49 protein-coding genes, 1 pseudogene and 1 riboswitch (1 of these 51 cut by a window edge) are annotated in these 56,548 nt (G+C 63.3%); of the genes and pseudogenes, 35 read left to right on the top strand and 15 right to left on the bottom strand.

Annotation, left to right across the window (positions count from 1 at the left end; translation table 11 throughout):
* The 3 genes in view from pcaG to pobA are tightly spaced (at most 19 nt apart) and all read left to right on the top strand, a layout consistent with a single transcriptional unit that may run on beyond the window.
* Positions 1 to 456, top strand: partial view of a protocatechuate 3,4-dioxygenase subunit alpha gene (gene pcaG / locus AC0L2D_RS15540; protein WP_013532961.1) — the 3' portion only. The gene continues 159 nt to the left of window position 1, outside the view; 456 of the gene's 615 nt are visible here — the last part of the coding sequence; its start codon lies off the left edge, out of view; the stop codon is at positions 454 to 456.
* Between the two features lie 19 nt (positions 457 to 475).
* A complete protein-coding gene (locus AC0L2D_RS15535) occupies positions 476 to 1,528 on the top strand; it encodes a 3-carboxy-cis,cis-muconate cycloisomerase (RefSeq protein ID WP_473541471.1) in 1,053 nt (350 codons plus the stop codon).
* Positions 1,528 to 2,700 carry a 4-hydroxybenzoate 3-monooxygenase gene (gene pobA / locus AC0L2D_RS15530; protein ID WP_473541470.1) on the top strand — a complete coding sequence of 391 codons (1,173 nt, stop codon included), beginning with the start codon at positions 1,528 to 1,530 and terminating at the stop codon, positions 2,698 to 2,700. Before AC0L2D_RS15535 ends, pobA begins: the two co-directional genes overlap by 1 nt.
* A 10-nt stretch (positions 2,701 to 2,710) precedes the next feature.
* Here pobA and AC0L2D_RS15525 read toward each other — a convergent pair whose 3' ends face one another.
* Complete coding sequence (locus tag AC0L2D_RS15525) at positions 2,711 to 3,181, bottom strand: NUDIX hydrolase (RefSeq protein ID WP_027163879.1); 471 nt, start codon at positions 3,179 to 3,181, stop codon at positions 2,711 to 2,713.
* Positions 3,182 to 3,354: 173 nt separating this feature from the next.
* Between AC0L2D_RS15525 and AC0L2D_RS15520 the strand changes: the two genes are divergently transcribed.
* The gene (locus tag AC0L2D_RS15520) at positions 3,355 to 3,888 is read left to right on the top strand and encodes a sterol desaturase family protein (RefSeq protein ID WP_027163878.1); all 534 of its coding nucleotides are present in this window, start codon (positions 3,355 to 3,357) and stop codon (positions 3,886 to 3,888) included.
* 19 nt (positions 3,889 to 3,907) lie between these two features.
* Here AC0L2D_RS15520 and rsgA read toward each other — a convergent pair whose 3' ends face one another.
* Entirely contained in the window at positions 3,908 to 4,948 is a 1,041-nt protein-coding gene (gene rsgA / locus AC0L2D_RS15515) for a ribosome small subunit-dependent GTPase A (RefSeq protein WP_473541469.1), read from the bottom strand.
* Between the two features lie 339 nt (positions 4,949 to 5,287).
* Here rsgA and AC0L2D_RS15510 point away from each other — a divergent pair, with 339 nt between their 5' ends.
* Positions 5,288 to 6,322: a LacI family DNA-binding transcriptional regulator gene (locus tag AC0L2D_RS15510; RefSeq protein ID WP_063173610.1), complete on the top strand. Its 1,035-nt coding sequence runs from the start codon at positions 5,288 to 5,290 to the stop codon at positions 6,320 to 6,322.
* Here the strand turns inward: AC0L2D_RS15510 and AC0L2D_RS15505 are convergent.
* The 3 genes from AC0L2D_RS15505 to AC0L2D_RS15495 all read right to left on the bottom strand — a co-directional run bounded on the left by AC0L2D_RS15505 (position 6,319) and on the right by AC0L2D_RS15495 (position 9,460).
* Positions 6,319 to 7,272, bottom strand: a complete 954-nt coding sequence (locus tag AC0L2D_RS15505; RefSeq protein ID WP_473541468.1) for an alpha/beta hydrolase — start codon at positions 7,270 to 7,272, stop codon at positions 6,319 to 6,321. The genes AC0L2D_RS15510 and AC0L2D_RS15505 overlap by 4 nt on opposite strands.
* 10 nt (positions 7,273 to 7,282) lie before the next feature.
* The gene (locus tag AC0L2D_RS15500; RefSeq protein WP_024502557.1) at positions 7,283 to 8,431 is read right to left on the bottom strand and encodes a Gfo/Idh/MocA family protein; all 1,149 of its coding nucleotides are present in this window, start codon (positions 8,429 to 8,431) and stop codon (positions 7,283 to 7,285) included.
* 267 nt (positions 8,432 to 8,698) lie between these two features.
* Positions 8,699 to 9,460, bottom strand: a complete 762-nt coding sequence (locus tag AC0L2D_RS15495; protein WP_013532952.1) for a DeoR/GlpR family DNA-binding transcription regulator — start codon at positions 9,458 to 9,460, stop codon at positions 8,699 to 8,701.
* Between the two features lie 162 nt (positions 9,461 to 9,622).
* On the opposite strand from AC0L2D_RS15495, the gene AC0L2D_RS15490 reads away from it, so the two are divergent.
* The 12 genes from AC0L2D_RS15490 to AC0L2D_RS15435 all read left to right on the top strand — a co-directional run bounded on the left by AC0L2D_RS15490 (position 9,623) and on the right by AC0L2D_RS15435 (position 21,220).
* Complete coding sequence (locus tag AC0L2D_RS15490) at positions 9,623 to 10,423, top strand: beta/alpha barrel domain-containing protein (protein ID WP_023756676.1); 801 nt, start codon at positions 9,623 to 9,625, stop codon at positions 10,421 to 10,423.
* A 3-nt stretch (positions 10,424 to 10,426) separates the two neighbouring features.
* Positions 10,427 to 11,377, top strand: a complete 951-nt coding sequence (locus AC0L2D_RS15485) for a PfkB family carbohydrate kinase (RefSeq protein ID WP_024502558.1) — start codon at positions 10,427 to 10,429, stop codon at positions 11,375 to 11,377.
* A gap of 88 nt (positions 11,378 to 11,465) precedes the next feature.
* The gene (locus AC0L2D_RS15480; RefSeq protein WP_063167588.1) at positions 11,466 to 12,611 is read left to right on the top strand and encodes an ABC transporter ATP-binding protein; all 1,146 of its coding nucleotides are present in this window, start codon (positions 11,466 to 11,468) and stop codon (positions 12,609 to 12,611) included.
* Between the two features lie 110 nt (positions 12,612 to 12,721).
* Positions 12,722 to 13,969, top strand: a complete 1,248-nt coding sequence (locus AC0L2D_RS15475; RefSeq protein WP_064995072.1) for an ABC transporter substrate-binding protein — start codon at positions 12,722 to 12,724, stop codon at positions 13,967 to 13,969.
* A gap of 138 nt (positions 13,970 to 14,107) precedes the next feature.
* The gene (locus AC0L2D_RS15470) at positions 14,108 to 15,004 is read left to right on the top strand and encodes a carbohydrate ABC transporter permease (RefSeq protein WP_337122668.1); all 897 of its coding nucleotides are present in this window, start codon (positions 14,108 to 14,110) and stop codon (positions 15,002 to 15,004) included.
* 5 nt (positions 15,005 to 15,009) lie between these two features.
* On the top strand, positions 15,010 to 15,852 hold the full coding sequence (locus AC0L2D_RS15465; RefSeq protein ID WP_013532946.1) for a carbohydrate ABC transporter permease: 843 nt from the start codon (positions 15,010 to 15,012) through the stop codon (positions 15,850 to 15,852).
* A gap of 63 nt (positions 15,853 to 15,915) precedes the next feature.
* A complete protein-coding gene (locus AC0L2D_RS15460; protein WP_473541467.1) occupies positions 15,916 to 16,737 on the top strand; it encodes a sugar phosphate isomerase/epimerase family protein in 822 nt (273 codons plus the stop codon).
* Positions 16,738 to 16,748: 11 nt separating this feature from the next.
* On the top strand, positions 16,749 to 17,825 hold the full coding sequence (locus AC0L2D_RS15455; protein ID WP_473541466.1) for a Gfo/Idh/MocA family protein: 1,077 nt from the start codon (positions 16,749 to 16,751) through the stop codon (positions 17,823 to 17,825).
* Positions 17,825 to 18,643, top strand: a complete 819-nt coding sequence (locus AC0L2D_RS15450; protein ID WP_473541465.1) for a sugar phosphate isomerase/epimerase family protein — start codon at positions 17,825 to 17,827, stop codon at positions 18,641 to 18,643. The genes AC0L2D_RS15455 and AC0L2D_RS15450 overlap by 1 nt, the downstream gene beginning before the upstream one ends.
* Positions 18,643 to 19,476 (top strand): alpha/beta fold hydrolase, encoded by an 834-nt coding sequence (locus tag AC0L2D_RS15445; protein ID WP_063167593.1) that lies wholly within the window; start codon positions 18,643 to 18,645, stop codon positions 19,474 to 19,476. The genes AC0L2D_RS15450 and AC0L2D_RS15445 overlap by 1 nt, the downstream gene beginning before the upstream one ends.
* On the top strand, positions 19,473 to 20,195 hold the full coding sequence (locus AC0L2D_RS15440; RefSeq protein ID WP_473541464.1) for a ribulose-phosphate 3-epimerase: 723 nt from the start codon (positions 19,473 to 19,475) through the stop codon (positions 20,193 to 20,195). Before AC0L2D_RS15445 ends, AC0L2D_RS15440 begins: the two co-directional genes overlap by 4 nt.
* A complete protein-coding gene (locus tag AC0L2D_RS15435) occupies positions 20,192 to 21,220 on the top strand; it encodes an ROK family protein (RefSeq protein ID WP_473541463.1) in 1,029 nt (342 codons plus the stop codon). Before AC0L2D_RS15440 ends, AC0L2D_RS15435 begins: the two co-directional genes overlap by 4 nt.
* A 67-nt stretch (positions 21,221 to 21,287) precedes the next feature.
* Here AC0L2D_RS15435 and AC0L2D_RS15430 read toward each other — a convergent pair whose 3' ends face one another.
* A complete protein-coding gene (locus tag AC0L2D_RS15430) occupies positions 21,288 to 22,616 on the bottom strand; it encodes a dicarboxylate/amino acid:cation symporter (protein WP_063167594.1) in 1,329 nt (442 codons plus the stop codon).
* A gap of 169 nt (positions 22,617 to 22,785) precedes the next feature.
* On the opposite strand from AC0L2D_RS15430, the gene AC0L2D_RS15425 reads away from it, so the two are divergent.
* From AC0L2D_RS15425 to AC0L2D_RS15415, 3 genes are read left to right on the top strand one after another with little or no spacing between them, the layout of a single operon-like run.
* On the top strand, positions 22,786 to 24,744 hold the full coding sequence (locus AC0L2D_RS15425; RefSeq protein ID WP_473541462.1) for a sensor histidine kinase: 1,959 nt from the start codon (positions 22,786 to 22,788) through the stop codon (positions 24,742 to 24,744).
* Positions 24,741 to 26,132, top strand: a complete 1,392-nt coding sequence (locus tag AC0L2D_RS15420; protein WP_013532937.1) for a sigma-54-dependent transcriptional regulator — start codon at positions 24,741 to 24,743, stop codon at positions 26,130 to 26,132. Before AC0L2D_RS15425 ends, AC0L2D_RS15420 begins: the two co-directional genes overlap by 4 nt.
* Positions 26,129 to 26,551 (top strand): GNAT family N-acetyltransferase, encoded by a 423-nt coding sequence (locus AC0L2D_RS15415; protein WP_473541461.1) that lies wholly within the window; start codon positions 26,129 to 26,131, stop codon positions 26,549 to 26,551. The genes AC0L2D_RS15420 and AC0L2D_RS15415 overlap by 4 nt, the downstream gene beginning before the upstream one ends.
* Here AC0L2D_RS15415 and AC0L2D_RS15410 read toward each other — a convergent pair.
* Entirely contained in the window at positions 26,548 to 27,663 is a 1,116-nt protein-coding gene (locus tag AC0L2D_RS15410) for an anhydro-N-acetylmuramic acid kinase (RefSeq protein ID WP_473541460.1), read from the bottom strand. The genes AC0L2D_RS15415 and AC0L2D_RS15410 overlap by 4 nt on opposite strands.
* A gap of 371 nt (positions 27,664 to 28,034) precedes the next feature.
* Between AC0L2D_RS15410 and AC0L2D_RS15405 the strand changes: the two genes are divergently transcribed.
* The 4 genes from AC0L2D_RS15405 to cuyB all read left to right on the top strand — a co-directional run bounded on the left by AC0L2D_RS15405 (position 28,035) and on the right by cuyB (position 31,928).
* Complete coding sequence (locus AC0L2D_RS15405; protein ID WP_473541459.1) at positions 28,035 to 28,724, top strand: SDR family NAD(P)-dependent oxidoreductase; 690 nt, start codon at positions 28,035 to 28,037, stop codon at positions 28,722 to 28,724.
* A gap of 206 nt (positions 28,725 to 28,930) precedes the next feature.
* Positions 28,931 to 29,770, top strand: a complete 840-nt coding sequence (locus AC0L2D_RS15400; RefSeq protein ID WP_473541458.1) for a substrate-binding periplasmic protein — start codon at positions 28,931 to 28,933, stop codon at positions 29,768 to 29,770.
* Between the two features lie 92 nt (positions 29,771 to 29,862).
* Positions 29,863 to 31,134: a dicarboxylate/amino acid:cation symporter gene (locus AC0L2D_RS15395; RefSeq protein WP_473541457.1), complete on the top strand. Its 1,272-nt coding sequence runs from the start codon at positions 29,863 to 29,865 to the stop codon at positions 31,132 to 31,134.
* On the top strand, positions 31,131 to 31,928 hold the full coding sequence (gene cuyB, locus AC0L2D_RS15390) for a cysteate racemase (RefSeq protein WP_473541456.1): 798 nt from the start codon (positions 31,131 to 31,133) through the stop codon (positions 31,926 to 31,928). The genes AC0L2D_RS15395 and cuyB overlap by 4 nt, the downstream gene beginning before the upstream one ends.
* A gap of 6 nt (positions 31,929 to 31,934) precedes the next feature.
* Here the strand turns inward: cuyB and AC0L2D_RS15385 are convergent, their stop codons facing one another.
* Positions 31,935 to 33,290 carry a glutamine synthetase family protein gene (locus AC0L2D_RS15385; protein WP_013532930.1) on the bottom strand — a complete coding sequence of 452 codons (1,356 nt, stop codon included), beginning with the start codon at positions 33,288 to 33,290 and terminating at the stop codon, positions 31,935 to 31,937.
* A gap of 483 nt (positions 33,291 to 33,773) precedes the next feature.
* On the opposite strand from AC0L2D_RS15385, the gene ftsZ reads away from it, so the two are divergent.
* Positions 33,774 to 34,811, top strand: coding sequence for a cell division protein FtsZ (gene ftsZ / locus AC0L2D_RS15380; protein ID WP_337122666.1), 1,038 nt, complete (start codon positions 33,774 to 33,776; stop codon positions 34,809 to 34,811).
* 57 nt (positions 34,812 to 34,868) lie between these two features.
* On the opposite strand, the gene fba is transcribed toward ftsZ, so the two are convergent.
* From fba to AC0L2D_RS15365, 3 genes are all read right to left on the bottom strand, one after another.
* On the bottom strand, positions 34,869 to 35,933 hold the full coding sequence (gene fba / locus AC0L2D_RS15375; protein WP_013532928.1) for a class II fructose-bisphosphate aldolase: 1,065 nt from the start codon (positions 35,931 to 35,933) through the stop codon (positions 34,869 to 34,871).
* 164 nt (positions 35,934 to 36,097) lie between these two features.
* Entirely contained in the window at positions 36,098 to 36,571 is a 474-nt protein-coding gene (locus AC0L2D_RS15370; protein ID WP_063167604.1) for a 6,7-dimethyl-8-ribityllumazine synthase, read from the bottom strand.
* A 77-nt stretch (positions 36,572 to 36,648) separates the two neighbouring features.
* A riboswitch (FMN riboswitch) is annotated at positions 36,649 to 36,863 on the bottom strand.
* Between the two features lie 66 nt (positions 36,864 to 36,929).
* Complete coding sequence (locus AC0L2D_RS15365; protein ID WP_473541455.1) at positions 36,930 to 38,099, bottom strand: MFS transporter; 1,170 nt, start codon at positions 38,097 to 38,099, stop codon at positions 36,930 to 36,932.
* Positions 38,100 to 38,148: 49 nt separating this feature from the next.
* Between AC0L2D_RS15365 and AC0L2D_RS15360 the strand changes: the two genes are divergently transcribed.
* Positions 38,149 to 38,688 carry an Lrp/AsnC family transcriptional regulator gene (locus tag AC0L2D_RS15360; RefSeq protein WP_013532925.1) on the top strand — a complete coding sequence of 180 codons (540 nt, stop codon included), beginning with the start codon at positions 38,149 to 38,151 and terminating at the stop codon, positions 38,686 to 38,688.
* A gap of 10 nt (positions 38,689 to 38,698) precedes the next feature.
* Here AC0L2D_RS15360 and mtnA read toward each other — a convergent pair whose 3' ends face one another.
* Together mtnA and mtnK are read right to left on the bottom strand one after the other, a co-directional pair.
* Positions 38,699 to 39,793 (bottom strand): S-methyl-5-thioribose-1-phosphate isomerase, encoded by a 1,095-nt coding sequence (gene mtnA, locus AC0L2D_RS15355; protein WP_013532924.1) that lies wholly within the window; start codon positions 39,791 to 39,793, stop codon positions 38,699 to 38,701.
* On the bottom strand, positions 39,790 to 41,064 hold the full coding sequence (mtnK, locus tag AC0L2D_RS15350; RefSeq protein WP_063171611.1) for an S-methyl-5-thioribose kinase: 1,275 nt from the start codon (positions 41,062 to 41,064) through the stop codon (positions 39,790 to 39,792). The genes mtnA and mtnK overlap by 4 nt, the downstream gene beginning before the upstream one ends.
* A 135-nt stretch (positions 41,065 to 41,199) precedes the next feature.
* Here mtnK and AC0L2D_RS15345 point away from each other — a divergent pair.
* From AC0L2D_RS15345 to AC0L2D_RS15325, 5 genes and pseudogenes are all read left to right on the top strand, one after another.
* Positions 41,200 to 41,605 (top strand): annotated as a pseudogene (locus tag AC0L2D_RS15345) (ATP-binding cassette domain-containing protein); the annotation flags it as partial.
* Complete coding sequence (locus AC0L2D_RS15340; protein WP_473541632.1) at positions 41,600 to 42,652, top strand: ATP-binding cassette domain-containing protein; 1,053 nt, start codon at positions 41,600 to 41,602, stop codon at positions 42,650 to 42,652. The pseudogene AC0L2D_RS15345 and the gene AC0L2D_RS15340, both read left to right, overlap by 6 nt.
* Positions 42,653 to 42,730: 78 nt before the next feature.
* Complete coding sequence (locus tag AC0L2D_RS15335) at positions 42,731 to 43,726, top strand: ABC transporter permease (protein WP_473541454.1); 996 nt, start codon at positions 42,731 to 42,733, stop codon at positions 43,724 to 43,726.
* Positions 43,727 to 43,776: 50 nt separating this feature from the next.
* Entirely contained in the window at positions 43,777 to 44,829 is a 1,053-nt protein-coding gene (locus AC0L2D_RS15330; RefSeq protein ID WP_473541453.1) for a substrate-binding domain-containing protein, read from the top strand.
* Between the two features lie 101 nt (positions 44,830 to 44,930).
* Positions 44,931 to 45,776: an acyl-CoA thioester hydrolase/BAAT C-terminal domain-containing protein gene (locus AC0L2D_RS15325; RefSeq protein WP_473541452.1), complete on the top strand. Its 846-nt coding sequence runs from the start codon at positions 44,931 to 44,933 to the stop codon at positions 45,774 to 45,776.
* Positions 45,777 to 45,828: 52 nt separating this feature from the next.
* Here AC0L2D_RS15325 and AC0L2D_RS15320 read toward each other — a convergent pair whose 3' ends face one another.
* Positions 45,829 to 47,883, bottom strand: coding sequence for a bifunctional aldolase/short-chain dehydrogenase (locus tag AC0L2D_RS15320; RefSeq protein ID WP_473541451.1), 2,055 nt, complete (start codon positions 47,881 to 47,883; stop codon positions 45,829 to 45,831).
* Positions 47,884 to 47,974: 91 nt separating this feature from the next.
* Positions 47,975 to 48,940, bottom strand: a complete 966-nt coding sequence (locus AC0L2D_RS15315; RefSeq protein WP_013532917.1) for a sugar-binding transcriptional regulator — start codon at positions 48,938 to 48,940, stop codon at positions 47,975 to 47,977.
* 190 nt (positions 48,941 to 49,130) lie between these two features.
* On the opposite strand from AC0L2D_RS15315, the gene AC0L2D_RS15310 reads away from it, so the two are divergent.
* The 4 genes from AC0L2D_RS15310 (at position 49,131) to AC0L2D_RS15295 (ending at position 56,385) form a co-directional block, all read left to right on the top strand.
* On the top strand, positions 49,131 to 50,771 hold the full coding sequence (locus AC0L2D_RS15310; RefSeq protein ID WP_064995082.1) for an acyl-CoA synthetase: 1,641 nt from the start codon (positions 49,131 to 49,133) through the stop codon (positions 50,769 to 50,771).
* Positions 50,772 to 51,223: 452 nt separating this feature from the next.
* Entirely contained in the window at positions 51,224 to 51,829 is a 606-nt protein-coding gene (locus tag AC0L2D_RS15305) for a TetR/AcrR family transcriptional regulator (protein ID WP_013532915.1), read from the top strand.
* A 58-nt stretch (positions 51,830 to 51,887) separates the two neighbouring features.
* Positions 51,888 to 53,039: an efflux RND transporter periplasmic adaptor subunit gene (locus tag AC0L2D_RS15300; RefSeq protein ID WP_013532914.1), complete on the top strand. Its 1,152-nt coding sequence runs from the start codon at positions 51,888 to 51,890 to the stop codon at positions 53,037 to 53,039.
* A 199-nt stretch (positions 53,040 to 53,238) separates the two neighbouring features.
* The gene (locus tag AC0L2D_RS15295; protein WP_013532913.1) at positions 53,239 to 56,385 is read left to right on the top strand and encodes an efflux RND transporter permease subunit; all 3,147 of its coding nucleotides are present in this window, start codon (positions 53,239 to 53,241) and stop codon (positions 56,383 to 56,385) included.
* Positions 56,386 to 56,548 lie beyond the last annotated feature (163 nt).

Raw genomic sequence — 56,548 nt, 5'->3', positions numbered from 1 at the left:
GGCCTGCGCATCCGGGTGCTCGACGGTACCGGCACGCCGCTCAAGGATGCGCTGATCGAGATCTGGCAGGCAGATGCGGATGGGCTCTACAATTCGCCGGCTGAACTGCGCGGCGCGGCCGATCCGAACTTTTTCGGCTGGGGCCGTTGCCCGACCGACATGGACACCGGTCTGTGCACGTTCGAGACGATCAAGCCGGGCCGCGTGCCGTTCAGGGACGGAAGCCTGATGGCCCCGCACATCACCCTCTGGATCGTCGCGCGCGGTATCAATCTCGGCCTGCACACACGCCTGTATTTTTCCGATGAGGAAAAGGCCAATGCCGGGGATGCGATCCTGGCGCGCATCGAGCACCGCGTCCGCGTGCCGACGCTGATCGCCGAGCGCAACGGCGATATTTATGTTTTCGACATCCATCTCCAGGGGGAGAAGGAAACGGTCTTCTTCGACAGCTGATGGTCAGGAGGAGCAGGATATGACCGTATCGCCCTTCGACCATCCACTGCTCTCCGCTCTTCTCGGCGACGAGGAGGCGAACCGGCATTTTTCCGTCGAGGCGGAAATCGAGGCGATGCTTGCCTTCGAGCGGGCGCTGGCGCAAGCGGAAGCTGAAAACGGGATTATCACCAAGGATGATGCCGCCGCGATCGTGGCCGCACTTGCCACATTCCGGCCCGACACCGCCTTGCTGCGGGCTGCCGTCGCCAAAGACGGCGTCATTGTGCCGGAACTGGTACGCCAGATCAGGGCGGCGGTCGGCGAACCGCATGGCGACAAAGTGCATCTCGGCGCAACCAGCCACGATGTCATCGATACCGGCCTGGTGTTTCGGCTGAAGTCCATCGTCGAGCATCTCGGCCTGCTCCTGACCGAGACCATTATACGGCTCGTCTCGCTCGAAGAGCGGTTTGGCGGCAGGGCGCTGACGGGAATGACGCGCATGCAGCCAGCCATTCCGATCAAAGCGGCCGACCGCGTCAGGACGTGGCGGGCGCCACTGCAACGGCATCAGGAAAGATTGTCGGAACAGTCGAGGCGTCTGCTGGTGGTGCAGTTCGGCGGTGCCGCCGGCACGCTGGAAAAGCTAGGCGACAAAGGTCCGGCGGTGCGCGCAGCACTGGCCGCAAAGCTCGGCCTTGGCGACGCACCGCATTGGCAGAACCAGCGTGACGCACTCGCCGATTTCGCCGGCCTGATGTCGCTGCTATCAGGCAGCCTCGGCAAATTCGGCCAGGACATCGCGCTGATGGCGCAAGGTGGAACCGAGATCGAGCTTTCCGGCGGCGGCGGCTCTTCGGCCATGCCGCACAAGCAGAACCCGGTGAAGGCCGAAGCGCTGGTGGCGCTTGCCCGCTTCAACGCCACGCAGCTTGCGGGCATGCATCACGCGCTCGTGCATGAGCAGGAGCGCTCGGGCGCTGCCTGGACGCTGGAATGGCTATTGCTGCCGCAAATGGTCGTCGCGACGGCCGCGTCGCTCCGCCTTGCCGCTGAGCTGGCCGCACAGGTCGAAAGTCTCGGCCACTGATGCGCACGCAAATCGTCATCGTCGGGTCCGGACCGTCCGGCCTGCTGCTTGGGCAGCTTCTGGCCGGCATCGGCGTCGAGACGGTCATTCTGGAACGCGCGAGCCGCGAGCACGTGCTTGGCCGAGTGCGGGCAGGGGTGCTCGAACAGGGCACCGTCGAATTGCTGGAACAGGCCGGCGCGGCGGCAAGGCTGCACGCGGAAGGACTGCCGCATTCCGGCATCTCGCTCGCCTTCGACGGACGCCTGCACCGCATCGACCTCGAGGCACTGACCGGCGGCAGGCATGTCACCGTCTATGGCCAGACCGAGGTGACGCACGATTTGATGGACAAGCGCGATGCGGAGGGACTGACCACGATCTACGAGGCGGCAAATGTCGCGTTGCACGATTTCGACGGCGCCGCACCTTTCGCGACCTATGACAAGGACGGGGTCACGCATCGCATCGATTGCGACTTCATTGCCGGCTGTGACGGCTATCACGGCGTCAGCCGCAAATCGGTGCCCGCGCGTGCGCTGAAAATCTTCGAGCGGCAGTATCCGTTCGGCTGGCTCGGCGTGCTGGCCGAAGTGCCGCCGGCCGATCACGAACTGGTCTACGCCAATCACGAGCGGGGTTTTGCCCTGTGCTCGATGCGCTCGACGCATCGCAGCCGCTATTATGTGCAGTGTCCGCAGGACGATCGCGTCGAAGCCTGGCCGGACGAGCGCTTCTGGGACGAGCTGCGCCGCCGCTTGCCCGAGCAGACCGCGGCAAGCGTCGTCACCGGCCCATCCTTCGAGAAATCGATCGCGCCGCTGCGCTCCTTCGTTGCCGAGCCGATGCGTTTCGGCAGGCTGTTCCTGGTCGGCGACGCCGCCCACATCGTGCCGCCGACCGGCGCCAAGGGCCTCAACCTCGCCGCCAGCGACGTGCGCTATCTCTTCGCCGGTTTTCGCGACTTCTACATCGAGAAATCATCTGTTGGCATCGACGCCTATTCCGGCAAGGCGCTGGCACGGGTCTGGAAGGCGGTTCGCTTTTCCTGGTGGATGACGACGATGCTGCATCGTTTTCCCGACACCGGCGAGTTCGGCCAGCGCATCCAGGAGGCCGAGCTCGACTATCTCGTGCAGTCGCGTGCCGCATCGACCGCGCTCGCGGAAAACTATGTCGGCCTGCCCTATTGAGGGCTGCGGATCATCCGGCGCCTTGCTGCCTGGCAAAATCCAAAAGCATCGGGCGCTGCCCCTTGAGGATTTTCACCTCGGCCTCGGGCAAGGTGAACCAGCCCGCTCTGTCGACCTCCGGGAACTCCTTCAGGGATCCTGACCTTGGCGGCCATTCCATGGTGAAAATGTTGCTCTTGATGGCGGCCACGTCGATGTCGATGGTCGCCTCGACAGACCAGGCCGAGACGATCTTGCCGCCGGGTTGTTTGTAGTCGCCGAGCCGCGCGAAGGGACCATCAACCTTGACGCCGAGCTCTTCCTCGGTCTCGCGTTGCGCTGCCGTCAACTCATCCTCGTCCTCGCCGACGAGGCCCTTCGGCATCGACCAGGCGCCATCGTCCTTCTTCGCCCAGAACGGCCCGCCCGGGTGAACCAGCAACACCCTGAGATCGCCATCGCTGCGGCGATAGATCAGCAATCCCGCACTGCGTTTTGCCATTTTTGTACGTCCATTTGCGAAGTCGGCAGCCTGCCGATGGTCCTTGAATCGTTGATGCGAACCTTGCACTAGGGGATTGCGACGCTATGTCAGGCGCGTCTGCATTGCACCTCGGTCGCGAGTCCGGCAATCTGATACCATCGCTTATTTGGCGGCTCGAAGGCTAGGTGACGATGCAACTCGGTCTTATTGGCTACTATAGCGACTTCGTGGTGTATCCGCTGGTGATCGCCGTGCTGGCAGTGGCCGGGCTGCTCGAGGCTGGCGAAGAGAGTGCGCCAGGCTGGATCGGCACTGTCCTCGCCTGTCTCGGCCTCTGGACGCTGATCGAGTATGTGCTGCACAGGTTCGCTCTTCACCATATTCCTTACGTCAAGGACCTGCACGACCGTCACCATGTCGAGGAACGCAGTTCTGTGGGCACGCCAACCTGGCTCAGTCTCGGCGTGCATGCGCTGGTCGCGTTTGTGCCCGTTTGGGTGGTCTCAGATTTCGCCACCGCGAGCGCGGTGAGCTGCGGGTTGATGCTGGGATATCTGTGGTACATCAGCATCCACCACATGATCCATCACTGGCACCCGGCGCATCCGAGCTATCTTTACACGCTCAAGCGCCGTCATGCGGTGCATCACCACATCGACGAAACGGCCAATTTCGGTGTGACTTCGGCATTCTGGGATCGCGTTTTCGGCACGGCGCAGCTCTGAAGTCCTCAGTCCTCGCCGTTCAGCGCCTCTTTCCGCGACCGCCGGAAGTCTTGGCTCCGCGAGGCCCGCTCTGGACCGGCGTGTTGTTCTGGTTCTCGTCGGACAGTTTTCGCCAGCGGGCAAGGCGCTCCGGGTCGAGCGTCCCCGCCTTCAAGGCAGCCTGAACCGCGCAACCCGGCTCGTGCACATGCGTGCAGTCGCGGAACTTGCAGAGCGGTGCAAGCTCGGTGATTTCGGCAAACAGCGTGTCGATGCCGTAGCCGACATCGCTGACCTGCAGCGTCCGCATGCCCGGCGTGTCGATCACCCAGCCACCGCCGGCGATGGAATGCAGCGATCGCGACGTGGTGGTGTGGCGTCCCTTGGAATCGTGCTCGCGGATGCCCCCGGTCTGTTGCGGCGATTGCTGCGCCGATCCGGCCAGCGTGTTGACCAGCGTCGATTTGCCGACGCCGGAGGAGCCGATCAGCGCCACCGTCTGGCCGACACCGCACCAGGCAGCCAGGACGGTTGCCGCATCCGATGTGCGGGGGTTCAGCATCACCACCGGCAATCCACGCTGCAACGCCGCAGCTTGCTTCTGGTAGGTCTCGGCGTCTTCAGCGGTATCGGCCTTGGTCAGCAGGATCACCGGCGTCGTTCCGGCCTCGTTGGCCAGCGCCAGATAGCGCTCGAGCCGGGCGGGATTGAAGTCGGCATTGCACGAGGTGACGATGAACAGCGTGTCGACATTGGCCGCGGCAAGCTGCGGCACCCTGCCGCCGCCCTGAGTGCGGCGTTCCAGCACCGTCTTGCGGGTCAGGCGGCGCTTCACAAGGTGTTCATGCCCATCGACCAGCACCCAGTCGCCGACGGCATAGTCACCGGTGTTCGCCTGCGCCGCCAGCGTCAGATCGATCGGCCCTGCCTGGGACAGGCCGGTCAGGCGATCGCGGTGGACGGTGGCGATCCGCGTCGGGACAAGATTGGCTTCGCCGGGCTTGAGTTGGTCGCCGAAAAATTCGGTCCAGCCCAGGCCGGCAAGCGATGGCGTGGAGTGATCCGTCACGGCTTTGACCACGGCGTCACGGACATTGGACGGTATCCCTGGCAGGTGGGGGCGAACGGGTGGGGTGATTTCCAAGCCGTGTATGGGCGGCATGGCGACATTTGGCAAGCAGGCCCGTAGCCGAGGGCTGAGCGGCAAGCTTCTGCAGCCCTTCGTCGAACTGACGATGACGTCCATGACGCCATCAGGTTTAAAGCGTTAACAAATAATTTGACGCATGGAATATTTTCGCATTCTAATGGGAACTGTGAAAATTGACTGAATAAGTTCCGTCAAGCATTGTCGCATCCGGTCAACGGCCGCATGACTGTGGGCGGGGTCGATCGTTGGCAGGGGATCAGGAACATATCGATGGCGGAGAAGACGCACCGCACGATGGACGACTTCGCCCAGGCATGCGGCGTGTCGCGCCCGACGCTGTCCAAATATTTCGACGATCCGGCGAGCGTGAAGCCGGCGACGCGGGCGCGAATCGAAGCCGCCCTGCGTTCCTCGGACTATCAGCCGAACCTTTTCGCCCGCAACCTCAACCGCAAGCGCACCCGCAACATCGGCATCGTCGTGCCGACGATCACCGATCCTTTCTACGCCGAGATGGTGAGCCGCATCGAATTTCGCTGCCGCGACGAAGGCTACTGGCCGATCGTCATCTCCTCGCATGGCTCGCCGAAGCTGGAGGCGGAGTCGGTCAGGACGCTGCTGTCGCTGAAGGTGGCCGGCGCGATCATCGCCCCGCTCGGCCTTGCCTCCGACCGCAGCGTCTTCGACAAGCTGGGGCAGGACATTCCGATCGTCTATTTCGACACCTATATCGAGGGCGATACGCCGTTCGTCGGCAACGACAACCGGCAGAGCGTGTCGACCATCGTCGACTATCTCTGTCGCTCGGGCGAACCGCCGGTCTATCTCGACATCCCACATGTCAACCACAACTCCGGCGAACGCCAGGAGAGCTACATCGTCGCGATGGAGACCGCCGGCTTCAAGCCGGCCGTCATCGAGGCCGCGCGCGACTACACCTGGGACTTCGAACGCATCGGCTACGAGCAGACGGAAAAAATGCTGGAGGCCGGGACCTTGCCTGGCCGCACCATCCTGTGCGCCAACGATCGTCTCGCCTTTGGCGTGATGGCGGCCGCGTACTCGCGCGGCCTGAAGGTCGGCCGCAGGCCCGATTGCGATCTGCGCGTTGCCGCCCACGACGACCATCCGCTGAGCCGCTACACCTGTCCGGCGCTGACCACCATGGCGCAGGATTTCACCGCCATGGCCGGCCGCAGCGTCGAGATCCTGCTGGCCCTGCTGGACGAGGCCGATCCGCCGAAGCAGGGCATGGCGCGCACCGTCAAGCTCGGTGCCACCCTGGTGATGCGTCAGTCGGCCTAACCGGTCGACGTCGATCCCTCGAAGTGGCGCCAGGCCGTCACCCCCTCGACCACCGCTTGCCGGGCGGCGGGAATATGGCGTCCCATCGAGACGAAGCCATGGATCTGGCCCGGCCATTGCCGCAGGATCACAGGCACGCCCGCGGCTTGCAGGCGCGCCGCATAGGCTGCCCCTTCGTCGGCCAGGATGTCACAGCCGGCAAGCGCCACGAATGCTGGCGCGACGCCGGCAAGATCAGGCGCCAGCAAGGGCGAGACGCGCCAGTCCATGATATCGTCGGGCGTTCGCACATAATAGTCGCGGAACCATGCCATGGTCGTCGCGGTAAGGCCGAAGCCGTCGCCGAAACGCCGGTAGCTGTCCGATGTCTGCCGCGCGTCGGTGTTGGGATAGATCAGGATCTGCGTCGCAAGTGGTGGAGCGAGCCCATCGCGTGCGAGCAGCGCCAGCACTGCGGCAAGATTGCCGCCGGCGCTGTCGCCGGCAACACCAATGCGCACCTTGTCGATGCCCAGGTCGACGGCATTCTCGGCCATGAAGCGAAGTGTCGCCAGGCAATCCTCGAGCCCGGCGGGAAATTTGTGCTCCGGGGCCAGGCGATAGTCGGGGCAGACAATGACGGCGTTGCCGAGATTGGCCATCAGGCGGCAGATCTCGTCATGTGAATCGAGATTGCCGATGACCCAGCCGCCGCCATGCAGATAGAGCAGCGCCGGCGCCCCGCTCGGCAGTGCGTCGATGCCGCGATGGATGCGGACAGTGATGGGGCCGTTCGGCCCGTCGATCTGCTGTTCAAAGGTCGTCGCGACCGGCTCATGCTCACCTTGCAGCGTCGGGAACGAGGCGTTGTAGGCAGCTCGCGCCGCCGCCACGCTGCCGGTCTCGAATGGCTTGCCGCCGGCTGCACGAGCCATGTCGAGGACGCGCAGCGCATCCGGATCGAGCGTCATGATCATACCCTCAGGCCAGCAGATCGCTCGCCTCTTCCTCGGTCAGCAGGGCCGGCTGGACGACATCGCCCGCGATGGCGACCGAGCCCTGTGTTTCACCGGAGCGCAGGATAGCGTCCATGATCTCCAGTACATGCAACGCCAGATTGCCGGAGGCGCGCGGCGTGTTGCCGGTCTGAAGCGAGCGCACCAGATCGGCGACGCCGAGCATGCGGTAATTGGCGCGATCGGGCGCCGCATAAGGCCAGTTGCGGGCGCCATAGAGTTCGCCTTCGCTGGCGAAATCCCTCCAGTCGGTGCCGCGTTTCGACAGCGACACGGTGCCGCCGAACGTGTCGGGGTCGGGCAGGCGCAGCGAGCCTTCCGTGCCGTGCAGTTCGATCGGATGGTTGGAGTGGCGAAAGACATCCCACGAGGCGCCGAAGGTGACGGTTGCGCCGGAGCGGAACTCCAGCAGCGACAGCACATTGGTCGGCGTGCCGACCTTGAATGTGGTGTTCTTGAATGGCCCTTCGGCAGTGATCAGCCGCTCCTCCTGGCCGCGCGTCGCCATCGCCATGACGCGTTCGACCGGGCCGAGCAGATTGACCAGCATGGTCAGATAGTAGGGGCCCATGTCGAACACCGGGCCACCGCCTGGCTGGTAGTAGAACTGCGGGTTGGGGTGCCAGTGCTCCATGCCGCGGCCCATCATGAAGGCGGTGCCGGTGACCGGGCGGCCGATGGCGCCGTCATCCATCAGCCGGCGGGCGCGGCGTCCGGCTGCACCAAGGAAGGTGTCGGGCGCCGAGCCGAGCAGCAGCCCGCGCGACCGCGCCTCGTCGACCAGGCGCCGTCCATCGGCGGCCGAGGTGGCGAGCGGCTTTTCGGTGAAGACGTGCTTGCCGGCCGAAAGGGCGGCAAACGAAATGTCGAAATGCGCCGCCGGAATGGTCAGGTTGAGGACGAGATCGATCTCGGGGTCGGCCAGCAGTGCATCGACGCCGAGTGCCCGTATGCCATATTCCTTCGCCCGCAGCGCCGTCATGTCGGCCGAGATATCGGCGCAGGCGCGCAACTCGATGCCGCCGAAGAGAGCGGCATTGCGCAGATAGGTCATCGAGATATTGCCGCATCCGATGACGCCGATCCCGAGTTTCGTCGTTGATATCCCGTGCATTCTCGATCGTACCTCCCAACGCGGTCACCGTCTGCCGAATCCGCCCAGAAGTAACGGATCGCCTTCGCAAAGGGCTATACAACATATTAAATATTGACGCGCGTAAAATTTTTATACAACATGCGAAAATGCTGGCGCGATATCGGGAGGCTGCCAGTCATGGGAGGAGAAAATGACCGACATGAAAAAACGGCCGACCGCCGATGCGGATGCCGTGGGTCATGCGCGCATCGGATATTTCCGCCGCGGCCAGGGACCTCGACGGGGTCAGGCATAGATCACCTTGGCCCCTGTCCTATCAAGCTGGCTGCGTATTGGGCCGGACAGGCCATCGTCGGTGATCACGACATCGACGCTCGACAGCGAAAAGGCCTTGGAGGTTCCGCTGACGCCCCATTTGCTCGAATCCGCAAGGAGGACAACGCGCCGGGCCATGCGCACGAGGTTTCGCTTGGTTCGCGCCATGTCTTCGTTCACGTCGACCACATCCAGTGACGAGTCAATCGCATGCGCTCCAACAAAGACCTGATGCGCTACCAAGCCGCCGAGAGCCGTGTCGGCATCGGTGATCAGCGTGCTTACCGTGTCCGGATAGACCCGGCCGCCGATCATGTGAACGTCGAGCCCGGGCCGATGCATCAGATGCTGCACGATGTTCATCGCCGTGGCCGCGACCACGACATTGCTGAGCGGCGGTAACAGCATGGCAACCTGCATCAATGTCGAGCCGCCATCGAAGATGACCGATTGGTTGTCCTCGAACAGGTCTATCGCTGCCCGGGCGATGCGTTTCTTTGCATCGAGGTTGGTTTGCATCCGCCGGGCGAACGCGGCCGTGGTCGAATCCGTGGTCCGGGTCACCGCGCCTCCGCGGGTCTTGGTCAGCAGTCCCTTGCGATCCAGTATCTCGAGGTCGGAGCGCACCGTGACTTCCGACACGCCAAAATCGTCTGACAGGTCCTTGATGCGAACCTGTCCGCTGCGTTGCACTTCACCCAGGATCGATTGGCGTCTCTGCTCTGACAACATTGGCCTGTCCTTGCCTCCATGCGCCAAGCGATCGCCCTGGCCTCGGTTCACTCTACCGAAAATAGGCGAATTCGAAAGCTTTCGAAAGATTGCATTTGTTATTTCTTTCGCAAACACTGGGTCCAGGATTTTGAAATCAATCAATTGGAGAGTTTTGGACTCATGAGCCTCGGAACCAAGGTGCGCTTGGCGCGCCTCTTCTCACATCCATCGGGGAATCTTTTTGGCGGCGCGGTCGACCACTTTGTCGGCTATGGCGACGTGCGCAAAGGAGGTCTTGCCGACCTGCCGGGTGCGCTTGCACGCGTCATGGTAGGCAAACCCGACTACGTCAGCATCCAGCCTGGCACCGCGCGCCATCTGTGGCCGCAATATGCGGGCAAGGCTTCCCTGGTGATCCAGGCCGGCTGCTTCACCCCAGACGATCGCATCAGTGAACTGATTGCAACGCCCGAGGATGCGGTGCGCGCCGGCGCCGATGCGTTGGCCGTGGCCATTCCGGTGCGCGGCGCGACCGAGGGAAAATACATACGCTGGCTGACCGATTCGGTGAACGCGGCGGCTCGTTACGGCATGCCGGTGGTAGCGCATATCTACCCTCGCGATTTCACCGACGGGGCAAAAATCGTCTTCACCCCCGACGAGATCGCCTATGCGGCACGCATCGGCTACGAGTCCGGCGTCGATGTGATCAAGATCGGTTACACGGGCGATTTCGAGTCGTTTCGAGAGACCGTTCGGACCTGCCCGGTGCCGGTTGTGATCGCCGGAGGTCCGAAGACCGACACGCTGCTCGGCGCCCTTCAGCAGACGGCGGACGCCATCCGTGCAGGCGCGCGCGGTGCCGTGGTGGGCCGCAATCTCTGGGGGCACGGCGATCCGGAAAAGGCAGCGATCGCCTTTCGGGGCGTCATCCATGACGGCCTTTCGGCGCAAGACGCCTTGGCGAAGGCGGGTGCCTGAACGATGCCCGCCGTCCCTTCAATCCTCGGCTTCGGAGCTATTGCGATCGACGACATCGTCTATGTCGATCAGCCGTTGTCGGCGGGCAAGGGGAAGGTTTTGCAAAGTGCCCGAGCTTTCGGCGGAAACGTCGCGACGGCACTTGCCGCCGTCGCGCGGCTCGGCGGAAGCGCCGGGTTCGTCGGATGGCTGGGCAGTGCCGCCGACGACGCCGTGTTGTGCGATCTCGTTGCGAGCGGCGTTGAAACCGCGTTCGCGCCGCGCCACCCGCACGCGCGCCCGGTGCGCTCGCGGATCACCGTCGGTTCGGATGGGGAGCGGTTCATCGCGTATGACGACGAAGCGATGCTGGGCACCGCGCCGGACTTTCCGGACGAGGTTCTCAGCCGCGCGACTGTCCTGATCGTCGACAGTTACGGGATCGGGTCGCTGGATGTCGTGGCTCGGGCTCGCGATCTCGGCCTTGCGATCCTCGGCGATGTCGAATGGAGCCACGGCCCGGCCACCGAGAGACTGATCGGGCTCTGCGACCATCTCATTCTTCCGCTCGGCTTTGCGCGGACCGCCACCGGCCGCCAGGCTCCGGCCGAGATACTCGATGCATTGTGGTTGCCGTCGCGGTCCGCCGTGGTTCTGACGGATGGCGGCAGAGGCGTCTTCTATCGCGGACGCGACGAGACAGGGCTCTGGCACCTGCCTCCGCACCGGGTTGCCGTCGTCGACTCGACCGGCGCCGGTGACTGCTTTCATGGCGCCTATGCCCTTGCATTGACGCGCGGGGCCGACACCGCAGGCCGGGTCGCATTCGCGGCCGCGGCGGCGGCCCTTTCGATAACGGGGCGGGGCGGGCGCGAGGCGCTTCCGACCGACGACCAGGTCAAGGAACTCCTGGCATCGACGAACGCGCCGTCGGCAGTCGAACTGAAATATGCGCGGCTTGATACCGGAACATAGCCTGAACTATCCGAGGAAAATTTCGCAGGTGAACGTAAGCCGAGGACAATCATAAAAATCAATGGCTTAGGCTTGTGGAGGGAGGAATATGGCAGAAGTCGTTCTTGAGAATATCTGCAAGACATACGGGAACAATTTTCACGCAATCGACCAATTGAACCTGTCGGTCAAGGACGGCGAGTTCTTGATTCTCGTGGGGCCGTCCGGCTGTGGCAAATCCACCGCGTTGCGGATGATCGCGGGATTGGAGGACGTCACCAGCGGCAGCCTCCGGATCGGCGGGGTCGACGTCGTCGACATGCCGCCCAAGGACCGCGACATCGCGATGGTCTTCCAGAGCTACGCTCTCTACCCGCATATGACCGTGTTCGAAAACATCGGCTTTTCGATGCGGCTGGCAGGCAAGCCGAAGGCCGAGCGCAAAAAGCGCGTGGACGAGATCGCCAAAACCCTTCAACTGACGTCTCTGCTGGACAGCAAACCCGCGAACCTTTCAGGCGGACAGCGTCAAAGGGTTGCCATGGGCCGCGCCATGGTGCGCGAGCCGGCAGCCTTTCTCATGGACGAACCCCTTTCCAATCTGGACGCGAAACTGCGTGTTCAAATGCGCGCCGAAATCACCAGTCTGCAAAAGCAGCTCGGCGTAACGACCATATATGTGACCCACGACCAAACCGAAGCCATGACGATGGGCGACAGGGTCGCGGTGTTGAAAGGCGGCGTGCTGCAGCAGGTCGACGCACCCAAGAGGCTCTATGAATCGCCGGTGAACGCTTTCGTTGCCGGCTTCATCGGGTCTCCTTCGATGAATCTTTTCGAGGCAACCCTGACGGGCGACGAACTGATGTCCGGCGCCTTGGCCATCCGGCTGCAGGATGCAGCCTTCGTGCGCAGGCCGGGCTTGAGGTCGTATGCGGGGCGCAAGGTCGTGTTCGGGATACGACCGGAGGATCTCTATGACAGCAGTCTCGAATCGGGCCGCAAGTATCAGACGATTCCGGCAAAGGTGACCTCGATCGAAGAACTCGGATCCGAACAAATCGTCCATCTCAACATCGATGCGGTCCGGGTGGACTCCGGCGACCCTGACGCGGTGCAGGATTTCGGCCTGGCGTCGAATGCGGTGGCGAAATTCGAACCGGTCAGCACAGTCCGCTCCGGCTCGGAAATCAGCTTGGCCCTGGATGATGCCAAGCTCCATTTCTTCGACCCCGAGACGCATCTGGCAATCTGAATATCAGCGATGAGACCCGCGGGCGAGGGTGAGGCGCCTGCGTAAGAAGACTTCTGAATAATCAGACGATCGGCCGCATTGTGCGGGCGAATATAAAGAAGGAGGAGAAAATGACGTTTCGTATTAAACCCGCGATGCTGAAAATAGCCGCGGCCGCATGGTTGCTTGGCGCAACCGGCGCCATGGCGGATACGACGCTGGAATTCACCCAATGGTGGGAGCCCGAATTGCCGGCTGGCTCGCTCAGGTCAATCATGGATGAGTTCGAGGCGGCAAACCCCGGAATCAAGGTGACGCTGGTCAGCGGCCCCTACGCCACCACGCGAGACCAGATCTCGGTTGGTGCTGCAACCGGAACGCTCAGCGACGTCGTCGGTCTCGACGGCGCCTGGGTGAACAATCTGAATGCGCAGGGCGCACTCGCCGACATGAATCCGATGATGGATGCGAGCGGTTTCGACAAGAGCCAGGTCGCGGATATCATCAAGGTGGACGGCAAGGCCGTGATGTTTCCCGTGGCTTCGTTCGTCTATCCGGTCTTCGTGAATTTGGACCTCGCCGCCAAGGCGGGCGTGACCAAGCTGCCGTCGACCCGTGCGGAGTTTCTCGAAGCCGCCAAGAAGATGACGCACGCCGACCAGAACCAGTATGGCTGGGTGCTGCCCCTGTCGCTGCAAACGCCATCCGGCGTCCAGAACGACATGATGTCGTGGGTTTGGGCTTCGGGCCAGTCGATGATGGCGAGCGGCAAGCCGGACCTTGAGGGCAAACCGGTGGTGGATATGCTCACTTTCGTCAAATCACTCAATGACGCCGGCACCATCTCGCCCGGCATCGCCACCAAGACCGAGCAGGAAAAGGTCGAGGAGTTCGTCAACAACCGCGTCGGGATGATGATCGACTCGCTCGCGCATGTGAACCTCATCCGCAAGCGCAATCCCAAGCTGAACTTCGACCTCATCCCGGTCCCTGTCGTGGAAAACTATACCGGCAAGCGCGGCCTTCCCTATGCCTCCTGGGGCATCGGCATCTCTGCGGCTTCGAAACATCAGGAAGAGGCCTGGAAACTCGTCCAGTATCTGATGAGTGAAAAGGTCAACGCCAAGCTCGTGTCGCTTGCAAACGCCTTCCCGGGCAACGTCAACGCCAAGCCCGATTTCGTGACCTCGGACAAGGCTTTCGGCAAGGCTTTTGAAATCTTCAAGACCGGTCATCTCGCCAATGAGTTCACGGGCCTGCCGGTGGCTGAAGACCTGATGACCCAGTTCGACGTGCAAGCCCAGAAGATGCTCGCCGGCGAGCAGTCTCCGGAACAAGCAGCCGCCGCCGCTCAGAAGGGCTGGATGGCGAAATTCTGATCGGGCTGTTCCCGTTTGCTGTCTTCGACCGGGTGACCTGACTTCGGGCAGGCCACCCGGCAACAACGGATCGGCATTCTGAGTGGACTTGTTTTTGAAAGCTTACCTTCCCTTGAAGGCGTATCCCAAGGTTGGCACATGACCCGGCAAAAGCGCTCCCACCACAAGCTCAAACGAGCGGTCGCACCCTACCTCTATCTGTCGCCCGCGCTGCTCATAATCGGGCTCCTGATGCTGCTGCCGATGGTGACGGTGATTGCCTACTCGTTCCAGAACAGCGCGGTGCTGCGTCGTGACCCATCCTTTGCCGGACTGAAGCACTACCAGGCGATCTTCGACGACCCTGTGTTCTGGGCTTCGCTGTGGCACACGCTCTACTTCACATGCATGAGTGTCATTTTCCACATGACCATCGGCATGGTCTTCGCGCTCATGCTGAACAGCGACCGCATCAATCCGACGCTGCGCAATATTCTGCGTGTGCTCTACATACTGCCCTGGCTGTTCACCGCGGTGATCATCGCCGTGATCTGGCGCCTCCTGCTTGAGCCGAACGGTGTCGTGAACAGTATTCTCATGCAAATCGGCATCATCGGTTCCAAGGTCGAATGGTTTTCCTCGCCTGAGACCGCGCTGCATGCAGTCACTTTTGCCAATATCTGGGCGGGCTACCCGCTCTTCATGGTCAGTTTGCTCGCGGGTTTGCAGGGCATTCCCAAGGATTTCTACGAGGCCGCCGATATCGACGGGGCGAAAGCCTACCAGAAGCTGATCTTCATCACCATTCCGCAGCTGATGCCGATCATCATCAGCATCTCGCTGCTCGACTTCATCTGGACCATGCAGGTCTTCCCGCTAATCTGGATAACGACGGGCGGTGGCCCGATCTACTCGACCGAGGTCCTCAGCACCTACACGTACAAGCTGGCATTTTCGAGCTACAACCTGTCGCAGGCTTCGGCCAGCGCCGTGGTCATCCTGCTGATCTCTCTCGGCCTGACGCTGTTCTATATTCGCTATCAAAAGGCTCGGTAATCACCATGAGGAAAAGGCATACGCCGAAAGACAGGCTGATCACCGTGGCGCTCCATGTAGCGCTTGCAGCGGGGCTCTTTTTCGCGGCATTCCCGATCTACTGGATGCTGAGCAGCTCGTTCAAATCGAATACCGAAATCTTTGCCCTGCCGCCAACCATCCTGCCAAAGGCGTTCACGCTGGAAGCGTATGCAGCCATTCTTGGCGACCCGGTAAAGCTGCGCTTCTTCTTCAACAGCTATTTCGTGGCGGGAGCGGTGACCGTGCTGACGGTGCTGATCGCCTTGCTGGCGGCCTACGGGTTCAGCCGCTTCAACTTCCGCGGCAAGGGCAGCCTGAACACAATCATCATCAGCACGCAGACGATTCCGCCGATCACACTTTTGATCCCCTTCTTCGGGCTTGTCGTCTCATACGGTATCTTCGACACCTACGTCGCACTGATCCTGACCTACCTGGTGTTTACGCTGCCCTACGCGATCCTGCTGATGACGGGATATCTGAACACCTTGCCCCGCGATCTCGATGAAGCCGTGGCTGTCGACGGCGGCAGCAGCTGGACCGCGCTTTGGCGGGTGATTGTCCCGATTTCACTGCCTGGTATCGTGGCGACGTCGGTCTACACCTTCCTGTTGTGCTGGAACGAATTTCTCTTTGCGCTGACGCTGACGAAATCGACGTCCATGCGAACCGTCCCGATCGGCATCCAGCTGTTGATGGGGCAGCACGCCTTCGAATGGAACCAGATGATGGCGATGAGCGTGCTCGGCTCGCTACCGCTCTTGCTCATCTACCTCGTTGCCCAGAGGTACTTCCTCGCCGGCATGACCGCGGGCTCGGTCAAGTAGGATGTTCATCCCACGGCGACGCAGGGTGGCATCAATCAATAAGCGGTATCAAGGATTGAAAGGATGAACGTGAAAGACCTCAAAGTCGGCTGCCAGACCTTCACCTGGGAAATGCTGGGAGACCGGTTCACCGGCGGCCCCGACGATCTGCTGAGGGCGATCTCTGACGGTGGCTATGCCGGCATCGAGATCACCGACACCATGATCGGACATTATGGCGACAAGCCGGAGGAGTTCGCCGCCGCGCTGAAGGCGTGGGGGCTGACGCTGGTTTCTTTCGCCTTTGGCTCGAACAGTGGCTTTACGCTGAAGGAGAAGATCGGCGACGATCTCGAGACCGCCAAACGCTGGATCGGCTTCGCGGCTGCGTTCCCGGGCGCGCTGGTCTCGATGGGCTCGGCGACGGTGGTGTCCGACGGGCCGCGCGACGAGAAGTTCGCCATCGCGGCCGAGGTCTACAACCAGGCCGGCGAGCTTGGCCGCAGGGACGGTGTTCAGGTCGCGGTGCATCCAAGCTCGCACCACAACACGCTGCTGTTCGACCGCGCCGATTACGACGCGATCTTTGCCTTGCTCGACCCCGACCTGGTCGGCTGGGTACCGGATACCGGCCATATACTGCGCGGCCACAAGGACATGTCCGATACGCTGCGCACCTACCGCGACCGCATCCGCTACATCCACCTCAAGGACGTCGATGCCAACGGCAGCTGGGCCATGCTCGGCAAGGGCGTCTGCGACACGCCGGCGGTGATCGAGATCGCCAACACCGCACCGCGCTTCAACGGCTGGCTGGTGCTGGAGGAGGAATCCGAAACGGCCGCCGCCGATCCCGCCGGCGCGGTCAAGACCAACCGCCAGACAATGCGCAGCTTGGGCGCCTGAAGAACGAGACGATGATCAAGAAACAGGACAGACGCCTCAGGGTCGGTGTGCTCGGCTGCGGCCCCATCGCGCAGTTCGCGCATCTGCAATCCTGCGTGAAGGCTGGGAATGCCGACCTCTACGCCATCTGCGACGCGGCACCCGATCTGCTCGCCCGCATGGGCGCCACCTACGAGCCGCAAAAGATGTATGCCGACTACGACGCCATGCTCGCCGATCCCGAACTGGAAGCGGTGATCGTCGCCACGTCGGACGCCTATCACGTGCCGATGTCGATCAAGGCGCTCGATGCGGGAAAGCATGTCCTGTGCGAAAAGCCGATCGGCACCTCGGTGGAGGAAGGCGAGGCACTGGCGCTGGCGGTCAGGCGCTCGGGCAAGGTCCTGCAAGTCGGTCACATGAAGCGCTTCGACCCGGCACTGGAGGCGGCGCGCGACTTCGTCCGCGATGAAATGGGCGAGGTGCTGGCGCTTAAGGCCTGGTACTGCGATTCCACCCATCGCTACACCAACACCGATGCCATTCAGCCGCTGCCGGTCACCAGCAAGCTGGCGAAGAAGCCGACCGGCAATCCCAAGGCTGATCTCAGGCAATATTTCATGCTGGCGCACGGCTCGCATCTCGTCGACACGGCGCGTTTCCTGTGCGGCGATATCGTTGCCGTGCGCGCCCGCCTCAATGAGAAATTCGGCGCCTATTGCTGGTTCGTCGAGACCGAGTTCGCCAGCGGCGCGCTCGGGCATCTCGATCTTACCGTCGCCGTGCGCATGGACTGGCACGAAGGTTTTCAGCTCTATGGCGAGAACGGTTCCGTCATCGCCAGGACATTCAACCCCTGGTACTTCCGCGCCAGCGAGGTCGAGATCTTTTACGAGAAGACCGCCACCGCCCACAAGCCGCTCGGCGCCGACGGTCATTTCTTCCGCCGCCAACTGGAAGGCCTAGCGGATACAGTCCTGAACGGCACGCCGATGCGCGGCGCCAATGTCGAGGACGGCATCGCCTCGATCCGCGCCATGGTCGCGATTGCCCGCTCGGTCGAGACCGGCGAGCGGGTCGAGCTCGCCTCGGTTTCGGGTGCGGTCTGATGCGTCTCGGCATTTTCGCCAAGACATTTGCCGGCACAGAGCCGGCTGCCGTGCTGACGGCGGTTAAGCAGGCTGGCTATGAGACGACGCAGTTCAATCTCGCCTGCGCCGGCCTGCCGTCGATGCCGGATGTCGTGCCGGCGGAAGCAGTCACTTCCATCCGCGCCGCAGCACAATCGACCGGGGTTGCACTCGCCGCACTGTCGGGCACCTACAACATGGCGCATCCCGACAAGGTCGTCCGCGACGGTGGCCTCAGGCGTCTCGCGGCCATCATCAATGCTGCTGCTGCCCTCGACATTCCGCTGGTCACGCTCTGCACCGGCTCGCGCAATGCCGCCGATCAATGGGCGTATCATCCCGACAATAGCACCCCGGCGGCCTGGTCCGACATGGCCGCCGAGATGGAGAAAGCGCTGGCGGTTGCCGAAGACGCCGGCGTTGATCTCGGCATCGAGCCCGAGCAGGCCAACATCGTTACCTCGGCCAGGGACGCGACCAGGCTGATCGCCGAAATGGGATCGAAGCATCTGAAGATCGTGCTCGATCCGGCGAACCTGTTCGAGCACGCGACGCCACACGAAGCGCGCGCCATCGTCGCCGCCGCGATCGACGAGGCTGCCGGCCATATCGCCATGGCGCACGCCAAGGATCGCTCTGGTGACGGCCGCTTTGCCACCGCCGGACAAGGCATCGTCGATTTTCCGCATTTTGTTTCACGGCTGAAGGCAGCGGGCTTCGACGGATCGCTCGTCACCCACGGGCTGTCCGCCGATGAAGCCCCCGGCGTCGCAGCCTTTCTGCGGGTACTCCTCTGATGGGCGCCGCGCCGGCGATCCTGCTTCGCGACGATGCATCGCTTCGTGTCTTCGACACGGGGCAGGGCAGGCCTCCCGTCGTCTTCCAGCACGGCCTCGGCGGTGATGCGGCACAAGTGGCGCAGAACTTTCCCGATGGTCCTTCATACCGCCGACTGACCGTCGAATGTCGCGCTCAGGGCGGCTCCGGCGCCGGCAGCAAGCGTCCTTTTTCGATCGAGATGTTCGCCGACGACGTGTTGGCTGCCGCCGATGCCGCCGGCCTCGACCGTTTCGTCGCCGGCGGCATCTCGATGGGCGCGGCAATCGCCTTGCGGCTTGCGGCCCGGCACCCGGATAGGGTCACAGGTCTCGTGCTTGTTCGCCCTGCCTGGGCTTTCGACGCGGCATCGCAAAACATGCGCCCTTACGTGGAAGTGGCGGAGCTCATCCGCGGCCGTCCGCTGGATGACGCGCGCGATGCGTTTGCGGCCTCCGCCACGGCGGCTCGCTTTCGCATCGAGGCGCCGGACAATCTTGCTTCCCTGCTCGGCTTTTTCGCGCGCGCCAATGCGAATGTTTTCGCCGAGGTGATGCGAGCGATCGCAAACGATGGGCCCGGCGTGACGCGGGCAGCGGCCGCCGGCCTCGCGCTCCCGACACTCGTCATCGGCAGCGGCATCGATCTCGTCCATCCGCTGGCCACCGCGCGCAGCCTTGCAGACACCATCCCCAATGCCGCCTTTGTCGAGGTGACGCCGAAGGCCACCGACAAGGAGCGCCATTTCGCCGAAATCCGCGCCGCCATCGGCAGCTTTCTCAACACAAATTTTGACAAGCAGGACCAATCATGATCTCGAAATCTCTCTCCGGCCCGGCCGCCATCGCCGAACTGCCACGCGATCGCATGATCGCCGAATTCTCGCTCTGGTCTGCCAATCTTGCCAATTTCGAGAACGACTTGAAGCGCATCGAACCCTATGTCGATCTTCATCATATCGATGTGGCGGACGGTCATTTCGCCCCGTCCTTCCTGTTCTTCCCCGACCTCGTCGCCCGCATCGCCGGGCTGACGGCCAAGCCGATCCATGTCCACCTGATGGTCGATGAAGCAATCGTCGAGGCGCAGACGCGCCAGTTCATCGAAGCCGGCGCCGACATGATCAGCGTCCATGCCGAGAATGGCGAGGCGGGATTGCGCGCCGTGCGGCTGGCGCGGGAGCTCGGCGCCGAGGCGGGCGTCGTGCTCAGGCTGGAGACGCCTGTGGAAGCGGTGACGGCCTTCGTCCCTGAAGTCGCCTTCGTAACGCTTCTTGGAACCACAATCGGCGTCAAGGGACAGAGCCTGTCGGACAAGGCCTGCGACAGGCTGGGCGCTACCCGCGCTATCCTGAGAAAGGCCGGCCGTGAGGCGCAAGTGGTTCTGGCCGCCGACGGCGGCATCCGCCACGAGACCGTGCCGTTGCTGCGTGCCGCCGGGGCCGAAACCGCGGTTCTCGGTTCGCTCGCCTTCGGTGACAAGGACCTCGCCGGCCGCATCGGCTGGCTGCACGGCTTGAAGGTCGCGGCATGACAACGGAAGCCGCCCTTGCGATCGATCTTGGCGGGACGGAGCTTCGCGCCGCCCTGGTCGACCGTGAGGGCAAGATCCTGGCATTCGCAGCGGTGCCGACGCGGGCGCAGGCCGGTCCAGACGTGGTGATCGGCCAGATCGAGGCGCTGGCGGCGACCGTCCATGCCGAAGCCCCGGCACTGTCGGTCGTCGGCGTCGGTGTCGGTGCGCCGGGACCGCTTGATCCGCTGGCCGGCATCGCCGTCGGCCCGCCGACACTCACCGGCTGGCTGGATGTGCCGCTTGCCGACATCCTCGAGCGGCGGCTCGGCCTGCCGGTCCGTCTGGAGAACGACGCCAATGCCGCGGCGCTCGGCGAATGGCGCTTCGGCGCCGGCCATGGCGCTCGCTCGCTGGTCTTTGTCACGGTGTCGACCGGCATCGGCGGCGGTGTCGTCGTCGATGGGCGCATCCTGCATGGCCGCCGTGGCCTTGCCGCCGAGATCGGTCACATGACCATCACCAATGAGGGCGAGCGTTGCGTGTGCGGCGTCATCGGCTGCTTCGAGGCCATCGCTTCGGGAACCGCGCTCGGCCGCCGCGCCAGCGCCGCCACGGCGGCCGGCGACGGCTCTGCCTTGCGGCGCCTGTCAGCGGATGCGGAGGTGACCGGCCGCCATGTCGTCGAGGCGGCACGGCTGCGCGACGATCTTGCCTCGGCCTTGCTGGACGAGGAAGCCCGCTGGCTGGGCGTCGGCTTCACCAACCTGTTACATCTCTATTCGCCCGATGTGCTGGTCGTCGGCGGCGGCATCGCCAATGGGCTCGACCTGATGGCGCCGACCATCGAGGCAACCATCAGGCAGCGGGCCATGCGCGCCTATCGCGACGTACCGGTCGTTCCAGCACAGCTCGGCCGCCATGCCGGGCTCGTCGGCGCCGCCAGCCTTGTGCTGTTCGACGACGAGGGCACTTTGGCAGCCCGCATGCCTGTCGGCCCAAGCACATATCCGGACACACCACTGAGCAAGATCGGCACCGTCTGACGTGCGACTGCATGACAAAGGCCGGAGGCAGCATGCCTCCGGCCTTTTACGCATAAGCCACGCGTGGTTACTCGGCGGGGACGACATCCGCCGGCAGGCTGTCATCAGCCGTGCCCGCCAGCGCCCTCGCCAGCTTGGCCTCGTCGAGTTCGCCTTCCCAGCGCGCCACCACCAGCGTGGCGACGGCATTGCCAACGAAGTTGGTCAGCGCCCGGCATTCCGACATGAAGCGGTCGACGCCGAGGATCAGCGCCATACCGGCGACCGGCACCGCCGGAACCACCGACAGCGTGGCGGCAAGGGTGATGAAGCCCGCTCCGGTGATGCCGGCGGCACCCTTGGACGAGAGCATGGCCACCAGCAGCAGCAGGATCTGGTCACCCATCGACAGGTGGATGTTGGTCGCCTGTGCGATGAACAGCGCCGCCAAGGTCATGTAGATGTTGGTGCCGTCGAGGTTGAAGGAATAGCCGGTCGGTATGACCAGACCGACCACCGAGCGCTTGGCGCCGGCCTTCTCCATCTTTTCCATCAGCGAGGGCAGGGCGGCCTCCGACGAGGAGGTGCCCAGCACCAAAAGCAGCTCTTCCTTGATGTAGCGGATCAGCGACAGGATGGAGAATCCGTTGTAGCGGCAGACCGCACCCAGCACGATGAACACGAACAGGAACGACGTCACGTAAAAGGTGCCGACCAGCATGGCGAGATTGATGACCGCGCCGATGCCGTATTTGCCGATGGTGAAGGCCATGGCGCCGAAGGCACCGATGGGGGCGGCCTTCATCAGCACGCTGACCAGCTTGAAGATCGGCGTCGTCAGTGCCTGCAGGAAGTTGAGCACGGGCATGCCCTTGTCGCCGACCAGCGCCAGCGCGATGCCGAACAGCACCGAGAAGAACAGCACCTGCAGGATGTCGCCGTCGGCGAAGGCGCCGACGATGGTCGACGGGATGATGTTCATCAGGAACCCGGTGACCGACTGATCGTGCGCCTTGGCGGCGTAGGTGTTGACGGTCGAGGCGTCGAGCGTCGCCGGGTCGATGTTGAAGCCGGCGCCCGGCTGCACGACATTGGCGACGACAAGGCCGATGATCAGCGCCAACGTCGAAAAGGTGAGGAAATAGAGCATCGCCTTGCCGGCAACACGCCCGACCTTCTGCAGGTCGCTCATGCCGGCAATGCCCGTTGTCACGGTCAGGAAGATGACCGGGGCGATGATCATCTTGACCAGCTTGATGAAGGCGTCGCCGAGCGGCTTCATGCTCTCGCCGACCGACGGATAGAAATGGCCGAGCAGGATGCCGACGGTGATCGCGACGAGCACCTGCACGTAGAGTTGGGCATAGAAAGGCTTGCGCTGCGCGGCAAGCGCGCCTGATTGGTCTGCGATGTGCATCGAACTCTCCCTGGCCGGATGGGCGAAAACGGATCGCCTGCGTGACTTCTCCCATCGCGGCGCTCCGGTCGCACGCCGCTGAAAACAGTTTTGCAAGCGTCGTGCCAGATCGGGGAAAGGCCGGAATCGCGGATTTCCGCCTTTGTCAGAGGTCGCGCGGACAATACTTGTGCGGATTTCCGCACAAGTGGCGTTTGCCTGGGCGGATTTTCGCATTACACTGACCGGAAAGCCGCGAAGAAAAGGGAGAGGGCAGACGCCGCAGGCAGGCACCGATAGCGAATCCCAAGGGTTTGCCGGCCGTGAGTTGCTGCGCGAGGCGGTGGCCCGGCTGCGCGATGGCCGCTGGCTTGTCGTGGTCGCAGCCCTGGCTTTCCTGGCCGGCGCGATCGCCATCGCCGGGCGCATCGCCTCCGGCCAGGCGGCCGACAATCTGCGCGACACAGCACTTGCCGCTCTGCCGCTGGCGGCGGGAACGCTGACCGGCGAAATCGAAAAGCAGCGCCTGGTTCCCTTGGTGCTGGCCCGCGACGATGCTGTGCGGGGCGCGCTGCGCCGGGCCGGGAAGATGCAAGAAGCGGCCCTCAACGACAAGCTCAAGGCGATTGCCGGCGATGCCTCGGCCTCCGCCATCTATGTCATCGATACGGCAGGCATCGCCATATCAGCCAGCAATGCCGGCGAACCGACCAGCTTTGTCGGCATCGACTATAATTTCCGGCACTATTTTCAGGAGGCGATGGCGAAAGGTGCTGCCAGCCAATATGGCCTCGGCACGATCAGCGGACGGCCGGGACTCTACCTTTCGAGCCGCGTCGACGATAACGGCAAGCCGCTTGGCGTTGCAGTGTTGAAGGTCGAGCTCGACGGCGTCGAGGCAAATTGGCGTTCCAGCGGTTTCCTTGTCTTTGTCACCGATGAACGAGGCGTCGTGCTGGCCACCAGCCAGCCCGACTGGCGGTTTCGTGCGCTGGCACCACTGTCGGCCGAGGACGTGGCCGCCGCCCATGAGCAACTGCAATTGGCCGATGCTGCCTTCGAGCCGCTGCCGTTCAGACGCAGCGCCGGCGATGGCCTGGCGACGATCGACAACGCCGGAAAACCACGCCAGTTCGTCGAGGTGGTGCAGGATTTGCCCGGTGCAGTCCCAGGCTGGCGTCTGTGGCTGCTGACGCCCGCCGACGCTGCTCTCTCCTCGGCCGCCAATACGGCGCGCCTGACCACGCTCCTGGGCTTGCTGCTTCTAGGCTTGATTGCCTACGTGCTGACCCGGCGTCGGCGAACGCGCAGGCTGCGGCAGGAAGCGCTGGCGCGCATGAATGCCGAGCTCGAAAGCCGGGTCAGCACGCGAACGGCCGAGCTGACGCGCTCCAACACCGCACTTGCCGGCGAAATCGCCGAGCGCGAGAATGCCGAAGCCAAGGTCCGCCGACTGCGCGACGATCTCGCCCAGGCCAACCGGCTTTCCATCCTCGGCCAGATCGCCGCCGGCGTGGCGCATGAGATCAACCAGCCGGTCGCCGCCATCCGCACCTATGCCGAGAATGCAGGTCGTTTTCTGGACAGCGGCAAGACCGGATCGGCCAGCGGCAATCTGACATCGATCGTTTCGATGACCGAACGCATCGGCGCGATCACCGGCACCTTGCGCACTTTCGCCCGCCGGCCGGGCGTCGCCGCTTCGCCGCTGCCGGTGCGCGAGGCGATCGACGGCGCGCTGTCGCTGCTGTCAGGCCGCATACGCGATTCCGGCGTCACCATCGTCAGGCCGCGCGGCAATGCCTCGCCGGTGGTCATGGCGAGCCGCATCCGGCTGGAGCAGATCCTGGTCAATCTTTTGCAAAATGCATTGGACGCGATGAAGGACCAGCCCGATCCGCGCATCGAGATCGAACTCGCCGAGCGCGGTGATCGAGTGCTGATTTCGGTGCGCGACAATGGACCCGGCCTTGGTCCGGAGGCGGCCGGCAATCTGTTCATGCCGTTCCAGACCACCAAGGAGAAGGGGCTTGGCCTGGGGCTGGTGATCTCGCAGGAGATCGCCCAGGAATTGGGCGGCACGCTGCGGCTCGATCCCGGCAATGGCAGCGGCGCATCCTTCACCATCGATTTGAGGCGAATTGAATGACAGACGGATCAGGGCTGGTCGCGCTCGTCGACGACGATGCGGACCTCCTTCACGCCACCACGCAATTGCTCGAGCTTGCCGGCTTCACGGTGGTCGCACTCGACGCCGCCGAGGCAGCACTTGCCGTCGTCGACAGGAATTTCGAGGGCGTCGTCGTCAGCGATATCCGCATGCCAGGCATGAATGGTCTGCAGCTGTTCGATCGCATCAAAGCGATCGACGCGGATATACCGGTGATCCTGGTTACCGGGCATGGCGACGTCGATCTCGCTGTGGCCGCGCTCAAGGACGGCGTTTACGATTTCATTCCGAAACCCTATGCCGGAGAACGCCTTGTCGAGGCGCTGAAACGGGCGAGTGAGAAGCGGCGGCTGGTGATGGAAAACCGGCGGCTGCGCGAAGCCGCGGCACTGGCCGCCGACGGCCTGCCGCTGATCGGCGAGGCGCCTGCCATCAAACGGTTGCGCGAGACCTTGCGCCAGATCGCCGACATGGATGTCGATGTGCTGGTGGAAGGAGAAACGGGAACCGGCAAGGAAGTGGTGGCGGACCTCCTGCACCGATGGGGGCGGCGGCGCGCAAAACCCTTCGTGGCGCTGAATTGCGGCGCACTGCCGGAGACGGTCATAGAGAGCGAGTTGTTCGGCCACGAGGCAGGCGCGTTCACCGGCGCGCAACGGCGGCGGATCGGCAGCATCGAGCATTCGAGCGGCGGTACGCTGTTTCTCGACGAGATCGAATCCATGCCGCCTGCGCTCCAGGTCAAGCTGCTGCGCGTGCTCGAAACGCGCAGCCTCACGCCGCTTGGCTCGAACGAGATCCGGCGCATCGATCTCAGGGTCGTCGCGGCGACCAAGGTCGATCTCGGGCGGCCGGACCAGCGCGGCGATTTTCGCGAGGATCTGTATTTTCGCCTCAACGTGGTGACGCTGCGCATTCCGCCGCTACGTGAACGCCGCGGCGATATCCCGATGCTGTTCGGGCATTTCCTCGGCAAGGCGGCCGAACGGTTTGGCCGGCCTGTCGCCAAGGTGAATGCAGCCGTCAGCGATCATCTCCAGTCGCATGACTGGCCGGGCAATGTGCGCGAGCTCGCCCATTTCGCCGATCGCGTCGCGCTCGGTCTCGGCCCGGACGAGGAGATGAAAACGGTTCGCGCGTATTCGCCGGAGCCTGCGGCAGCATTGCCCGAACGGGTCGGCCACTATGAGGCGCAACTGATCCGCGATGCGCTACGCGACCATGGCGGCGACGTGCGCGCCGCCATCGACGCGCTCGGCGTGCCGCGTAAGACCTTTTATGACAAGCTCAAGCGCTACGGCATTGCCGCGTCCGAATTTCGCAATGGCGGCGATGCCGATACGCAACCCATCTCGGAAAAGCGATGAACACGACACTGGAAACGACGGCAAATCCCTCGCCGCAAGACCTCACTTTTCTCAGCGAAAGGCTGACGGCGTTCAACGACGGCGATGTCGGCGCGTCCGAAAGGCATGCGCTTGCGGTGTTCGTGCGCGACGACGCCGGCGCGGTCGTCGCCGGCATTTCCGGCTACACCGCCTGGGGATGGCTTTATGTGCAATGGCTCTGGGTGGATGAGCGGCTGCGTGGCCAGCACATGGCCGGCAAGATGCTGGACGCGGCCGAACATGAAGCGGTGGCGCGCGGCTGTCAAAACGCCTGGATCGACACCTTCAATCCGAATGCCGCCAAGGTCTATCAGCGCCAGGGTTATCAGCCCTTTGGAACACTTGCCGACTCCCCCGTCGGCCGCAGCCGCATCTTCCTGCAGAAGAAACTGGCTTAACCGGCGAGTTTTCCGCCCTGCATCGGCCGTGGTGCGCCGGTCGTGCTCGGAAAACTGATCGGCAGCCCGCGCAGCACGCGAACCGCGAGGAAGGCAAAGCATTCCGCCTCCACCGCGTCGCCGCTCCAGCCCAGGCTCTCGGCCTGCACCACCTCGACGCCGGCGCGGCTGGCCAGCATCGCCATCATGGTCGGATTATGGCGACCTCCGCCGCTGACCACCAGCTTTTTAGGCCGGCTTGGTAAGAGGTCGAGTGCCTTGCCGACGGCGCCGGCGGTGAACGCGGTGAGCAAGGCTGCACCATCCTCTGCATTCAGGCCGTCCGCCATCGCGGCACCGAAGTCGAAACGATCCAGCGATTTCGGGTAGGCTTTGCTCAGATAAGGGTGCTGCAGCAGCTTGGCGAGCCGGGCCTCGTCGACCGTTCCCGCCCGGCCAAGCGCGCCGTCGCGGTCCATCTCGCCGAGCCCCTTCGACTTGATGAAATCGTTGAGCGGCGCGTTGGCGGGGCCGGTGTCGAAGGCGACGACATTGTCAGCGCCGTCCCACCAGGTGATGTTGGCGACGCCGCCGAGATTGAGTACGGCGACCTCGCCATTGGCACCGGCGCTGCGCATCAGCGCGGTGTGATAGACCGCGGCCAGCGGCGCGCCTTGCCCCCCGGCGCGCATGTCGGCCGAGCGGAAATCGTATGCGACCTTGGTGCCCAGTATGGCATGCATCAGCTCACCGTCGCCGAGCTGCCGGGTCTGGCCCAGCCGTCCAACCTGCGGCGCACGATGCAGAACGGTCTGGCCGTGAAAACCGACGATGCCGATATCGGCCATCGTCTTGCCATAGCCTTCGACCAACTCCTTGACGGCCGCCGATTGCGCGCGTGTCAGGGCATCCTCCGCGGTGCGGAAGATCGCCGGCTCCGGCCCGACGAAATTCCACGCCCGCGCCTCCGTCAGCGTCTCTTCCAGCAGCGAGCGGATCGACGCGGGATAGGGCATCAACCGATAGGTGCCGAAATCCTCGATCTGCTCGCCATCGGTCTTGATCAGCGCGACGTCGATGTTGCCGTCCAGCACCGTGCCGGTCATCAGGCCGACGGCCCAGATTGGTTCCATAGTCGTTTCCTCGTTGAGCATGATCTTTTCCGAAAACCGTTTCCCACTTTTCGGGACCATGCTCCAGTCCCCATCGATGAGATCGCCGAAAGCTTTGCGAAGCCTGACGATTCTACCGTCAAAATATCGGTCGGATGAATCCGGTTAGCGGGCAAGGTCCAGGCCTTACCACTGTCGAAGTGGCGGTCTCGGTGCTGAAGGCCGAGCGGCCTTCGTAGCGCCACAGGCGATGCTGGACCGCGCAACGTCGGTTCTGCAGCCGTCTGGCTCAACAACCGCCGAGATGCCACCTCTTGTCTGTCAGCCCCGAAGGCGCGACCTTGCCTGATCTGGCGAACGCTTCCGCCGAAATCCGCAAGGAGTGAAAAATCATGGCATCCGATGTGGCCGTCATTGCAGGCGCCGGCGCTGGTCTGAGCGCCTCGCTTGCGCGCCTTCTCACCCGGGAAGGCTTTCGCGTGGTTCTGGCCGCCCGCAATGTCGAGAAGCTCAGCGCTCTGACCGACGAAACCGGGGCGCTGGCCGTCGAGACGGATGTTGCCGACGTTGCGTCCGTCGCCAGCCTGTTCGACACCGCAGACAAGGCCGGCCCGCTGGCGCTTGCAGTGTTCAACGCCAGCGCGCGCACCCGCGGACCGATCGCCGAGCTCGATGCCGAAGCGGTCAAACAGGCATTGCTGGTCGGCGCCTATGGCGGCTTCCTGGTCGGCCAGCAGGCGGCACGCCGGCTGCTGGCGCGGGGTTCCGGATCGATCCTGTTCACCGGCGCCACCGCCAGTGTGAAGGGATTTCCCGGCTCAGCCGGCTTCGCCATGCCGAAATTCGGCCTGCGCGGCCTGGCGCAGTCCATGGCCCGCGAGCTCGCTCCGCAGAACATCCACGTCGCCCACTTCATCATCGACGGCCAGATCGAGCCGCCCGGACAGGTGGCCGATGCCGACCGGCCGGACCGCCGTCTATCGCCGGACGCCATCGCCGAGGCCTATCTTACAATCCATCGCCAGCATCGCAGCGCCTGGAGCTCGGAGCTTGAGCTGCGGCCCTGGGCAGAGACGTTTTGACAGTGCAGCTGATCGCCTAGGGGCCAACTGATCGCCTGGCGGGAAGTAACGCGATCCTTCCGCCATTCCTTTTACATTAGGTGATACTAATATTTTGTGGCGCTGAGCTGCTTATCCAATACATAAAAAAGCGCAGTGTAATATATACGTTTGTTTAACGTCGGTTGTGCATCTTGCTGGCTTTCCCGGTCTAATTGAGAACGCGTATGCCGGTTACACGTCGTACACTGCTTGCGGCCGGGAGCGGCGGGTTGCTGATCTCGCAAGCCCGGGCGGCCAACACTCCAGGACAGCAGGCGGAGAACGCCCCAACGCCGATCGCGAGCGGCGATGCCTTGCGCATCGCAATGCCGGCCTTCGCTTCCAATCCGTTCTTCCCGGCCGACGGATCGGGGGACAATGGCATAGACATGGAACTGGCCCACGGCATCGCCGCGGCGCTTGGGGTCGAGCCGGTGTTCGACCGATCCGCCGCAACGTTCGACGATATCGTCAGACAGGTCAGTTCCGGACAGGCCGACATGGCGATTGGCAAGCTCAGCAGGACGCTTCAGCGCGGCCGGTTGATCATCTATTCCCGCCCCTACGCCATGCTGCGGCAAGGGCTGATCGCCAACCGCCTCAACCTGGCGCGTATCGCGCAAGGCAAGCCGCCAGAACAGATTGTCCGTGATTTCTCAGGCGATCTCGGCGTGATCGAGGGCTCTTCCTTCGCCACTTATGCGGCCACGACTTTCCCACATGCGCAAATCCATCGCTTGGCAAGCTGGGATCTGATCATCGATGCGATCCGAAACGGGACGATCGACATGGCCTATCGCGATGATTTCGAGATCAAGAAGCTGATGGTCGACGATCCGTCGATGACAGTCGTAGCGCGCTCCATCACGCTGACCGACAAGGTCGATACGATCGCAGTCGGCGTGCGGCCGGACAATCCGCATCTCGCGGCCTTTGTCGATCTGTATCTCGACCTCGCGCGGGGTCAGCAGATTCTCAACACGGACGAGATCATCGCCCGCTATCGCCTGGGGAGCAAAGCCTGACAATGGCCATCTCCGACGTAGCCGGACCCCTGCCTTTCGATTGGCGTCTCGCGGCAAGGCGTATCTTGCGATCGCCGGTGACGACGATTGCGATGATTGCTGCAGGAATCCTGTGCGGCCTCTACTATCCAGACTTTGCCCATGCGATCAGCCCTGTCGCACAACTCTACCTGAATTTCCTCAAGATGGTCGTCCTGCCCTATTTGGTCTCGTCGGTCATCTTCTCCATCACGGCGATGGTCCAGGACCCGAAATCGGTCCGCTACCTCGGTAAGGTGGGTATGGCCGTGCTGGTCGTGTCGTTCCTGGCCGTGCTGGTGAGCGGCACCTTGTCGCTGATCCTGCAGCCGGGCCAGATCGAGAATCCCCAGTCGCGCATCGAGCTTGGCGAGTTCATCAATTCGCAAGGCAGCGTGTCCACCGATCTCGCCTTCCCGTTCCAGCCGCCGCCCTCCAATGGGGATCCCAGCGGCGGGCATTCGATCCTGCTCGACCTGGTGCCGAACAACGTCTTCAATGCGCTGGCCTCGGGACAGACCATCCAGGTTCTGCTGTTCTGCCTGCTTTTCGGGCTCGCGATGGGGAAGATTCCCCAGCCCTCGTCCATGAGCCTGACGCAGGCGCTCAACGCGGTCTACAGGGCCTGTACGGTGCTGACCAACTGGTTCATCTGGGGGTTGCCCTTTGCAACCTTCATCCTGATCGCGGACCAGACCGCGTCGACCGGAACCAAGCCGCTCACGCTGATGGGCGGTTACCTGCTGGTGATGGGTCTTTCCTGCCTCATATTCGTTGCCGGCGCCTTTGCCATTATCGCCATCCGGTCGCGACGAAGCTACTGGACCACGATCAAGACCTGCCAGCCGCTTCTCATGGTGGCCATCACCACACGCTCTACGGTCGCCTCGCTGCCATGGGTCATCAACCTTTTGAGCGAGCGCCTGCGGTTCAGCCTGGTGGTCGTGGAACTGCTGGTGCCGCTGCAGGCGGCTTTGCTGCGTACAGGCCCGGCGCTGCTCTACACTTCGGGTGCGCTGTTCATCGCCCAACTCTACGGCCACCCACTTGCCGTCTCGGACCTCGTGCTCGTCGGCATCATCTCGGCGCTTCTCGCGCTCACCACCGGCGGCATGGGCAGCCTGCTCATCCTGTCGCAGATGTCCATCGTCTGCGGCTACCTGAAGCTTCCCTTCGAGGCGGCGTTCGCCCTGTTCGTTGCGGTGGATGCGGCCGTGGACACGTTCATGACGCTGGCCAGCGTCTGCACCGTCGCAGCGAGCACGGCAATGATCGCTCCCAGCCACAGGGAGGCGACACAGCCTGAAAACGTCTCGGAGCAGCTCGAAGCCGAGCCTGCCGGATGATCGACGACAGCATCCGTCCCCAACTCGGCATTATCGGCGGCCTCGGGCCGCTTGCATCGGCTGACTTCTACTTCAAATTGACCCGGATAACCCAGGCGTTCAGAGACAACGAACATGTGCCTGCCGTGATCCTCAGCGTACCGCAGCTGCCCGACAGGACCGAAGCCATCCTTGCCGGCCATGACGGGCCGCTGGCGCCTTTGAAAGCCGCGGTCGCGACGCTCAATACGCTCGGCGTCGCCTGCGTCGCGATGCCGTGCAACACCGCCCATCATTGGTACGACCAACTGGCGGCGAATTCGCGCGCGGAAATCATCCATATCGGCGACGCCGTGGTGGCGGAGACGCGTCGCAGCCTGGAGCGGGGCCGGGTTGCTGTTCTAGCCACCCAGGGCACGCTGGTCTCCGGCTTCTATCAGGACAGGATGTCGGCGGCGGGATTTGAGCTCTGCCTTCCCTCGAACATCGAATTTCAGGCGTGCGTCGACAGCGCGATCAGCCTCGTCAAGGCGGGTTCGATCGCGGATGCGGCGGTTGAAACCGAGCGCGCGCTCGACATCGCGCAAGCGACCGGCGCCGATGCCGCCCTGCTCGGCTGCACCGAACTGTCGGTGGTGGCTGCCAGCCTCAACGACGTGAATGGATTGGTCGTCATCGACAGCAATGCGGCCCTGGCGCGAGTCTGCCTGACGCGATTAGGGTTCGGTACGCAGGAAGCCCGAGGCCTGCCGACCGTATCGCGGCCGCCAGGACATGATTGGCCGATGCGCGCCAGCTTGGCCGTACTGGCGTAACCCGATCTAGACGCTCTCGAGGTATGTCTCGATCTCGAAATCGCTGACATTGAGCGCGAACGTGTTCAGCTCCTGGCGTTTGCAGGCCACAAAGGAGTCGCGCAGGATGGCTGGAAAAATCTCCGCCACATGCGTCCCGCTCTCGAAGGCGGCGATCGCGGATGCCCAGTCCGGCGGCAGCTTTGCCGGCGGAAGTCCCTGGCCGTCTGTGCCGATCGGATCACCTGGCGACAACTGTCTTTCGATGCCGGTCAGCGCGGCGCCCAATATGGCCGCAAGCACCAGATAGGGGTTGGCGTCGGCTCCCGATACGCGGTGCTCGATACGGCGAGCAGCGGTCGGCCCGCCCGGAATGCGGATCGCGACCATGCGATTCTCATAGCCCCAGGCGACCGCGGTTGGCGCATAGGATCTTGGGCGCAGCCTGCGGTACGAATTGAAGTGCGGCGCGAATACCAGCGTGCTCTCGGCCATTGCCGCAAGCAGGCCACCGACTGCATGGCGCATGGTCTCCGAGCCCTGGTCGGTGCCGTCGTCGAAGACGTTGCGCCCTTCACCGTCGACCAGGCTGAAATGAACGTGAAAGCCGTTGCCCGCCCGGTCGCCATAGGGCTTGGCCATGAAGCAGGCGGCAAAGCCGTGCTTGCGGGCAATGCCCTTCACCGTGCGCTTGAACAACACCGCATCGTCAGCCGCCCGCAACGCGTCCGCGACATGGTTCAGATTGATCTCGAACTGACCGACGCCGTTTTCGGCGATGGCCGTGTCGACGGGAATGCCTTGCGTCCGGCAAGCCTCGTAGACGTCATGGATGAAGGATTCGAAATCGTCGATCTCGTCGATCGACAGCGCCGCGTCGGAATCGAGCCGGCGTCCGGTCACCGGCGAGACAGGGCCGACCGGCCGCTGCGATTGCGGATCGACGAGGTAGAATTCGAGTTCCGTTGCCGCGACCGGGGTCAGGCCCAGGGCCTTGTAGCGATCGAGGATGCGGGCCAGCGCCCGTCGCGGGTCGCCGAGATAGGGCGCGCCGCTTTCGTCGGCAAGCCACAGCGGGACAAGTGCCGTCGGATGCGCCGTCCAGGCCACCGGCAGAATGCCGCGCCCGGTCCATTGGCACAGTCCATCGGCATCGCCGGTCGAGAAAACCAGGCTGTTGCCTTCGATGTCTTCGCCCCAGACATCCAGTCCGATCAGCGAAAAAGGCATGCGCAGCTTGCCTTCCAGCGCCTTTCTTGCCTGCTCGACGGGAATGCGCTTGCCGCGCATGATACCGTTGAGGTCGCACACCGCCGCCCTCAGGCTCTGGATGTCGGTTCTGCTTTCAAGCCAGTTCAAAACGTCCGCAATTGCATCGCTCAATTTAAAGCCTCTGGTTTTCGAAGGTGCCGCAGCCTGACCGGCCGCACGTCCCTGGTAAAAATAGCTGGTGAGTTTTAGGAAAACAGACGTGGCTGTCGCCAAGCGCTTTTCCTTATTTTTTTAAGTCACTAGCTGGTATGTCGGGAGGCATTTCAAAACCAATTGCGCGATCTGCGATCGCAACATAGAGGTTGGAGGGCGGAATGCCAAGCACGAGCCGGTAAACCAGCGCGCAGCCGCTATCGGCGGGAGCGGCGAGCTCGCTGCGGTAAGATCTGGCGCACGCAGCGCCCGAGCCACGCTGTGCAAAACGGTCATCACAAATCTTGACCTCGCATGCACTTGCACCTCTGGCCGCTGTCTGGCTTTTTGGGGTACCCATCGCAACGGACTGATTCGCGTCATGCCGCTCGATTGCAATATGCCCAAGGCAGTCTGCGGGTGGGTCGTGAAGCGCGCGCAATTGACGAAGGAGAAACAGGCATGGCCGAGTTCAAGAAGCCCGAAATCTCCGAGATGAGACCCAAGATCACCGTTATCGGCGTCGGCGGCGGCGGCGGCAATGCCGTCAACAACATGATCGCCGAGCAGCTTCAGGGTACCGAATTCATCGCCGCCAACACCGACGCGCAGGCGCTGACCATGTCCAAGGCGACGCGGCTGATCCAGCTTGGCGCTCATGTCACCGAAGGGCTGGGCGCCGGATCGCTTCCCGAGATCGGTCGCGCCGCGGCCGAGGAATCGCTCGACGAGATCATGGACCATCTGGCCGGCACGCATATGTGTTTCGTCACCGCCGGAATGGGCGGCGGCACGGGAACCGGTGCGGCTCCAATCATCGCCCAGGCGGCGCGCAAAGCCGGCATCCTGACGGTTGGCGTCGTCACGAAGCCGTTCACCTTTGAAGGCCGGCGCCGCATGCAGATGGCCGAAGAAGGCATCGAGCGGCTGCGCGAGAGCGCCGACACGGTGATCGTCATCCCGAACCAGAACCTGTTCAGGATCGCCGATGCCAAGACCACCTTCGCCGATGCGTTCGTCATTGCCGACCGGGTGCTCTATGCCGGCGTCAGCTGCATCACCGATCTCATCGTCAAGGAAGGCCTGATCAATCTCGACTTCGCCGATGTCAAATCCGTGATGCGCGACATGGGCCGCGCCATGATGGGCACCGGTGAGGCTTCCGGTGAAGGCCGCGCGATGAAGGCGGCCGAAGCCGCGATCGCCAACCCGCTGCTCGACGAAGTGTCGATGAAAGGCGCCAAGGGCGTGCTGGTCTCGATATCGGGTGGCAGGGACATGACCCTGTTTGAAGTCGACGAGGCCGCCACCCGCATCCGCGAAGAGGTCTACGAGGATGCCGACATCATCGTTGGCGCCATCTTCGACAAGGGCATGGAAGGCCGCTTCAGGGTCTCGGTCGTGGCGACGGGCCTCGACCGTGCTTTTGGCGCCGAGGATGCCGACGCCGGCATCGCGCGCGACCACGCCGGTCAGCCGCCGGCGCGCACGCTTCAATAGTGTTCGGTAAACGGGCAGGGCGCTGCCGCGCTCCTGCCCTCGATACCAGCGTTCAGCTCAGCCGAACTTCGGGTCCAGACTGCCCGACTTGTAGCGCTTGGCCATTTCGGCGACCGGCAGCGGCTTGATCTTCTGCGCGTTGCCGGCGGTGCCGAACTGTTCGAAGCGCTCCTTGCAGAGCTTGCGCATGGCGGCCATGGCCGGTGTCAGATACTTGCGCGGGTCGAACTCGCTCGGGTTCTCGGTCAGCACCTTGCGGATCGCGCCGGTCAGCGCCATGCGGTTGTCGGTGTCGATGTTGATCTTGCGCACGCCGTGCTTGATGCCGCGCTGGATCTCCTCGACCGGCACGCCCCAGGTTGGCTTCATCTGGCCGCCATATTTGTTGATGATCTCCTGCAGATCCTCGGGCACCGAGGACGAGCCGTGCATGACCAGGTGCATGTTCGGCAGCCGGCGATGGATCTCCTCGATGACGTTCATGGCCAGCACCGCGCCGTCCGGCTTGCGCGAGAATTTGTAGGCGCCATGGCTGGTGCCCATGGCAACCGCCAGCGCATCGACATGGGTGTCCTTGACGAACTCGACCGCCTGTTCGGGATCGGTCAAAAGCTGGTCGTGGCTGATCGCCCCTTCGACGCCGTGGCCGTCTTCCTGCTCGCCGCCGCCGCTTTCCAGCGAGCCGAGCACGCCGATCTCGCCTTCGACGGACACGCCGCCCCAATGCGCCATGTCGACGACGCGCTTGGTGATGCCGGAATTGTAGGCGTAGTCGGCCGGCGTCTTGCCGTCTTCCTTCAGCGATCCGTCCATCATGACGGAGGTGAAGCCGTACTGGATCGCGGTGACGCAGGTGGCTTCGTTGTTGCCATGGTCGAGATGCATGCAGACCGGAATGTCGGGATGGATTTCGACCAGCGCGTCGATCAGCTTGGCCAGCACCACGTCATTGGCATAGGCGCGCGCGCCGCGGCTAGCCTGCAGGATGACCGGCGACTTGGTCTCCTCGGCGGCCTCCATGATGGCGAGGCCCTGTTCCATGTTGTTCATGTTGAAAGCGGGCACGCCATAGCCGTATTCGGCGGCGTGGTCGAGCAATTGTCTCAGTGTTATGCGAGCCACCCAATAGTCTCCCGTATCTGGTTTCAAGCGCAACGTCGCGGGCCGGCCGGTTTGCCGGTCGGCCCTTGATGCTTCTGGCGGGATTTCAAGGGAACCGCAACCTTCGGAGCGCTTCTCGATCGCAATTCTTGTTGCAGGGTTGAAATCCGGCCAGTTTGACGACCTCAGGCCGCGATCAGGTCCCGCGCCGCCAGGAGTTGCACGCAGGCGTTCGCCGCTTCCTTGCCCTTGACGGTGAAGTGCTCGAAGAAGAAGCGGTGGTGCTCGGCGCTGTCGTGGTAGTTGTGCGGGGTGAGCACCGCCGACAGCACCGGCACGCCGGTCGACAGCTGCACGTTCATCATGCCGTCGATGACAGCACTTGCGACGAACTCATGCCGGTAGATGCCGCCATTGACCACAAAGGCTGTGCCGAGGATCGCGGCATAACGGCCGGTCCCGGCCAGGGTCTTGGCATGCAGGGGAATTTCATAGGCGCCGGGCACGTCGAAGATGTCGACGGTGAAGCGCTCGTCTCCCAGAGAGGCCAGTTCAGCTTCGAAGGCCTGTACGCACTGGTCGACGATGTCGGCATGCCAGCGCGCGCGGATAACGGCGATGCGGGTCGTTTCATAGTCTTTATGGGAATGCTGATTCATGGGTCCATCCTTCCGTTTCGAACCAGAATCAGGACGCACGATACGGATTAAGCCCGCAAAAAGCGGGCCGGCTTCCGTTTCGTCCTCTTCCATCCGGACTGTAACCGTCGGCTCCGGAATCACACCGGATCTGCTGACCTTTCCACTAGAGCGCCACGCGTCCCTTGGACGCGTAAAGGACGCTCTAGCACTTAAGAATCCACGCATTGATGCGTGGACCGGAAAGCGCTCGCGGGCTTGGGTAGAAACCCTTACCGCCGGTGGGGACTTTCACCCCGCCCTGAGAACATTAACGGCTTTGTATGAAAGGGCAGGACGCTGCTGTCAACCGTGAGAAGGTTGGGCCAAGCACGTTCGACTACCGCGTGCGCCACGCCGCCGCCGATGCGGCGATCAGCATGAGCAGTGCTGCAACCATCACGCAGACAGCAAAGCCGAAGTTGGAATAAAGCGGCCCGAAGCTGGTGGTGCCGACAAAGACCGCGAGGTAAGTCACCGCACTGTTCAGGCCCATGATCGTGCCGCGCCGCGATGGATCGAGCGCCGACAGGCGCATCACCAGGACGTTCAGGCCGAAATGATTGGCCAGTCCCCAGATTGCCACCATGGTCAAGGTCAGCCCGAAACTGTCGCTCGTCGCGGCCATCGCGACGTAGACGACGGCGACAAGAAGATAGGCAAACGGCATGACGCTCCGCGCACCCAGTCTGTCGATGACGCCGTCGAGCAGGGCAGCCGTCCCGAAGCCTATGCCGTAGGCAAGCGCCGCCAGGCCATTGGCACTCACCGGCTGTCCAAGCCCTGCATGAAGATGGTCGCCGAGATAGCCATAGACGCCGTAGAACGAAGTCATGAAGGCCGCGCACGCGACCAGCAGCGGCAGGATTCCGGGAATGCCGAGCGCTTCCAGCGGGGCGGGCGCCGGTCCGGCCTTCCTGGTGTCGCTGAGCGACGTCGCTGTCAGCCCCATCCATGCAAGGGCCGCAAGCACCGCGACCGCTGCGAAAACGGCGCGCCAATGCACCAGATCGGCAAGCACGGCCGAAAGCGAAACGCCGGCAACCATGCTGAGTGTCCATCCGGTCAGCACGACGCCGATCGTGCCGCTCTCCCTGCCCGGAGGAGCGATGGCCGCCGCGCTGGCATAGATCGCCGGCATGGCGACGCCGGCGGCGATGCCGGCCAGCAGCTGTGCGGCGACCAGCATGATCACCGTGGGTGCCGCGGCGCTGGCGACCAGCGCCAGTGCCAACAGCAGCAGTGCGCCCTGCAGCATTCTGCGAGCACCGAGCCGGTCGATGTAGCGCGCCAGGAACAGCGCGCTGGCAGAGGTGCCGAGGCCGAACGCGGCCGCCGCAATCATCACGGCCGGCACGCTGGTTCCGAACGACGAGGCGACAGCCGGTGCAATCGGACCCAGCACCAGCGAGTTCGAGCCGATGACCGCGATGCAGCCCGTCAACAGATAGGCAAGCGCCGGGATCGGGGCTCGGGCAGTCAATGGTGCAAGTTGATCAATGTTCGACATATCGGCATAATGGCCGTATTATATTCAGCGGAGAACCAGGAATTTCGCCATGGATGAAGAAACAGATGGCATTCTGCAGAACAGGCCAGCGGCCCGCGATCTCGACGCGATAGACCGAAGAATATTAGGTGTCCTGGTCGATGATGCCACGATCAGCTACGCCGAACTCGGCGATCGCGTCGGCTTGTCGCCACCGGCAGCGCATGAGCGGGTCAAACGGCTCCGGCGCAGCGGCGCCATCCGCAACACGGTCACCATCATCGATCCCCGGGCGGTGAAAAAGCCTTTGCTCGCCTTTGTCCATATCGACACCAGGGGCTGGGGAAAGACGCCGGAACTGATGGCGGTCTCGCAATATCCCGAAGTGGAGGAAATCCATACCGTCGCCGGCGACACCTGCATGCTGCTGAAGGTCCGCACCGAAGACACCAGGGCCCTCGAAGGCCTTTTGGCGCGCCTCTACGAAACGCCGGGCGTCACCTCGACGCGCAGCTATGTGGTGCTCTCGACCTATCTGGAGCGGCCGGTGCAGCCGGGTATCACCGAGACTTGGCCGACACCCAAGCACATGGCCGAGCCTCTGTACTAGAAGCGAGCGGCTACGCCCGCTCGGGAAACATCTGCTTCAGGCCCTCGCGCGAGGCCTTGGCGACACCGCGCTCGGTGATCAGGCCGGTCACCAGCCGCGCCGGCGTCACGTCGAAGGCCGGGTTGGCCGCCGGCGTCGTCTCAGGCGAAATGCGCACCTGGGCAATCTCGCCGGCGGCGGTCTTGCCCCAGACCAGCGAGACCTCGTCGGCCGAGCGTTGCTCGATCGGGATCTCGGCCAGACCGTCATGCACCGTCCAATCGATGGTCGGCGACGGCAATGCGACATAGAACGGCACGTCATTGTCGGCGGCGGCGAGCGCCTTGAGATAGGTGCCGATCTTGTTGCAGACATCGCCGTCGGCCGTGGTGCGGTCGGTACCGACGATGACCATGTCGATTGCGCCGCGCTGCATCAGATGGCCGCCGGCATTGTCGACGATCAGCGTGTGCGGCACGCCGTGCCCGGCCATCTCCCAGGCGGTCAGCTGGGCGCCCTGGTTGCGCGGCCGCGTCTCGTCGACATAGACATGGACCGGAATGCCGGCTTCTGTGGCCAGGTAGATCGGCGCGGTCGCCGTGCCGTAATCGACCGTCGCCAGCCAGCCGGCGTTGCAATGGGTCAGGATGTTGACCGGCTCGCCCTTCTGCTTGCGCGCCGCGATCGCCTTGATGATGGTGAGACCGTTCTCGCCGATGGCGCGGTTGAGGCCGACATCTTCGTCGGCGATCTCACTGGCCCGCCGATAGGCGGCTGCAGCGCGTTGTTCGGTAGGCAAAGGCCGCAGGAAGCGCCGCATTTCGTCCAGCGCCCAGCGCAGATTGATCGCGGTCGGCCGCGTCTCGTGCAGGGTCTCCCACACGGCGTCGAGCGCTGCATCCGACGCATCGTCGGCCATCTGCATGGCGACGCCATAGGCAGCGGTGACGCCAATGAGAGGCGCGCCACGCACCCACATGTCACGGATGGCGGTGGCGATGCCGGCAACCGTGCCGATCCTCTCGATGCGGAAATCATGCGGCAGCCAGCGCTGGTCGATGATATCGACCGAACGCCCGTCGTCGCTCAGCCAGATGGTGCGATAGTGGCGGTCGCCGACGTTCAAATGCTGCTCTCCTGTTCGATCAGCGCGGCCAGTTGGTTGACCTCGTCGATGCTGTGGATCTGGCGCCGGTTGACGGCGAGGTGGCGGCCGAATTTCAGCGCCTTTGCTTCACAACTGGCGCGCAGATCCTCGTCGGCAATGGTCTCGAAATCGGCATTGTGAGCGAGACCGAGGATGCGCCGGTGCACTTCGACGCCGGCAAAGCCTAGCAGGTCGGTCCAGATCTGGTGCAGCACATGGTCGCGCGCCTGCTCTGAGGCAAGGATGTCGCCCTGGTCCTCGAACAGGCTCTTTTGGTAGAGCATGCCGGTGCGCTCGCTGCGCCATAGATGCGAAAACTCGGCGCGGAACACCGACCAGGTCTCGACCGTCACACCGAGCAGATAGGCGCGCATGGCGTCGCGCTTGCCCTTCTGTTCGTGGCCGCGTTGCGAGAAGAAGGACATCCAGAAATTGGCAAGCAGCATGCCGACGTCGAAAGCCATCGGGCCGTAGAAGGCGAACTCCGGATCGATCATCCGGGTCTCCGTGTCGGTGACCATGATCGAACCGGAATGCAGGTCGCCATGCAGCAGCGTTTCGGCATTGGCGGCGAAGATGTGCTTCAGCCGCTGCGCCTCGACCTTGAGGTCGCGGTCGGCGCGCAGTTCGGCGACCAGGCCGTCGAGCTGCGGCGAGGTGTGCCGGTTCATCTTGGCATCGAAATAGGGATCGGAGAACACCAGGTTTTCGGTGATGTCGCAAAGCTCGACATTGTCGGCGAACAGCGCCAGATCGGCCTTGCGGTCCTTGGCGGCCATATGCAGGTCGGAGCCGCGAAACAGCGTCCGGGCCATGAACAGGCCGATATCCCGGGCGATGTTCGGCAGTTGGCGGCCGTCGATCAGGGCACGGCGCAGGATGATATGCGGCGGCGCAAGATATTCCATGATGATCAGCGCCTGACCTTCATCGAAATAATGGATCGCCGGCACCGAGCCCGGCGCGCGCGCCTCTTGCCTGGTCAGCGCGTGATATTCGAAGAAGGAGCGCTTCAACGGCAGCGGCCAGCTGTCGCCGACCAGGCGGACATAGGGCAGGGCCTGCTTGACCACGGCCGCACCGCTGGCGCCCTCGACGATGAACACCAGGTTGAGATTGCCGTCGCCGACCTCGCGGACCTTCCAGGCGCCAGTGTCCTTGCCGATCTTCGCGCACAGCGCCTCGTTGCCGCCAAGGCGTGCAGCCAGGGTTTCGACCGACAGGGCTTCGAACGGCAATTCTTCAGTCATCGTTATCCTCCCGCATATGCGCTTCCAACATAACGGAGGCGTGGCGGCCGGGCCAAGCTAGGAAGCGATCTGGCAATTGTCAATCGTGTTGACAATTGCCGATGCAGCCCATAGCGTCATGTCAGGGAGGAACGCATGGTCGGCAATGCCGTGTTCCGCGTAGAGGGACTGAGGAAATCCTTTGGCCATAACGAGGTGCTTGGCGGCGTCTCGCTGGAACTGCATGCCGGTGAAGTGACCGTGCTGATGGGCGCCAACGGCGCCGGCAAATCCACTCTCGTCAAGATCATCTCTGGTGTCTACGAACGCGGCGGGGGGACGATGGCGCTCGCCGACCAGGATTTCGCGCCGAAAACCCCGGCCGAGGCGATCCGCGCCGGCGTCGTCACCGTGCATCAGAACATCAATGACGGTGTCGTCGCCGATCTCGACGTCAATGCGCGTGCGGCGAGAGGCCAAGGCGGTTGCCGACCGCATGGGGCTGGCCATCGATTTGAAGGCGCGGGTGAGTGATCTTTCGCTGGCCGATCGCCAGATGGTGGCGATTGCCCGCGCGCTGGCGCACAAGCCGAAAGTGCTGATCCTCGACGAGCCGACCTCATCGCTCTCCAGCGCCGAGGCTGATCGGCTGTTTGCCCTGATCGACAGGCTGCGCGAGCAAGGCGTGGCCATCCTCTACATCTCGCACCGTATGTCGGACATAAGGCGGCTGGCCGACCGCATCGTCTCCATGCGGGACGGGATCATCTCAGGCATTTTCGACAAGAAACCGCTCGACTATGAAGGCGCGGTCAACGCCATGCTCGGCCGCAAGATCCATCTCGACCGGATTGTTGTCAGGGATTCGGCCAATGCCGTCTTCAAGATAGACGGTCTGCGCGTCGCACAAGGCGCACGGCCGATCTCGCTGACGCTCGGCGACGGTGAGGTCGTTGCCATCACCGGCCTCGTCGGCGTCGGCAAGACGGCGCTTGCCGAGACGCTGTTTGGCGTGCGCCAGCCGCTGGCCGGCACAATGACGCTGAACGGCAGGCCTTATGCGCCTGAAACAGCCGGCGAGGCGATCGCCGCCGGCGTGTTCCTCGTTGCCAAGGACCGCGGCGAGAACGGCATCGTCGGCGGCTTCAACATCCAGGAGAATATCAGCCTGCCGTTTCACAAGCGCATGTCACGTTTCGCTGTTCTCAAGCGCCGTCTGGAACGCGCCACGGCGCGCCGGCAGATCGAGGAGCTGGGCATCGTCTGCCGCTCCGAGAAGGACGAGATGTCGGAGCTCTCCGGCGGCAACCAGCAGAAGGTGATGGTCGCCCGCTGGATGGCCCAGCATGCGAGACTGTTCATTCTGGACGAGCCGTTTCAGGGCGTCGATATTTCCGCCCGGCGCGACATCGCCGCCAAGCTCAGGGCCAGTGCAAACGGACGCGCCACGCTGCTGTTCGTCACCGAACTCGACGAGGCGCTGGAGACCGCCGATCGCATCCTGGTCATGTCGGAACAGACCATCGTCGGCGAGCACCGCAATGCCGATGTCGATCTCGACCGCCTGTTGGCCGAGGTCGCCGGCGGGCCGCTGCACAGTGCCGCCTGAGCGCGGGCGTTAGGAATGGGAATGGAAAGAGCATGGGTTCGGATTGGCTAAAAACGGCGCAGCGCGCGGGAGCGCCGAATGACATTACGCGACCACGCCATCCGCTACGGATTCATCGTGCTCTTGTTCGGGCTCGTCGCCTATTTCTCGATCGCCGCCGACGGTTTCGTTTCGCCGCAAAGTGCGGTTTTCATCTTCCAGTCGGTCGCCATCACCGGCGTGCTGGCGCTCGGCGTCACCGCCACGCTGGTCGTCGGAGGTTTTGATCTGTCGATCGGCTCGGTCGCCACCTCAGCCATGATGGCGGCCGCCTATGTCATGGTGGTGCTGGAGCAGAACGCCCTTGTCGCGGTCGTCGTCTGCCTGCTCATTGGCGCCATCGTCGGCCTGATCAATGGCTGGCTGGTCGTCTACATGCGTGTGCCCGATCTGCTGGCGACGCTCGGCATGATGTTCCTGCTCGTCGGCCTGCAGCGCATTCCAACCGAAGGCCGCTCGATCGCCACCGGCATGACCATGCCGGACGGTTCGGTCGCCAACGGCAAATTCTCCGACGCCTTCCTGGCGCTCGGCCGCCACCGCTTCGACTTCTTCATCCCGAACCTCATTCCAGTGTCGGTGGTGGTGCTGCTCGTGCTCGCCGTGCTGATCTGGTTCTTCCTCGAATACACCCGTTTCGGCCGCATGATGTATGCCGTCGGCAGCAATGAGCGCGCCGCCGAACTCGCCGGTGCGCCTGTCAAGGCATACAAGATCTGGGCTTACGTCATTTCAGGTGTTTTTGCCTCGATCGGCGGCATTTTGCTCGCTGCCCGGCTTGGACGCGGCGACATCGCCTCGGGTAATAATCTGCTGCTCGATGCGGTTGCCGCGGCGCTGATCGGCTACGCGGTGCTGGGTGCCGCCAAGCCGAATGCGTTCGGCACCGCCATCGGCGCGCTGTTCGTCGGCATCTTGCTGCAAGGCCTGACGATGATGAACGCGCCTTACTACACGCAGGATTTCATCAAGGGCGTGGTTCTGGTCGTCGCCCTTGTCTTCACCTTTGCGCTTTCGGGCAGGGGCAGGAGATAGCTTTCGACCGGAACAGGATTTCGAGTTCAACAAGAGTGGAGGAAAACAAAGTGAGCATTACAAGAAGACTTCTGGGGAAGGTGGCGCTCGGATTGACCGGCGCAACCATGCTGATGCAGTTTCCGGCTTTTGCCGCGGACAAGCCGGCGCCCTTCGACAAGCCCGGCGTCAAGATCGCGCTGGTGCGCTATCTCTCGACCGGTGACTTCTTCCAGGCCTATCTCTCGGGCGTCGAGGCGCAGTCGAAGGCGCTCGGCATCGACCTGCGCGTCCTCGACAGCCGCCAGGATGCGGCTCTTCAGTCCGACATGGTCGATCAGGCCATCGCGCTCGGCGTGCACGGTATCATCATCCAGCACGGCCTGACGGAATCGATGAAGGACGCCGCGCAGCGTGCGGTCGACGCCGGCATCAAGGTTGTGGCCTTCGACGTCAATGTCGAAAACCCCAAGATCCCGCAGATCGAACAGTCCGATCGCGACCTGGCCCGCCTCGCGCTCGAGCAGGCGGTCAAGGACAATGGCGAAAGCTGGAATGCCGGCTATGTCTATGTCGCCGGCATCGCGCCGCTCGACCGCCGCAACGAGACCTGGGTTGACGTTAAGAAGAAATATGCCGGCATCAAGGAAGTCGCGATGTTCGGCACGCTCGACAATCCGATCGCCAACTCCGTCGCCAACCAGGCGCGTTCGGTGCTGACGGCGCATCCCGACATCAAGGTGATGTTCGCTCCCTATGACGAATTCGCCAAGGGCGTGAAGATCGCTGTCGATGAGGCGGGCTTGAACAAGGGCATCAAGATCTATTCGGCCGATATCTCGACGTCGGACATCGCCGCGATGCGCGAACCCGACAGCGCCTGGGCCGCGACCGCCGCGACCAATCCGGCCGTCGTCGGCCAGGTCTCGGTGCGTGCGCTGGCACAGCTGCTGGCCGGTGAAGACCCCGGCCACAACGTCGTCGTGCCGCCGACACTGATCACCCAGAAGGACCTCATCGACAAGGACATCAAGAACATGGAGGACCTGTCGGCCAAGCTGCCGCAGTTCGCCCACGCCGATGTCGCGATGCCGGCCTGGATGCCGAACCCGAACGCCAAGTAACTTTCGCTATCGAAGGCCGCCTGCAGCCGCTTGCTGCAGGCGGCCTTTTTGCTGAATATCTGCAGCCGGCGCCAGGCTCCGGCCCAAGGTTCGGTGCGTATATGGAAGCTCAGGCGGCAATCGAGGAAAACCTGTCCGGCGCCGTCGCCGGAACCTTGTTTCGACGCCCGCAGGCCACCACGGGTGTCGTGGTGTTGGGTGGGTCGAGTGGCCGCGTCGATGTTGGGCGCCCACGGCTCTTTGCAAACGAGGGCTCGTCGGCTTTGGCCCTGCAATGGTTTGGCGGTGAGGGCCAGCCTCCCGGAATATGCGAAATTCCCCTCGAAACCTTCTTCGCGGCAACCGATTGTCTCCTTGAAACAGGATGCCACCGCATCGTCTATGTCGGCACATCCAAGGGTGCCGAGGCCTCACTGCTTGCGGCGGTCCATGACCCGCGCATCGACGCTGTGGTCGCCATCAGCCCGTCATCGGTGACTTGGGGAAATATTGGTGCTGGCCGGGATGGCGTCAGTTGGCCTGAACGATCCTCATGGTCGCTCGACGGAATTCCCCTGCCATTTGTGCCGACGGATCCAAACTGGACACCAGAATACGTGGATGGCTTGGTATCCTACAGGGGACTCTTCGAACATTGCTTGAAAACCTTCAGGCAGGAAGCGGCTGCGGCGACCATCCCCGTTGAGACCGCATCGGCCGAGATCCTGCTGGTCGCAGGCGGCGACGATGCGCTGTGGCCCTCCCTATGGTTCGCGACAGAAATTGTCCGGCGGCGCAGCGAAGCAGGCAAGATCACACATCTCGTGTCATCGCCGGATGCGGGGCATCGCATTCTCTTGCCTGGCGAGAACACACCACGCTCGACATTGCATGCACATGGCGGCAATGACGAGGCCGAATCACGGTTGGGCAGAATGGCGTGGGAAGGCATCCGAGAACTGCTGTAGCTGCAGATCCCGAATACCTTCGCCTGTTTTGCGTCAGTCTCGGCCGGTTTCCCTACCGCAGCGCTGCCGCGATATTGCCGCCGTCGACGGTCGTCACGTCGGCGGTGGTGCGGTCGGCCAGCGCATGATGCAGGAAGGCCTGCGCCACGTCCTGCGCCGTCACTTCCTGGCCGAGCAGATTGCCGGACATGTAGTCCTTCTCCGACACGCCGCGCGCGCCTGAGCGGCTGGCAATCATGGCGTCGGTCAAAAGGCCCGAGCGGATGCGGTCGGCGTTGACGGCGTTCGAGCGGATGCCATGCGCGCCATGGTCGAGCGCGTACTGCCTGGACAGGAACAGCGTCGCCGCCTTCGGCACGCCATAGGCGCCGAACTTCGGGCCGGGGTTGACGGCCTGCTTGGAGGTGTTGAACAGAAGCACGCCGCCGGTGCCCTGCTCGAGCATGATGCGCACGGCATTCTGCGCCACCGATTGGTGGGCGAAGAAATTGAGCTCGAAACTCTTGCGCAGGAGCGCGTCGTCAAGCTCGCCGATGCGGCCTTCCCAGGCGGCGCCGGCATTGGAAACCAGGATGTCGACACCGCCGAACACGGCGACCGCTTTGTCGAAGGCGGCACGCACCTGTGCCGGGTCGGTGATGTCTGCGGCGACGCCGATCGAATTGTTGCCGGCTTTCTTCGCTGCATCGGCGGCTTTTTCGGCGTCGAGATCGACGACGACGGCATGGGCGCCATTGTCGGCGAACAGCTTTGCCGTCGCTGCACCGATCGCGCCGGCACCGCCGGTGATCAGCACCACCTGGCCGGTCAGCGGCTTCGGCTTGTTGGAGGCGAGCTTGGCCTGTTCCAGCGACCAGTATTCGAGCGGGAACAGGTCGGCCTTGGAAAGCGGATGGAACCGGCCGACGGCCTCGGCGCCACGCACTGCCTCGATCCACATCTCACCGACATCCGACGCGATCTTCGCGTCCTTCAGGGTGCGGCCGTGGCCGAACATGCCGAGGCCGGGCACCAGCGTCAGCCGCGGCATCTGGTCAAGCATGGTGCGCTTGACGTCGTCGAGCGCATCGTTGGTTTCGAAATAGGCGCGATAATCCTTGGCGAACGCGTCGACATGGCTCTTGATCACCGCCTTGTAGTCGCCGGCCTTGTCCGCGTCGGGCGCCGGCAGCGCCATCGGCCCGGTCTTGATGCGGATCGACAGATCGGGCGTCGAGACGCCGCGCCCGGCATAATCGGCGATCTCGGCTGAATTGATGAAATCGACAATTGCCGGCGAAGTGCGGAAATCGCTGACCATCCGGTCGAAGCGGCCTTCGCCGCGCGCTACCGCCACCGCGCCGCGCAGCATCGGCGCGATCGACGCCGGCGTCGCGAGCTTTGCCGGCAAGGCTGCCTTTGCCGCCTTCGGCTTGCCACTTGCGGCAATGAAGTCCTCGGCGACGTTCACATAATGGATCATCCGGTCGTAGGCCTGCTTCGCATCGTCGCCGAAGGTGAAGATGCCATGCTTGTCGAGGATCAGGCCCTCGACATCAGGATCGGCGTCGAAGATGTCGGCAGCCGCCTTGGCGAGGTCGAAGCCGGGCATGATGTAGGGCACATAGCCCATCTTGGCGCCGAAAACCGTGGTCACCAGCGGCTTGGAGTCCTCCTGGTCGACGATGGCGAGAATGGCGGTCGAGTGCGTGTGGTCGACGAATTTGTGCGGCAGGAAGGCATGCAGCAGCGTCTCGACCGACGGGTTGGGCGAGGACGGATCGATGAGGTTGACGCGTTGCAGGGCAACCATGTCCTCGTCGGCCAGCCTGTTCAGCGCGCGCGCCTTGAGCAGCGGCTTGAGCTTGACCGCCGGCAGGCCCTGCGGCTCGATGACGCCCATGTCCCAGCCGCTGCCCTTGACGCACAGCACGTCCCACTGGTCGCCGACGAGGTCGGTTGCCGTCGTCTTGCAAGAGGTGTTGCCGCCGCCATGCAGGACCAGCCGTGGTTCGCCGCCGAGCAGCCGGGTCGTGTAGACGCGCAGCGCCAGGTCGCGGCCGACACCCTTTTTCGCGTAGTCTGCGACGAGTTTTTCGGCTGCTTCGTCATTCCACAAATTCTTCATGTTCGCTTCGTCCGGTTGTTTGTCTTTGATGGTGAAACAGGAATGCCGCGACGCTTTGATGACAATGCGCCGGCGACGGAGAGGGGATTTCCTAGGAGGCCTTTTCTGTCGTGGCAGCCGCATGATCCAGGAGCCGCTGCGCCATGTGTGCGCCGACCACCAGATGCGTGCAAAGGCCGCCGGCGATCGCCGCGAGCAGCGGTTCGAACTTGCTGTCCTCCTGCACCACCACCAACCGCCTGGCGATGGCGCGCAGCGATGCAAGCTCGGCGGAGATCACCCGCCTGTTATAACTGCAGTCGAGCACCTTGCCCTCGGCGTCTATGATCTGCCCGGCAATCACGCCGGCAGCGCCTTGGCTGCGCAGATCCGCCATTTCGCTTGGCGTCAGCGCGCCGCATTTGACCAGATGGCTGTCGGCGTCGACCGCGCCGACCGAGTATAACGCCAGGTCGCATTCGCCGACACCCGACAATTGTTCCCGGATCACCGGCTCGGCACGCAGCGCACGCGCAAGTTCTTCCGTAGACAGCACCAGCGGCGCGTAGAAATTGAGCCCTTTGGCGTTGAGCCGCCGCGCGATTTCCATAGTGCATTGGTCGGGGCGATAGGAATAGGGCGCGCCGAGATTGCCGCAGAGCTGCACCACCGTGACATCCTGCAGATCGGCATAGGACATGACGTCGGCAATCATATAGACGGTGCGGCCCCAGGCGACGCCGATGCGGTCGCCCTTCTTGACCAGTTCGAGAAAGACGCTCGCCGCCAGCACGGCGATTTCCGTCGACGGGTCGGCAATATGATCATTCTCCGGCGCGATCCAGACGGCGTCGAGGCTCAGCGCATCCTCGAGCTTGCGCGCCAGCACGTCGTCGGTGAAAAGCTGGGTCGAAGTCGAGATGTTGACGATGCCGGTCTCGCGCGCCTTGCGCAGGTACATGGCGACCGAGGCACGGGAAATGTTAAGCTGGCTCGCCACCTGGTCCTGCCGCAGGCCATGGGCATAGTAGAGCCAGGCGGCCTTGTGGATGAGTTGTTCTGCCGGTCGGATCGCCATGCCGTCTCCTCAGCTGACATTATTCACGGCTCTCGACAAAAGTCAAACTGGGCAGAGGTATGCGATGCTCCCGCTTGCGCCGAATCTGGTTCATCATTGTGCCGAATGCGCTCTGTCCTGGCATCGTTTGTGGTGACGCGGCCCAAGCCTGTGATTAGAACGTCTGAAAGAAAATCGCGGGGAGCATGGGATGGGCAATCCTTACGAACAGGATCTCGACAAGAACGCGGCCAACCATCAGCCGCTGACGCCGCTCACCTATCTGGAGCGCGCGGCCAAGACCTATCCCGACCATATCGCCATCATCCATGGCCGCCAGCGCATCGACTATCGCACTTTCTGGCAGCGGTCGCTGAAGCTTGCCTCGGCCCTTCAGAAGCGCGGCATCGGCAAGGGCGACACCGTCACCGTCATGCTGTCAAACACGCCGCCGATGCTGGAGGCGCATTTCGGCGTGCCGATGACCAAGGCGGTGCTGCATTCGCTCAACACCCGCCTCGATGCGGCGGTCATCGCCTTCCAACTCGATCATGCCGAGACCAAGGTGCTGATCGTCGACCGCGAATTCTCCGGCGTCGTCAAGCAGGCCCTGGAACTGGCCAGGGTCAAGCCGCTGGTCATCGACTATGACGATCCCGAATACGCCGCCGACGCGCCGTACCCAAAGGGCGAGCGGGTAGGCTCACTGGACTATGAGGCATTTGTCGCAGGCGGCGACGCGGACTTCGCCTGGTCGATGCCCGACGACGAGTGGGATGCGATTTCGCTCAACTACACGTCCGGAACGACGGGCAATCCGAAGGGCGTCGTCTACCACCATCGCGGTGCGGCCCTGATGGCCTACACCAACACCATCCATGCCGGTATGGCCAAGCACGCGGTCTATTTGTGGACGCTGCCGATGTTCCACTGCAATGGCTGGTGCTTTCCCTGGACGCTCGCCGTCCAGGCCGGCACCCATGTCTGTCTGCGCTGGGTGCGGCCGAAGCCGATCTACGATGCGATCGCCGATCAGGGCGTCACCCATCTGTGCGGCGCGCCGGTCGTCATGTCGGTGCTGATCAATGCCAGGGACGAGGACAAGCGCGCATTTCCGCAGACGGTCACTTTCAACACGGCTGCAGCACCCCCGCCGGAAGCCGTGCTGTCGGGGATGGCGGATGCCGGCTTTGCCGTCACCCATCTCTACGGCCTGACCGAGACCTATGGCCCGGCGGTCGTCAACGAATGGCACGGCGCCTGGGATGATCTCGAAAAGGGCGAGCGCAGCGCCAGGAAGGCGCGGCAGGGCGTGCGCTATGCAGCGCTCGAAGGCCTGACGGTCATGGACCCCGAGACGATGCGGACGACACCGGCCGACGGCGAGACAATCGGCGAGGTCATGTTCCGCGGCAACATCGTCATGAAGGGCTACCTGAAAAACCGCAAGGCGAGCGACGAAGCCTTCGCCGGCGGCTGGTTCCATTCCGGCGATCTCGGCGTCATGCACCCCGATGGCTACATCCAGCTCAAGGACCGCTCCAAGGACATCATCATCTCCGGTGGCGAGAACATTTCCTCTATCGAGGTCGAGGACGCGCTCTACAAGCACCCGTCGGTTGCCTCTTGCGGCGTCGTCGCCAGGCCCGACGACAAATGGGGCGAAGTGCCTGTTGCCTATGTCGAGCTGAAACCCGGCAAGGTCGCGACCGAAGTCGAGATCATCAATCACTGCCGCGCGCTGCTTGCCCGGTTCAAAGTGCCGAAGGCGGTCATCTTCGCCGAAATCCCGAAAACCTCGACCGGCAAGATCCAGAAATTCCGGCTACGCGAGATGGCCAAGGGGGCTTAGCTGCATCGCCACCCATGCTTCGCCTCGACAACTTGTCGCGGGCTTCGTCATCCTAGGGTGTAGCAGTCGCGAGTGACGTCGCGGAAACCCTGGAGCTGCTCCGCAGCCCAAGGGATCCATGCCGTCACCTTGCGGCCGAGCTCCGACAGTCGAGAATGGCGGCTGCAGGCTACAGCTCGCTGACCGGTGTAACCTATTGATCCGTCGCACTCTTTGACCAACGCCGCGGCATGGATCCTAGGGTCTGCGCCGCGTCGCTTCGCTCCTTGCTTCGCCCTAGGATGACGAATTCATCAGGGCCAGCCGCTAACAGCGATCGTCGATTCCACCTTCTCACTGTCACCATCTGTCACCATTCGTACGTGTATACCGAATTCGCATTGACAGGTCCTTCTTTTCGATTTACGAGTGATGAAAATCAAAATTCGTCACTCGTAAATCGATAGAGGATCATGTCCGAAGCCGCCACCATAGTCGCCGAAGCCGCCCGACAGGAAAATGTAACGCGCATTCTCGATTGCGCCGAGCGCCTGTTCCGGCACTATGGCTACGGCAAGACCAATGTCGCCGACATTGCGCGTGAGCTCGGCATGTCGCCGGCCAACATCTACCGTTTCTTCGCCTCCAAGGTCGAAATCCACCAGGCCGTCTGCGGCCGGATGCTCGGCGCCAGCTACAAGATGGCCTACGAGATTTCGCGCCTGCCGATCAGCGCCGAGGAGCGGCTCCGGCGCTACGTGCATGCGCAATACAAGATGACGATGGAGGTCATGCTCGACGACCAGAAGGTCCACGAGATGGTCATCGTCGCCCTCGAACGGGATTGGGGTGTGATCGACAAGCATGTCGACAGCATTCACGACCTGTTCGCGGAAATCATTCGTGACGGGATCGAGGCCGGTGAGTTCAGAAAACAGGATCCGGTTATCGCGTCTCGCTGTTTCGGCGCCGCGACCGTCATCCTGTGTCACCCGCAGATGGTGGCGCAATGCCTTGCCAAGACCAACCGGGCAATGCCTGACGACCTCGTCGACTATGCAATCAAGGCCTTGAAGTAGCCTCCGCCCGTCGGGCGCCGGTTTCAACGATTCATCTCCATTTTTCGGGAGTACGCGCGTGTCTTCGTTCAGTTCAATCATCGGCAGGTTGCCCGCTGTAGGCCCGGTGCTGCTTGTCACCGCCACTCTCGGGCTTGCCGGCTGCAGCCAGGAAAAAGCCGAAGTCAAGGATATCATCCGCCCGGTCAAGGTTGTCGAGATCGCGAAGGTACATGACACCCGCACGCTCTCCTATTCCGGCTCGGTGAGGGCCCGCACCGAGAGCGCTCTGGCATTCCGCGTCAATGGCAAGATCACCGAGCGCCTCGTCGATATCGGCCAGCATGTGGCCTCGGGCGATGTGCTCGCCCGCATCGATCCCATTGACTACGACCTTTCGGTCAAGAGCGCGCAGGCAGCGCTCGATGCCGCCGAGCGGCAGGTCGAGACCGTGGAACTCGCCCGCAAGCGTGCCGAGCAGCTTTTTGCCAAGAATTTTGCCCCGAAATCACAGCTCGAACAGGCGACCTTGACCTATGACCAAGCGGTCGCCACCCGTGATTCCGCCCTTTCGACACTGGCTCAGGCGAAGAACCAGGTCGGTTATACCGATCTCAAGGCCGACAGGGATGGCATCGTCACCACGGTCAGCGCCGACGTTGGCCAGGTGGTCGGTTCCGGCACGCCGGTTGTCACTGTCGCTGTCGACGGCGAAAAGGAAGTGCTGATCGCCGTCCCCGAAATGGAAATCGCCGAATTCAAGCCGGGCAAGGCGGTCAAGGCGGGCTTCTGGTCCGACGATGCGCTGGCGCTCGACGGCAAGGTCCGCGAAGTCGCCGGCAGCGCCGATCCGCAATCGCGCACCTTTGCCGTCCGCGTCAGCCTGCCCAACGATCCGCGTGTGCTGCTCGGCATGACCGCCAGCATCGAAGCCACGGCGGCCAATGAGCGGCAGCTGGTCTCGATCCCCCTGAGCGCACTGGCCGAGCAAGGCACCCAATCGATCGTCTGGACCGTCGATCGTGGCGCCGACACCGTTCATGCTCGTCCGATCAAGGTTGCCGAGTTCGCCGCCGATGGCGTGCGTGTCGCGGAGGGTTTGAAACCCGGCGATGTCGTGGTCGCCGCCGGCACGCAATTCATGACCGAGAACCTCAAGGTGAAGCTCGCCGGTGATACGGCGCTGCAATCGGCATCCGCGGCGGACGGCGACGCCAAGCAGGTGCGCTGACGACAGACAACCGGCTGCGCGTTCCCGCAGCCGCTGGTTTCCGGGCGGCAGGCGCCCGACCGAGACGCTCGATTGATGTAACCCCCACATCGATTTCGCGTCCCACCGCGATGAGTGCTTCTCCGCTGGGAGAGCCTTGCCGCCCGGAAGCCACTACGAACCCTCGATTTTGTTGCGCTAGATAGATGGACCAGCGTCGATGACCAATTCCACGGAAGAGAAGCGGCCCTTCAACCTGTCGCGCTGGGCAATCGGCCATCCCGCCATTGCGCGGTTCCTGTTCGGCCTGATCATCATTTCCGGCGCGCTCGGCCTGATGCGCATGGGCCAGAAGGAAGATCCCGATTTCACCTTCCGGGTCATGGTCGTCCAGGCGATCTGGCCGGGCTCCTCGATCCAGGAGATGGAAGACCAGGTCGTCAACAAGATCGAACGCAAGCTGCAGGAGACGCCGCATCTCGATTTCGTGCGCTCCTTCACCCGCGCCGGCAGCGCCATCATCACCGTGCAGATCAAGGGCGACACCAACACCGCCGAGGTGACCGACGCGTTCTACCAGGTGCGCAAGAAGGTCGGTGACATTGCCGGTGACTTGCCACAAGGTCTGCTCGGCCCCTATTTCAACGATGAATTCGGCGACACCTTCATCACCCTGCATTCGATCAGCGGCGATGGCTTCAGCTATCCCGAGCTGAAGAAGTTCGCCATCCAGGCGCGCGACATGCTTTTGACGACGCCCGGCGTCGAGAAGGCCGTCATCATCGGCGACCAGCCTGAAAAGCTCTACATCGACGTCTCGTCCAAGGCCCTGGCCGAACGCGGCCTGACGCTGACCGATCTGCAGAATGCGATCAAGGGACAGAACAATGTCGACCCGGCCGGCTCCGTCGATACCGGCACCAACTCGGTGCGCATTTCCGTCGAGGGCGATGTCGGCAAGGTCGAGGATATCAGGAACCTGCGCCTGCGCGCCGGCGGTCAGGTCACGAGGCTGGGCGACATCGCCACGGTGAGTTCGGGGTTGCAGGATCCGTTCCAGCGAAAGTACCGCTTCAACGGTCACGACAGCGTGCAGTTGGGCGTCGTCATGGCCAAGGGCTTCAAGGTTACCGATGTCGGCAAGGATGTCGAGGCCACCTACAAGCGCTTCGAAGAGGCGCTGCCCTACGGCGTTGCGGTCGACCAGATCTCCGACCAGCCGGGCGTCGTCACCGATGCGGTGGCGGAGTTCATGCATGCGCTTGGCGAAGCGTTGCTGATCGTGCTCGTGGTCTCGTTCCTGTCGATCGGTTGGCGTTCCGGCCTGGTCATTGCCATCGCCATCCCGCTGGTGCTGGCCGCGACCTTCGCCATCATGTACGAGCTCGGCATCGACCTGCAGCGCATCTCGCTCGGCGCGCTGATCATCGCGCTCGGTCTTCTGGTCGACGACGCGATGATCGTCGTCGAGATGATGGAGCGCAAGCTGGAGGAGGGAATGGTCAAGGTCGAGGCGGCGAGCTTCGCCTATTCCTCGACCGCCTTCCCGATGCTGACCGGCACGCTGATCACCACGGCCGGCTTTATTCCGGTCGGCTTCGCGGCCTCGACCGCCGGCGAATATGTCCGCACGCTGTTCTATGTCGTCGGCATCGCGCTGATCGTCTCCTGGTTCGTCGCGGTCTATTTCACGCCATGGCTCGGCAACATGATCCTCAAGCAGCGCAAGCATGCCGGCAGCCATCACGATGTCTTCGACACGCGTTTCTACCGCCGGCTTCGTGCCACCGTCAGCTGGGCCGTGCGCCATCGCATCATCGTCCTGGTGATGACGCTGGTCACCTTCGGCACCAGCCTGTGGGCTTTCCAGTTCATTCCGCAGAACTTCTTCCCGCAATCGTCGCGGCCGGAAATCCTCGTCGACCTTTGGCTGCCGGAAGGCACCAGCATCAAGGAAGTCGAGGCGCAGGCCAAGGCGCTCGAGACCAAGATGATGGACGACAAGGACAAGCGTTTCATCGCCACCTATATCGGCGAGGGCGCGCCGCGCTTCTTCCTGCCGCTCGACCAGCAGCTGAGCAACCCCAACTTTGCCCAGTTGCTCGTCATGGCCAATGACGAACCGGCTCGCGAGCGTCTGATCGTCAAGTTGCGCACCGTTCTGGCGCAAGACTTCCCGTCCATCCGTGCCAAGGTCGATCGTCTGTTCCTCGGTCCGCCGACCGGCTGGCCGGTGCAGATGCGCGTCATGGGGCCGGATCGCCAGGAGGTGCGCCGCATCGCCGACCAGGTGAAGGCGAAGTTCCGTGAAGATCCGCTGCTTGGCGCCGTGCATGATGACTGGCTGGAGCCGGTTCCGGCGATGAAGCTGGTCATCGACCAGGATCGTGCCCGCGCACTCGGCGTCACCTCGCAGCGCATCCGCCAGATGCTGCAGGCGACGATGTCCGGCGCGCCGCTCGACGACTTCCGCGACGGCGAGGAGACGGTGTCCATCGTCGCCCGCGAGCCGAATGCCAGCCGCAGCCTGCTGTCCTCGGTCGACTCGGTCTATATCCCGACCGACTTCGGCGGTTTCGTGCCGCTGTCGCAGGTGGCCAAGGTGGTGCCGGTGCTGGAGCAAGGCATCGAATGGCGCCGCGACCGCCTGCCGACCATCAGCGTGCGCGCCACCTTGCCCGACGGCGTGCAGTCCAACGACGTCGTCACCAAGATGTACAACGACATGAAGGACCTGCGTGCGGGTCTGGCGCCCGGTTACAAGATCGAAATCCAGGGCGGTGCGGAGGATTCGGCGGAAAGCCAGGCTTCGATCGCCGCCAAGGCACCGATCATGCTGGCCGTCATTGTCGTGCTTTTGATGATCCAGCTGCAGAACTTCGGCAAGGCGATGCTGGTGCTGGCGACCGGTCCGCTTGGCATTATCGGTGCTGCCGCGGCACTCCTGATCAGCGGTGCGCCGTTCGGCTTCGTCGCCATTCTCGGCGTCATCGCGCTGCTCGGCATCATCATGCGCAACTCGATCATCCTGGTCGACCAGATCGACCAGGACATCGCCGCGGGCATGGACCGCTACGAGGCCATCATCGGTTCGGCCGTTCGCCGTTTCCGGCCGATCACGCTGACGGCGCTGACGGCGGTGCTGGCGCTGATCCCGATCTCGCGCGGCGTCTTCTGGGGTCCGCTCGCCTACGCCATGATGGGCGGCATCCTGGTTGCCACGGTGCTGACCATCCTGGTCCTGCCGGCCGGTTACGCCCTGTTCTTCGGCCGGGAGCCGAAAAAGCGCGGGGCGGAGGGACGGACGGACGATCTGGAACTGAGCCAGGAAGCCGAAAAGCCGCAACTGGCGCTGGCCGCCGAATAGATCGATCACGCCAGTCGAAAAGGATCGGGCGCGCCGCAGCGCGCCCGCTCCTTTTTGACCGGAGCTGCCCCAGGCCCCGTTTGGGGGGCGCCTCACCCCCCCCCCGGCGGCCCGCGTGCGGAATGGCCGCCTGCCCCCCGTTTTTTCCGCGGGGGGGGCCCCC

Source organism: Mesorhizobium sp. WSM4833 (assembly GCF_055811095.1).
This window is presented reverse-complemented; position numbering and strand designations above follow the sequence as displayed.

What these genes read in the sequence shown, in the direction of transcription:
- AC0L2D_RS15535 (WP_473541471.1), top strand. Translation starts at nt 476, where the DNA reads ATGACCGTATCGCCCTTCGACCATCCACTGCTCTCCGCTCTTCTCGGC.
- pobA (WP_473541470.1), top strand. Translation starts at nt 1,528, where the DNA reads ATGCGCACGCAAATCGTCATCGTCGGGTCCGGACCGTCCGGCCTGCTG.
- AC0L2D_RS15525 (WP_027163879.1), bottom strand. Translation starts at nt 3,181, where the DNA reads ATGGCAAAACGCAGTGCGGGATTGCTGATCTATCGCCGCAGCGATGGC.
- AC0L2D_RS15520 (WP_027163878.1), top strand. Translation starts at nt 3,355, where the DNA reads ATGCAACTCGGTCTTATTGGCTACTATAGCGACTTCGTGGTGTATCCG.
- AC0L2D_RS15510 (WP_063173610.1), top strand. Translation starts at nt 5,288, where the DNA reads ATGGCGGAGAAGACGCACCGCACGATGGACGACTTCGCCCAGGCATGC.
- AC0L2D_RS15505 (WP_473541468.1), bottom strand. Translation starts at nt 7,272, where the DNA reads ATGACGCTCGATCCGGATGCGCTGCGCGTCCTCGACATGGCTCGTGCA.
- AC0L2D_RS15500 (WP_024502557.1), bottom strand. Translation starts at nt 8,431, where the DNA reads ATGCACGGGATATCAACGACGAAACTCGGGATCGGCGTCATCGGATGC.
- AC0L2D_RS15495 (WP_013532952.1), bottom strand. Translation starts at nt 9,460, where the DNA reads ATGTTGTCAGAGCAGAGACGCCAATCGATCCTGGGTGAAGTGCAACGC.
- AC0L2D_RS15490 (WP_023756676.1), top strand. Translation starts at nt 9,623, where the DNA reads ATGAGCCTCGGAACCAAGGTGCGCTTGGCGCGCCTCTTCTCACATCCA.
- AC0L2D_RS15485 (WP_024502558.1), top strand. Translation starts at nt 10,427, where the DNA reads ATGCCCGCCGTCCCTTCAATCCTCGGCTTCGGAGCTATTGCGATCGAC.
- AC0L2D_RS15480 (WP_063167588.1), top strand. Translation starts at nt 11,466, where the DNA reads ATGGCAGAAGTCGTTCTTGAGAATATCTGCAAGACATACGGGAACAAT.
- AC0L2D_RS15475 (WP_064995072.1), top strand. Translation starts at nt 12,722, where the DNA reads ATGACGTTTCGTATTAAACCCGCGATGCTGAAAATAGCCGCGGCCGCA.
- AC0L2D_RS15470 (WP_337122668.1), top strand. Translation starts at nt 14,108, where the DNA reads ATGACCCGGCAAAAGCGCTCCCACCACAAGCTCAAACGAGCGGTCGCA.
- AC0L2D_RS15465 (WP_013532946.1), top strand. Translation starts at nt 15,010, where the DNA reads ATGAGGAAAAGGCATACGCCGAAAGACAGGCTGATCACCGTGGCGCTC.
- AC0L2D_RS15460 (WP_473541467.1), top strand. Translation starts at nt 15,916, where the DNA reads ATGAACGTGAAAGACCTCAAAGTCGGCTGCCAGACCTTCACCTGGGAA.
- AC0L2D_RS15455 (WP_473541466.1), top strand. Translation starts at nt 16,749, where the DNA reads ATGATCAAGAAACAGGACAGACGCCTCAGGGTCGGTGTGCTCGGCTGC.
- AC0L2D_RS15450 (WP_473541465.1), top strand. Translation starts at nt 17,825, where the DNA reads ATGCGTCTCGGCATTTTCGCCAAGACATTTGCCGGCACAGAGCCGGCT.
- AC0L2D_RS15445 (WP_063167593.1), top strand. Translation starts at nt 18,643, where the DNA reads ATGGGCGCCGCGCCGGCGATCCTGCTTCGCGACGATGCATCGCTTCGT.
- AC0L2D_RS15440 (WP_473541464.1), top strand. Translation starts at nt 19,473, where the DNA reads ATGATCTCGAAATCTCTCTCCGGCCCGGCCGCCATCGCCGAACTGCCA.
- AC0L2D_RS15435 (WP_473541463.1), top strand. Translation starts at nt 20,192, where the DNA reads ATGACAACGGAAGCCGCCCTTGCGATCGATCTTGGCGGGACGGAGCTT.
- AC0L2D_RS15430 (WP_063167594.1), bottom strand. Translation starts at nt 22,616, where the DNA reads ATGCACATCGCAGACCAATCAGGCGCGCTTGCCGCGCAGCGCAAGCCT.
- AC0L2D_RS15420 (WP_013532937.1), top strand. Translation starts at nt 24,741, where the DNA reads ATGACAGACGGATCAGGGCTGGTCGCGCTCGTCGACGACGATGCGGAC.
- AC0L2D_RS15415 (WP_473541461.1), top strand. Translation starts at nt 26,129, where the DNA reads ATGAACACGACACTGGAAACGACGGCAAATCCCTCGCCGCAAGACCTC.
- AC0L2D_RS15410 (WP_473541460.1), bottom strand. Translation starts at nt 27,663, where the DNA reads ATGGAACCAATCTGGGCCGTCGGCCTGATGACCGGCACGGTGCTGGAC.
- AC0L2D_RS15405 (WP_473541459.1), top strand. Translation starts at nt 28,035, where the DNA reads ATGGCATCCGATGTGGCCGTCATTGCAGGCGCCGGCGCTGGTCTGAGC.
- AC0L2D_RS15400 (WP_473541458.1), top strand. Translation starts at nt 28,931, where the DNA reads ATGCCGGTTACACGTCGTACACTGCTTGCGGCCGGGAGCGGCGGGTTG.
- AC0L2D_RS15395 (WP_473541457.1), top strand. Translation starts at nt 29,863, where the DNA reads ATGATTGCTGCAGGAATCCTGTGCGGCCTCTACTATCCAGACTTTGCC.
- cuyB (WP_473541456.1), top strand. Translation starts at nt 31,131, where the DNA reads ATGATCGACGACAGCATCCGTCCCCAACTCGGCATTATCGGCGGCCTC.
- ftsZ (WP_337122666.1), top strand. Translation starts at nt 33,774, where the DNA reads ATGGCCGAGTTCAAGAAGCCCGAAATCTCCGAGATGAGACCCAAGATC.
- AC0L2D_RS15370 (WP_063167604.1), bottom strand. Translation starts at nt 36,571, where the DNA reads ATGAATCAGCATTCCCATAAAGACTATGAAACGACCCGCATCGCCGTT.
- AC0L2D_RS15365 (WP_473541455.1), bottom strand. Translation starts at nt 38,099, where the DNA reads ATGTCGAACATTGATCAACTTGCACCATTGACTGCCCGAGCCCCGATC.
- AC0L2D_RS15360 (WP_013532925.1), top strand. Translation starts at nt 38,149, where the DNA reads ATGGATGAAGAAACAGATGGCATTCTGCAGAACAGGCCAGCGGCCCGC.
- mtnK (WP_063171611.1), bottom strand. Translation starts at nt 41,064, where the DNA reads ATGACTGAAGAATTGCCGTTCGAAGCCCTGTCGGTCGAAACCCTGGCT.
- AC0L2D_RS15340 (WP_473541632.1), top strand. Translation starts at nt 41,600, where the DNA reads ATGGTGGCGATTGCCCGCGCGCTGGCGCACAAGCCGAAAGTGCTGATC.
- AC0L2D_RS15335 (WP_473541454.1), top strand. Translation starts at nt 42,731, where the DNA reads ATGACATTACGCGACCACGCCATCCGCTACGGATTCATCGTGCTCTTG.
- AC0L2D_RS15325 (WP_473541452.1), top strand. Translation starts at nt 44,931, where the DNA reads ATGGAAGCTCAGGCGGCAATCGAGGAAAACCTGTCCGGCGCCGTCGCC.
- AC0L2D_RS15320 (WP_473541451.1), bottom strand. Translation starts at nt 47,883, where the DNA reads ATGAAGAATTTGTGGAATGACGAAGCAGCCGAAAAACTCGTCGCAGAC.
- AC0L2D_RS15315 (WP_013532917.1), bottom strand. Translation starts at nt 48,940, where the DNA reads ATGGCGATCCGACCGGCAGAACAACTCATCCACAAGGCCGCCTGGCTC.
- AC0L2D_RS15310 (WP_064995082.1), top strand. Translation starts at nt 49,131, where the DNA reads ATGGGCAATCCTTACGAACAGGATCTCGACAAGAACGCGGCCAACCAT.
- AC0L2D_RS15305 (WP_013532915.1), top strand. Translation starts at nt 51,224, where the DNA reads ATGTCCGAAGCCGCCACCATAGTCGCCGAAGCCGCCCGACAGGAAAAT.
- AC0L2D_RS15295 (WP_013532913.1), top strand. Translation starts at nt 53,239, where the DNA reads ATGACCAATTCCACGGAAGAGAAGCGGCCCTTCAACCTGTCGCGCTGG.